This is a genomic window from Seleniivibrio woodruffii, from assembly GCF_029267515.1.
In the GTDB taxonomy this organism is placed as follows: domain Bacteria; phylum Chrysiogenota; class Deferribacteres; order Deferribacterales; family Geovibrionaceae; genus Seleniivibrio; species Seleniivibrio woodruffii_A.
In genome coordinates, this window is the sequence record NZ_JAJUIS010000005.1 from 173015 (window position 1) to 230176 (window position 57162).

At 48.9% G+C, this 57162-nt stretch carries 56 protein-coding genes and 3 tRNA genes (1 of these 59 running past the window's edge); 18 read left to right on the forward strand and 41 right to left on the reverse strand.

Translation table 11 applies throughout. The annotated features are described in order from the left end of the window. Positions 1 to 307: 307 nt before the first annotated feature. On the reverse strand, positions 308 to 2314 hold the full coding sequence (locus Q7P67_RS07265; RefSeq protein ID WP_303851297.1) for a TonB-dependent receptor: 2007 nt from the start codon (positions 2312 to 2314) through the stop codon (positions 308 to 310). A gap of 81 nt (positions 2315 to 2395) precedes the next feature. Beyond that, entirely contained in the window at positions 2396 to 3415 is a 1020-nt protein-coding gene (locus Q7P67_RS07270) for an AraC family transcriptional regulator (RefSeq protein WP_303851298.1), read from the reverse strand. Between the two features lie 132 nt (positions 3416 to 3547). Between Q7P67_RS07270 and Q7P67_RS07275 the strand changes: the two genes are divergently transcribed. Together Q7P67_RS07275 and Q7P67_RS07280 are read left to right on the forward strand one after the other, a co-directional pair. Beyond that, positions 3548 to 4597 carry a helix-turn-helix transcriptional regulator gene (locus Q7P67_RS07275; protein ID WP_303851299.1) on the forward strand — a complete coding sequence of 350 codons (1050 nt, stop codon included), beginning with the start codon at positions 3548 to 3550 and terminating at the stop codon, positions 4595 to 4597. 84 nt (positions 4598 to 4681) lie between these two features. Beyond that, entirely contained in the window at positions 4682 to 6751 is a 2070-nt protein-coding gene (locus tag Q7P67_RS07280) for a TonB-dependent receptor (protein WP_303851300.1), read from the forward strand. A 60-nt stretch (positions 6752 to 6811) separates the two neighbouring features. On the opposite strand, the gene Q7P67_RS07285 is transcribed toward Q7P67_RS07280, so the two are convergent. The 5 genes from Q7P67_RS07285 to Q7P67_RS07305 all read right to left on the reverse strand — a co-directional run bounded on the left by Q7P67_RS07285 (position 6812) and on the right by Q7P67_RS07305 (position 13821). Continuing rightward, positions 6812 to 8014 (reverse strand): MFS transporter, encoded by a 1203-nt coding sequence (locus Q7P67_RS07285; RefSeq protein ID WP_303851301.1) that lies wholly within the window; start codon positions 8012 to 8014, stop codon positions 6812 to 6814. Positions 8015 to 8025: 11 nt separating this feature from the next. Beyond that, complete coding sequence (locus tag Q7P67_RS07290; protein ID WP_303851302.1) at positions 8026 to 9267, reverse strand: MFS transporter; 1242 nt, start codon at positions 9265 to 9267, stop codon at positions 8026 to 8028. Beyond that, positions 9260 to 11050: an ABC transporter ATP-binding protein gene (locus Q7P67_RS07295; protein ID WP_303851303.1), complete on the reverse strand. Its 1791-nt coding sequence runs from the start codon at positions 11048 to 11050 to the stop codon at positions 9260 to 9262. The genes Q7P67_RS07290 and Q7P67_RS07295 overlap by 8 nt, the downstream gene beginning before the upstream one ends. Next, the gene (locus tag Q7P67_RS07300; protein ID WP_303851304.1) at positions 11037 to 12830 is read right to left on the reverse strand and encodes an ABC transporter ATP-binding protein; all 1794 of its coding nucleotides are present in this window, start codon (positions 12828 to 12830) and stop codon (positions 11037 to 11039) included. The genes Q7P67_RS07295 and Q7P67_RS07300 overlap by 14 nt, the downstream gene beginning before the upstream one ends. 109 nt (positions 12831 to 12939) lie before the next feature. After that, a complete protein-coding gene (locus Q7P67_RS07305) occupies positions 12940 to 13821 on the reverse strand; it encodes a LysR family transcriptional regulator (RefSeq protein ID WP_303851305.1) in 882 nt (293 codons plus the stop codon). Positions 13822 to 13922: 101 nt separating this feature from the next. Between Q7P67_RS07305 and Q7P67_RS07310 the strand changes: the two genes are divergently transcribed. The 9 genes from Q7P67_RS07310 (at position 13923) to Q7P67_RS07350 (ending at position 21360) form a co-directional block, all read left to right on the forward strand. Next, a complete protein-coding gene (locus Q7P67_RS07310) occupies positions 13923 to 14321 on the forward strand; it encodes a CidA/LrgA family protein (RefSeq protein WP_303851306.1) in 399 nt (132 codons plus the stop codon). A gap of 2 nt (positions 14322 to 14323) precedes the next feature. Continuing rightward, entirely contained in the window at positions 14324 to 15016 is a 693-nt protein-coding gene (locus tag Q7P67_RS07315; protein WP_303851307.1) for an LrgB family protein, read from the forward strand. A 270-nt stretch (positions 15017 to 15286) separates the two neighbouring features. After that, positions 15287 to 16114 (forward strand): nitrogenase iron protein, encoded by an 828-nt coding sequence (nifH, locus tag Q7P67_RS07320; protein WP_303851308.1) that lies wholly within the window; start codon positions 15287 to 15289, stop codon positions 16112 to 16114. Positions 16115 to 16126: 12 nt separating this feature from the next. Beyond that, positions 16127 to 17695, forward strand: a complete 1569-nt coding sequence (gene anfD, locus Q7P67_RS07325; protein ID WP_303851309.1) for a nitrogenase iron-iron protein, alpha chain — start codon at positions 16127 to 16129, stop codon at positions 17693 to 17695. 10 nt (positions 17696 to 17705) lie between these two features. Continuing rightward, positions 17706 to 18050, forward strand: a complete 345-nt coding sequence (gene anfG / locus Q7P67_RS07330) for a Fe-only nitrogenase subunit delta (protein ID WP_303851310.1) — start codon at positions 17706 to 17708, stop codon at positions 18048 to 18050. A gap of 101 nt (positions 18051 to 18151) precedes the next feature. After that, complete coding sequence (gene anfK, locus Q7P67_RS07335) at positions 18152 to 19543, forward strand: Fe-only nitrogenase subunit beta (RefSeq protein ID WP_303851311.1); 1392 nt, start codon at positions 18152 to 18154, stop codon at positions 19541 to 19543. 67 nt (positions 19544 to 19610) lie between these two features. Continuing rightward, on the forward strand, positions 19611 to 20090 hold the full coding sequence (locus Q7P67_RS07340; protein WP_303851312.1) for a pyridoxamine 5'-phosphate oxidase family protein: 480 nt from the start codon (positions 19611 to 19613) through the stop codon (positions 20088 to 20090). Between the two features lie 12 nt (positions 20091 to 20102). Next, entirely contained in the window at positions 20103 to 20804 is a 702-nt protein-coding gene (gene anfO / locus Q7P67_RS07345) for a Fe-only nitrogenase accessory protein AnfO (RefSeq protein ID WP_303851313.1), read from the forward strand. Further along, the gene (locus Q7P67_RS07350; RefSeq protein ID WP_303851314.1) at positions 20797 to 21360 is read left to right on the forward strand and encodes a gamma-glutamylcyclotransferase family protein; all 564 of its coding nucleotides are present in this window, start codon (positions 20797 to 20799) and stop codon (positions 21358 to 21360) included. Before anfO ends, Q7P67_RS07350 begins: the two co-directional genes overlap by 8 nt. A gap of 72 nt (positions 21361 to 21432) precedes the next feature. Here the strand turns inward: Q7P67_RS07350 and Q7P67_RS07355 are convergent, their stop codons facing one another. After that, positions 21433 to 22221 (reverse strand): NAD(+)--dinitrogen-reductase ADP-D-ribosyltransferase, encoded by a 789-nt coding sequence (locus Q7P67_RS07355; RefSeq protein WP_303851369.1) that lies wholly within the window; start codon positions 22219 to 22221, stop codon positions 21433 to 21435. Continuing rightward, positions 22218 to 23843 carry a sigma-54-dependent Fis family transcriptional regulator gene (locus tag Q7P67_RS07360; RefSeq protein ID WP_303851315.1) on the reverse strand — a complete coding sequence of 542 codons (1626 nt, stop codon included), beginning with the start codon at positions 23841 to 23843 and terminating at the stop codon, positions 22218 to 22220. The genes Q7P67_RS07355 and Q7P67_RS07360 overlap by 4 nt, the downstream gene beginning before the upstream one ends. Positions 23844 to 24093: 250 nt before the next feature. On the opposite strand from Q7P67_RS07360, the gene Q7P67_RS07365 reads away from it, so the two are divergent. Genes Q7P67_RS07365 through Q7P67_RS13440 form a run of 3 tightly spaced genes read left to right on the forward strand, consistent with a single transcriptional unit; the run spans position 24094 to position 24912 of the window. Next, complete coding sequence (locus tag Q7P67_RS07365; RefSeq protein ID WP_303851316.1) at positions 24094 to 24591, forward strand: histidine kinase dimerization/phospho-acceptor domain-containing protein; 498 nt, start codon at positions 24094 to 24096, stop codon at positions 24589 to 24591. Then, positions 24582 to 24758, forward strand: a complete 177-nt coding sequence (locus Q7P67_RS07370; protein WP_303851317.1) for an ATP-binding protein — start codon at positions 24582 to 24584, stop codon at positions 24756 to 24758. Before Q7P67_RS07365 ends, Q7P67_RS07370 begins: the two co-directional genes overlap by 10 nt. After that, complete coding sequence (locus Q7P67_RS13440; protein ID WP_369696009.1) at positions 24703 to 24912, forward strand: ATP-binding protein; 210 nt, start codon at positions 24703 to 24705, stop codon at positions 24910 to 24912. The genes Q7P67_RS07370 and Q7P67_RS13440 overlap by 56 nt, the downstream gene beginning before the upstream one ends. A 14-nt stretch (positions 24913 to 24926) precedes the next feature. On the opposite strand, the gene Q7P67_RS07380 is transcribed toward Q7P67_RS13440, so the two are convergent. The 16 genes from Q7P67_RS07380 to Q7P67_RS07455 all read right to left on the reverse strand — a co-directional run bounded on the left by Q7P67_RS07380 (position 24927) and on the right by Q7P67_RS07455 (position 41449). Beyond that, positions 24927 to 26159: a nitrogenase component 1 gene (locus Q7P67_RS07380; protein ID WP_303851318.1), complete on the reverse strand. Its 1233-nt coding sequence runs from the start codon at positions 26157 to 26159 to the stop codon at positions 24927 to 24929. A 1-nt stretch (position 26160) separates the two neighbouring features. Continuing rightward, the gene (locus Q7P67_RS07385) at positions 26161 to 27399 is read right to left on the reverse strand and encodes a nitrogenase component 1 (RefSeq protein WP_303851319.1); all 1239 of its coding nucleotides are present in this window, start codon (positions 27397 to 27399) and stop codon (positions 26161 to 26163) included. Then, positions 27392 to 28147 (reverse strand): nitrogenase iron protein NifH, encoded by a 756-nt coding sequence (locus tag Q7P67_RS07390; RefSeq protein WP_303851320.1) that lies wholly within the window; start codon positions 28145 to 28147, stop codon positions 27392 to 27394. Before Q7P67_RS07390 ends, Q7P67_RS07385 begins: the two co-directional genes overlap by 8 nt. Continuing rightward, positions 28144 to 28947 carry an ABC transporter ATP-binding protein gene (locus Q7P67_RS07395; protein WP_303851321.1) on the reverse strand — a complete coding sequence of 268 codons (804 nt, stop codon included), beginning with the start codon at positions 28945 to 28947 and terminating at the stop codon, positions 28144 to 28146. The genes Q7P67_RS07390 and Q7P67_RS07395 overlap by 4 nt, the downstream gene beginning before the upstream one ends. Positions 28948 to 28959: 12 nt before the next feature. Beyond that, the gene (locus Q7P67_RS07400; RefSeq protein WP_303851322.1) at positions 28960 to 29985 is read right to left on the reverse strand and encodes an iron ABC transporter permease; all 1026 of its coding nucleotides are present in this window, start codon (positions 29983 to 29985) and stop codon (positions 28960 to 28962) included. Beyond that, positions 29985 to 30983: an iron ABC transporter permease gene (locus Q7P67_RS07405; RefSeq protein ID WP_303851323.1), complete on the reverse strand. Its 999-nt coding sequence runs from the start codon at positions 30981 to 30983 to the stop codon at positions 29985 to 29987. Before Q7P67_RS07405 ends, Q7P67_RS07400 begins: the two co-directional genes overlap by 1 nt. Next, positions 30980 to 31897: an ABC transporter substrate-binding protein gene (locus Q7P67_RS07410; RefSeq protein ID WP_303851324.1), complete on the reverse strand. Its 918-nt coding sequence runs from the start codon at positions 31895 to 31897 to the stop codon at positions 30980 to 30982. The genes Q7P67_RS07405 and Q7P67_RS07410 overlap by 4 nt, the downstream gene beginning before the upstream one ends. 21 nt (positions 31898 to 31918) lie before the next feature. Continuing rightward, a complete protein-coding gene (locus Q7P67_RS07415; protein WP_369696012.1) occupies positions 31919 to 32782 on the reverse strand; it encodes a helix-turn-helix domain-containing protein in 864 nt (287 codons plus the stop codon). A 140-nt stretch (positions 32783 to 32922) separates the two neighbouring features. Then, the gene (locus Q7P67_RS07420; protein WP_303851326.1) at positions 32923 to 34980 is read right to left on the reverse strand and encodes a TonB-dependent receptor domain-containing protein; all 2058 of its coding nucleotides are present in this window, start codon (positions 34978 to 34980) and stop codon (positions 32923 to 32925) included. Between the two features lie 589 nt (positions 34981 to 35569). Then, entirely contained in the window at positions 35570 to 36805 is a 1236-nt protein-coding gene (locus Q7P67_RS07425; RefSeq protein WP_303851327.1) for a hypothetical protein, read from the reverse strand. Then, positions 36806 to 37528, reverse strand: coding sequence for an outer membrane lipoprotein-sorting protein (locus Q7P67_RS07430; protein WP_303851328.1), 723 nt, complete (start codon positions 37526 to 37528; stop codon positions 36806 to 36808). It abuts the gene before it with no gap. 6 nt (positions 37529 to 37534) lie between these two features. Next, entirely contained in the window at positions 37535 to 37915 is a 381-nt protein-coding gene (locus Q7P67_RS07435) for a NifB/NifX family molybdenum-iron cluster-binding protein (RefSeq protein ID WP_303851329.1), read from the reverse strand. 12 nt (positions 37916 to 37927) lie between these two features. Next, the gene (locus tag Q7P67_RS07440) at positions 37928 to 39166 is read right to left on the reverse strand and encodes an ABC transporter permease (RefSeq protein ID WP_303851330.1); all 1239 of its coding nucleotides are present in this window, start codon (positions 39164 to 39166) and stop codon (positions 37928 to 37930) included. Next, positions 39166 to 39849, reverse strand: a complete 684-nt coding sequence (locus Q7P67_RS07445) for an ABC transporter ATP-binding protein (protein ID WP_303851331.1) — start codon at positions 39847 to 39849, stop codon at positions 39166 to 39168. Before Q7P67_RS07445 ends, Q7P67_RS07440 begins: the two co-directional genes overlap by 1 nt. A gap of 264 nt (positions 39850 to 40113) precedes the next feature. Then, positions 40114 to 40187, reverse strand: a tRNA-Arg gene (locus Q7P67_RS07450). Between the two features lie 47 nt (positions 40188 to 40234). Continuing rightward, complete coding sequence (locus Q7P67_RS07455) at positions 40235 to 41449, reverse strand: HDOD domain-containing protein (protein ID WP_303851332.1); 1215 nt, start codon at positions 41447 to 41449, stop codon at positions 40235 to 40237. 217 nt (positions 41450 to 41666) lie between these two features. On the opposite strand from Q7P67_RS07455, the gene Q7P67_RS07460 reads away from it, so the two are divergent. The 3 genes from Q7P67_RS07460 (at position 41667) to Q7P67_RS07470 (ending at position 43475) form a co-directional block, all read left to right on the forward strand. Beyond that, the gene (locus tag Q7P67_RS07460) at positions 41667 to 42017 is read left to right on the forward strand and encodes a PleD family two-component system response regulator (RefSeq protein WP_303851333.1); all 351 of its coding nucleotides are present in this window, start codon (positions 41667 to 41669) and stop codon (positions 42015 to 42017) included. 264 nt (positions 42018 to 42281) lie between these two features. After that, positions 42282 to 43298, forward strand: coding sequence for a 3-deoxy-7-phosphoheptulonate synthase (aroF, locus tag Q7P67_RS07465; protein WP_303851334.1), 1017 nt, complete (start codon positions 42282 to 42284; stop codon positions 43296 to 43298). 104 nt (positions 43299 to 43402) lie between these two features. Further along, a tRNA-Phe gene (locus tag Q7P67_RS07470) sits at positions 43403 to 43475 on the forward strand. 175 nt (positions 43476 to 43650) lie between these two features. Here Q7P67_RS07470 and Q7P67_RS07475 read toward each other — a convergent pair. From Q7P67_RS07475 to Q7P67_RS07550, 16 genes are all read right to left on the reverse strand, one after another. Beyond that, positions 43651 to 44922, reverse strand: coding sequence for an HD domain-containing phosphohydrolase (locus Q7P67_RS07475; protein ID WP_303851335.1), 1272 nt, complete (start codon positions 44920 to 44922; stop codon positions 43651 to 43653). 88 nt (positions 44923 to 45010) lie between these two features. After that, positions 45011 to 45517: a hypothetical protein gene (locus tag Q7P67_RS07480; RefSeq protein ID WP_303851336.1), complete on the reverse strand. Its 507-nt coding sequence runs from the start codon at positions 45515 to 45517 to the stop codon at positions 45011 to 45013. A gap of 171 nt (positions 45518 to 45688) precedes the next feature. Further along, positions 45689 to 46435: an ABC transporter permease gene (locus tag Q7P67_RS07485; protein WP_303851337.1), complete on the reverse strand. Its 747-nt coding sequence runs from the start codon at positions 46433 to 46435 to the stop codon at positions 45689 to 45691. Further along, positions 46432 to 47253: an ABC transporter ATP-binding protein gene (locus Q7P67_RS07490; RefSeq protein ID WP_303851338.1), complete on the reverse strand. Its 822-nt coding sequence runs from the start codon at positions 47251 to 47253 to the stop codon at positions 46432 to 46434. Before Q7P67_RS07490 ends, Q7P67_RS07485 begins: the two co-directional genes overlap by 4 nt. Further along, a complete protein-coding gene (locus tag Q7P67_RS07495) occupies positions 47253 to 48029 on the reverse strand; it encodes an ABC transporter ATP-binding protein (protein WP_303851339.1) in 777 nt (258 codons plus the stop codon). Before Q7P67_RS07495 ends, Q7P67_RS07490 begins: the two co-directional genes overlap by 1 nt. Continuing rightward, on the reverse strand, positions 48026 to 48988 hold the full coding sequence (locus tag Q7P67_RS07500; RefSeq protein WP_369696013.1) for a FecCD family ABC transporter permease: 963 nt from the start codon (positions 48986 to 48988) through the stop codon (positions 48026 to 48028). Before Q7P67_RS07500 ends, Q7P67_RS07495 begins: the two co-directional genes overlap by 4 nt. Positions 48989 to 49023: 35 nt before the next feature. After that, positions 49024 to 49956 (reverse strand): ABC transporter substrate-binding protein, encoded by a 933-nt coding sequence (locus tag Q7P67_RS07505; protein ID WP_303851341.1) that lies wholly within the window; start codon positions 49954 to 49956, stop codon positions 49024 to 49026. Continuing rightward, positions 49953 to 50444 (reverse strand): heme utilization cystosolic carrier protein HutX, encoded by a 492-nt coding sequence (hutX, locus tag Q7P67_RS07510; RefSeq protein ID WP_303851342.1) that lies wholly within the window; start codon positions 50442 to 50444, stop codon positions 49953 to 49955. The genes Q7P67_RS07505 and hutX overlap by 4 nt, the downstream gene beginning before the upstream one ends. A gap of 11 nt (positions 50445 to 50455) precedes the next feature. After that, positions 50456 to 51844 (reverse strand): heme anaerobic degradation radical SAM methyltransferase ChuW/HutW, encoded by a 1389-nt coding sequence (gene hutW, locus Q7P67_RS07515; protein ID WP_303851343.1) that lies wholly within the window; start codon positions 51842 to 51844, stop codon positions 50456 to 50458. After that, positions 51841 to 52401 (reverse strand): flavodoxin domain-containing protein, encoded by a 561-nt coding sequence (locus Q7P67_RS07520; protein WP_303851344.1) that lies wholly within the window; start codon positions 52399 to 52401, stop codon positions 51841 to 51843. The genes hutW and Q7P67_RS07520 overlap by 4 nt, the downstream gene beginning before the upstream one ends. 9 nt (positions 52402 to 52410) lie before the next feature. Further along, positions 52411 to 54444 carry a TonB-dependent siderophore receptor gene (locus Q7P67_RS07525; protein WP_303851345.1) on the reverse strand — a complete coding sequence of 678 codons (2034 nt, stop codon included), beginning with the start codon at positions 54442 to 54444 and terminating at the stop codon, positions 52411 to 52413. 119 nt (positions 54445 to 54563) lie between these two features. Continuing rightward, complete coding sequence (locus Q7P67_RS07530) at positions 54564 to 54719, reverse strand: Com family DNA-binding transcriptional regulator (RefSeq protein ID WP_303851346.1); 156 nt, start codon at positions 54717 to 54719, stop codon at positions 54564 to 54566. Between the two features lie 2 nt (positions 54720 to 54721). Continuing rightward, positions 54722 to 55435, reverse strand: coding sequence for a TonB family protein (locus tag Q7P67_RS07535; protein ID WP_303851347.1), 714 nt, complete (start codon positions 55433 to 55435; stop codon positions 54722 to 54724). Between the two features lie 56 nt (positions 55436 to 55491). Further along, positions 55492 to 55902, reverse strand: coding sequence for a biopolymer transporter ExbD (locus Q7P67_RS07540; protein ID WP_303851348.1), 411 nt, complete (start codon positions 55900 to 55902; stop codon positions 55492 to 55494). Further along, positions 55895 to 56509, reverse strand: a complete 615-nt coding sequence (locus Q7P67_RS07545) for a MotA/TolQ/ExbB proton channel family protein (RefSeq protein WP_303851349.1) — start codon at positions 56507 to 56509, stop codon at positions 55895 to 55897. Before Q7P67_RS07545 ends, Q7P67_RS07540 begins: the two co-directional genes overlap by 8 nt. A 237-nt stretch (positions 56510 to 56746) precedes the next feature. Continuing rightward, positions 56747 to 56820, reverse strand: a tRNA-Pro gene (locus Q7P67_RS07550). 132 nt (positions 56821 to 56952) lie between these two features. On the opposite strand from Q7P67_RS07550, the gene Q7P67_RS07555 reads away from it, so the two are divergent. Continuing rightward, positions 56953 to 57162 carry the start of a DMT family transporter gene (locus Q7P67_RS07555; protein WP_303851350.1) on the forward strand. 657 nt of this gene lie beyond the right edge of the window, so the window shows 210 of its 867 coding nt (coding positions 1–210); the start codon lies at positions 56953 to 56955; its stop codon lies off the right edge, out of view.

A 57162-nucleotide genomic window follows, 5' to 3' on the forward strand; every position in this document is an offset into this window, starting at 1 on the left:
TTCTGTTTTTTAGTAATATATATTTCAACCATTTGTCAAGAATTTTATATTATATTTCCCTATTACAGACTGGGGGCATTAGGCATAAGAAGGTTGAAAAAGTGACAAATACAAAATAATTTAATGTTTATCCACAACCATTAATGGTAGGTATTTATAACATATGACTGAAATATACTAATAATTTACATGTTATAATTTGTCAGATTAAGGCAGACAGCGAAGACATAACGGAGTTTATTTATCTATAGTTTTATTCTATCGCACAAAGAAGGCAGCCGCATTAAATACGGCTGCCTGTTATAAATCAGAATCTGTAGTTCATATTAACGCCTATTGTGCGCGGATCGCCCGCTCTGGCGTACCACTCGCCGCTCATCTCAAACGCTCTTGTGGCATATGCCTCGTCAAAGATGTTTTTCGCCCAGAGATATACGTCGAACTTCTCGGTTTCATAGCCGATTCTTGCATTTGCAACCTGATAAGAGTTCTGGTGCATTGAGTTCTCAGCGTCATACTCTATCTTGCCCGCTGCGGTCATTTCCGCATTCACGAACCAGTTGTTCAGAAAGCGCAAAGTCGTTCCGACGTTGTAAGTGTTCTCCGGTACGTTTGGAACCTTGTTGCCGGAATAGTCCGCTGCCGACGTTTCGTAGTCTTCAAATTCCGCATTTACAAAACCAGCTCCGGCGTATATTTCCGCCCAGCCGACGGGAAGATATCTTACTTCCGCCTCAAAACCTTTGCTTCTCGCCTCCGCCGCGTTTTCAATCACAAAGTCGGGATATGAGGGTATCTCAACCTGCATGTCCGTCCAGTCGATGCGGAAAACTGATGCACTGAGCATCATCTTCCTGTTCAGCAGTTCCGCTTTAACCCCGGCTTCATAGTTCCATGTGAACTCAGAATCATACGCTCTGCCCACGTCCGAGTTCAGGTTGAACCCGCCGCTTCTGAAACCTCTCGACGCACTTACAAACGCTCTGAAATTATCCGTGAAGTTATACGTTACGGACGCTTTTGGCAGAACAGCATCAAACGATCTGTCGGTGGAACCGTCCGTGTCGGTGTAGCCGATCATGTTTCCGCCAGCCCATCGGTAGTCGAAGTCCTTCTGCGTGTTTTCATAGCGAAGACCTGCCGTCAGAACTAATTTACCAACGGTATAGTCAGCCTGACCGTAAACAGCGGCTCCGGTGGTGTCCGTGTCGCCGTACCTCATAGACAGAACGCTGTAGGCTATCATGTCGAATCCGACCTTTTGCTCCTCTTTCTCTTTATAGAAATACAGACCGGATGTAAATCTGATAGGAGATGCAGTGCCGCCTGACACATACCTGAATTCCTGACTGAACGAATCGGTCTTTTTATAGGTGGAAAGCTCCATCATATCATATGATGTGAAGTCGAGGTCGTTCAGAGAATCGTATTCCTCATTTCTGAAATTGGTTATGGATGTGAATTTGCCGCCGCCCTTTTCATAGTCGGCTTTCAGCGACAGTCCGTATGCGTCCCGCTCAACACTGCCCGGCTGGTTGACATCAACCTCGAAGTCGCCGTCCTTTACCTTGTCAAAAGTGCTGAACTCGGCATAATTGCTGTCGTACTTCTGCCCGTCCGCTTTCAGCGATATGTTCCATGAGCTGTTCGGGACAAGGGTGAAGGCGAGCTTGCCGTCAAAAGCGGTCGCCTTGTCAACGTCATCCGAGCCGTCGGCAACGTTCTCGAAATAACCGTCGGTGGAGGTGTATTTCAGTGCTGTGCGTACATACAGCCTATCCTTTATCAGCGCACCGTTGCCGCTGAAATTCGCATCGTATGTGTCATAGCTTCCGTATGAAGCGCCAAACGTTCCGCTCCATTCGTTTTCGGGCTGTTTTGTGATGATATTGATAACACCCGCTTCGGAGTTTCTGCCGTAAATGGTGCCCTGCGGACCCCGCAGCACCTCTATCCGTTCAACGTCAAGCAGGTTTATGTCGAAACCCGGATAGTAAACGTCGTCAACATAGAAACTGAGAACAGGGCTGCCTGTCATAAAAGACGTGATACCCCGAACCGAAGCCATGTTCTCATAGCCGAGGGGACCCATTTTTGTGAGATACATGTTCGGAGTGCGTTCAAAGATATCCTTAGTCTGGGATATACCCTTGTCAGCCGTGTCCTGATCCGTAAAAACCGTGATGCCCGCCGGAACCGACTGAACGTCCTGCGACATCTTGTTGGCGGTGACCTCAATGGGGTTTAAAACCACCTCTTCCGCCGCCGCAGAAACGGCGAACAGCAGCAGCGCCGCTAATAATAATCTGCTCATTAAAAACCTCCCTTTGTTCAATAGAGCAGGATACATTCACGAACCCTGCGGATTCTACCTGCAAAGGGAGCAGAAATAATGCTAAACGGAAGGAGTGGCGCACTGGCTTCCCAGTTTCAGCTTTATATCCATAAGAAATTTACCCGGTGTAACGCCATAATGCCTGCGGAAAACCGAAATAAAATGACTTACATTGGTATATCCGATTTCCCATGCAGCCTCGCTTACACTGACGGAGCCTGATTCCAGCATCTTTCTGGCTTTCAGCATCCTCTGTTCGGTCATATATCCGTTCACAGTGGTTCCGAATATCTCTTTAAAGCCGTTTTTCAATTTAAACTCGTTGATGCCGGCTTTTCTGGCTATCTGGCAATGGGAGAGCGGCTCGAAAAGATTGGAATCTATCATACCTTTGATGTCGTAGAACTTTTCAAGGTCGCCCGGCTGAACCCCGAAAGAACCTGCACCCCTTTTAAGGAGCAGGTCGGAAAAGATTGAGTAGAGCAGACCGTTCGCAAGGTTTGCTATGACCGGACTGCGCAGTGGCGGCACATGTCTGCATTCGGCGATACTCTTCGCCGCCGCTTCAACCGCTGCCGTCAGAGGCAGTCTCGCGAACCTGTTGCGGCTGTCGGTGATCAGTGAAAATATATCCGGCGCTTCCTGAATTTTAACCCCGTAAACTCTTTCCAGTATCGTTTCAAAAACGGAAGGTTCGAAAGACAGCTTAACCATTTCAACGGCGACGCTGGCGGGTTTGTGCACAAATCCCTTTTCGATGCCGGCAGACCCCGCCATGATGTACCCGTGCAGGGCGTGGTCGAATCCTGTACTGCCATCTCCGGTTTCATATCTGTATTCCAGTTCACCTTTCAGCCAGCACTCGAAGGTGACAAGCCCGCCGCGCACGTCGAAACTGATATCAACAGTGTTGTCGGCAGGGATGCGCAGGATATAAAGTATCACTCCCGGCTGGACATACACCGTTTCAATGTACTGACCGAGATTTTCGTGCATCAGTATCGGCTCAGGAATATCAGGCACATGTCTGAAACTCTGTCCCCGTATATCCATAACAACACTGCAAGATGAACATGACATAGAAGCCTCCGTGAATAGCCGATTATAGTACAAAGTGATTTTGATAGTCAATATCATTATTCTCTTGACACATATCATGCTATAGTATGATAATTGCATGTAAATTATTACCGTCTTGCGGGAGGTTGTGAAATGCAGGAGACTTTCCCCGTTATGGGCATTGTCACGGAAAAAGACGTTGCTGTTTTCAAACTGAGAAACAAAGCGGGCAGCTACGACACAATACCTGTCAGCGACCACGCTTTCAGGATGTTCGGACTTAGCAAATACGTCGAACAACTGCATATTCAGAGCGGTCTGTACGTTTATCTTATTGACATTCCGGCGGACGTAGAACTGGTTATGGAATACGTCGTTGACGAATGTCCCATAGGTTTCGGCATAACGCTGGAATCAGACCTTCACTCCGTTTTCTATAAAAACGGAAGTGAATTCGGAATGGATACAAAAAAATCCAATTCACTCATAATTTCCAAATCCAACAATACTTCCGGCAGAACCTCCAAAAAAAAGGGAAAGCCTACACAGGCGGTCAGCATCGCATTTGACCGCAACTTTGCAAAGGTGCACTTCAGAGACGAGATGCACCTTGTACGCCACGACATGAAGGATTATTTCGAGGACAATGACAGATTCTACGAAATAAGCACACCCGCTACACCAATGATGCTTGGCGCGGCAAGATCGATGTTGGGATGCACCATCTCCTCACCGAAAAGGGAGCTTTTCATCAAATCGAAAGTTTTTGAGCTTATCAATCACGTCTTCTCCGAATTTTTTCTGACCGGTTCCGACAGTTCCAGAAAATCGGTACTCCAGCCCGGCGAGGTTGGCAAGATACGCGACCTTTGCGGGTATATCGCGGAGCATCTCGACGAGCCGCCCACAATAAGTGAGCTTGCGAAACTTTCAGGCATAAACGATTTCAAACTCAAAGCAGGGTTCAAAGAAGTTTTCGGCGTTACGGTCTACGGTTTCATCCAAACAGAACGCATGGCAAAAGCGAAGATGATGCTTGAAACAGGGGAATATTCCGTCAGCGATATAGCGTGGACTGTCGGCTACACAAACGTCAGCCATTTCATAAAGGCATTCAAGAAGCACTTCAACGTAACGCCGGGTCAGATGCTGTTCCACGTTAAAAGCGACATAACCCGAAGCCGAATAAGATACTCCGTTTAGAGCAACTTTGCATCCGCATGGGAGCAGAGAAAACCTCCGTAAAAAAGTACCGTAATGGTGCCGAAAATTTAGGAGGTTAGAATTATGAGGCATTTCCGTATTATTTGTGCCATATCAATTTTGGCGCTGTTTTCAAGCGTTTGCTTTGCAGATGATTTAGAGCTTGAAACGATAACCGTTACGGCGGAAAAAAGAGCAGAAGACGCACAGAAGGTACCCGTTCCGATGAACGTAATGACCGAAACTTTTGTTCAGGATGCAGGACTGAGGAATATGTCGGACGTCGGAAGATATCTTCCGAACATCTCTCTCGACACCAACTGGGGTATAAACCAGACGTGGGTTGTTTCCAGAGGACTCACATCAAATGACTTTCTTGCCACAAGCCCGATGGTGCTTAATGTGGACGGACTGCCCAGCGACAGCAACTTCGGATATAACTTTACTTTCGAGGACGTTGAGCGGATTGAAGTTCTTCGAGGACCGCAGGGAACACTGTACGGCAAGAACGCCATGAGCGGCGCCATTAACGTCGTGACAAAAAAACCTGACAACAACCTCACCGGAAAAATAGGTTTCACCGCGGAGGAAAGAAACACCTACAAGGCTTCCTTCGCCGTGTCAGGTCCCATTCAGAAAGACAGATTTTACTTCGGACTGTCCGGCGGATATGCGAAAACCGATGGATATCTTGACGACAAAACACCAGGTGCAAAAGAACATGTGGACGAAACTGAAAAATATCACTATGCGCTGAAACTGCGCGCCACACCTACACAGAAAACGGACATCAGCCTGAAATACGCACATAACAACGCAACAGGCGGCAACCCTCCCGTGGTCTTCTCCGACAGCCACACATACGATATCTACAGTGGTTTTGCCGATTCCGAATATGCAGATACAAAATCCGTCACAGACATTCTGCTGCTCAACATGGATTTTGCTCTGGACAGCATGAAAATACAGTCAATCACATCCTATAAGAAAGTTGACAGTGACGAAACGGTTCTAATGGGCTATCAGCAGGGCGCCTATACCATGGGAAGACAGGATTTTGAAATGCCCACCTTCACACAGGAACTGAGATTCAGTTCGACCGACAAAAGCACAATCAAATGGCTGGGCGGTCTGTACTATGACAGAAACAAAATGGACGTGAACAACATGTCCAGTATATACGATTATACGGCAACTGTTTATAGCTATGACTGGCGTCCGGAGACCGACTCCGACACTAAGGCGGTTTTTGCGGAAGCAACCCTGCCTCTGTTCTCCGATGTTCTGGCGCTGACGCTCGGCGGAAGGTATGAAACAACTCACAGAGAAATGGACTACAGGCTTGTGATGTCACAGGACGGCGCGGTTCTTTCCGACGACAGATATTCTGCGGAAAAAGACTGGTCTTCTGCTCTCGGCAAGGTTTCTCTGACCTATTCCCCGTCGCAGAAACTGAACTTTTATGCGCTGGTGTCCCAGGGCTATACCCCCGGCGGATTTAACTATACCACGGCGGCAAAAGAGTTTGCGGATTTCAACGAAACTAAATCCATGAACTATGAAGTCGGTGTTAAGTCAAAACTTTTCAATAACAGAGTAATGCTCAACGCCAACGTTTTCCATACGGATTACGACGACCTGCAGGTGCTTGAGGCTGAATATATGTCAACTATATTCTCTGTGAAAAACGCCGGAAAGGCACACGTTACAGGTGTCGAAGCCGACTTTGCCGCACGTCTTGCAAAAGGGCTGGACATTTTCGCAACGGCAGGGCTTATGGAAGCAAAATACGATGACTTTTATGTAAGCGGAGTCGATTACGACGATAAATATATGATAGGCGCCCCTAAATTCACTGGTACGGCGGGCGTTACATACAGACATTCGTCAGGTCTTGTCGGTATATTCGACATAAAACATACTGGAAAAACCTATTTCACCAAGAGCAATACGGATAAAATAGAGGATTCGTATGAGATACTTAATGTAAAAGCGGGCTATGAGTCTGCTAAGGGATACGAAGTTTACCTTTATGTCAGAAACCTGACCGACAAGGAATATTTCACATGGATGCGCGACGGCGGCGCAAATATGTCATACAACTATATGGGCGAACCCAGAACGGTGGGAATGGAAGTAAACTACAGATTCTGAAAGTAAACCTTTACGAACAGAGCCTGCGGCGCAAACCGCAGGCTTTTTTTTCATTGATGGTTAATTCTCCGCAGTCAGCTCATCGAGGTACACAACTTCGCGGCTTTTCCATGAATACAGCGTAAGAAGAACGAACGCAGCCACAGCAGCGTAAAACGGCAATGAAGGGTCTATACCGTAAAAGAGCGTGCTGAGAAGTGGTCCGGCGATGATGCCTATACCCTGTGCTGCTGATACCGTTCCGGCAGCAGCGCCCTGCTCCGCCTTTGAAACTGCATTTGCGGCGAGTGCCTGAAACGCAGGAAATATCATCCCCAACCCCACAGTGGCAACACAAAAACCTATTATCAGGCTCACTTTCGTCACAGCGAGCATAGACACTGCAAGAAAACCTATAGAGGATATGACGGCTCCGGCTTTCAGCCAGTTCTTAGGGGTCATCCCGCGCACTTTTGAAACGACAATCTGAACGGCTATAAAAGCGAAACCTATACAGGAAAGCGCAAAGCCCGTAACTTTCGCGCTTGAGGTCATATCAAGCCCCAGTCTGTCTATAACATAGAACCCCAGACAGACCTGAGATGTAACGACGCTGTACATGGTGAGGAACGCCGCAGCCATGGGCAGACGCAGTCGTTTATCGGTAATTTTCAGCGGTTCTGCCTTTTCGATATGTTCCGGTCTGTCCCTTTTCAGAAGGAAATACACGACAAGAGCTGCCAGCGCTGGCATAAAAGCTGCGGCATAAAGCGGCACCGCAAGCCCGAAAACAGCCAGAGCCCCCCCCAGTGCGGGACCTATAATCATCCCGATGCCGTTGGACGCGCCGAGAACCGCCATCATGGAAGCCCTGTTCTCCGGTGAAGTGTTGTCGGCTATCAGTGCCGCCGAAACAGGAGGAATCGCCGAGTAAAAAGCGCCTATCAGACCGCGCGTGCCCACAAGCAGGAGCACAGAAACTATCACTGCGGGCGGATTCTTAACCGCAAAACTTATAAACAGGGAAAGGAGCAGATAAGAGACTGCGAAGCCTGATATACCCAACAGGAGAACGGGTTTTCTGCCTTTGAAGTCGCTTTTTCTGCCCCAGAACCTTGCTGTGAGTATCCAAAGCACTCCCGCAAGGGCAACGGAAACACCTGCGTGCCATTCCATGAGGTGAAGTTCGCGTACGATGGGTCCCACCACTGCGAGAAACGACATCATAGCTGCGACACAAAGTACGTTTATAAAAATCAGCGGTTTAACAACATTCTTCTGCATTTTGAACCTCCTTACGATTCAGCGGTTGAAAACTCAGGCACAGGAACACTCTTAACAGCTGGTCTGTAGAGCAACGCCGACGCAAAAGCTGCAATCAGCGATAATCCCGACAGTGAAACCAGAACCGTGCCGTAGCCATACCTGCCTGCACACGCAGTCGCGACAGAGCCGGAAAAGAAACTTATGAAAAGATATATGCTGTGCTGCATCGCAAAATCCGTGGCCGGTCTTTCGTTTGAAACATATTCCATCATGATCGTATAAAAAATCGCCGCTGCCGGTCCTGCGGCACCCATTATCATAAATACGCAAAATGCAGACAGAGCGGTATTTCCATGTAAAGTAACCGGTATGAAAAGAAGCAGAGCCACAAGCGCGTGCATAGCGGCAAACCCCACCAGAATAGTTTTTTTCCCGAATCTTTTCAGCAGGGAACCCGCCATGAAAGCCGACAATGCTCCGATTGCTGTCCCCATGAAATTCACAATAAAACCTATCACATCCAGCCTTATCCCGCTGTCCACAAGAACAGGAGTCATAAGAGCATGTACGGCTGTGTACCCCATAGGAAAAATTATCAGTATCACAAGCCAGTTCAACCTTTTCCCACTGCGCCAGAACTGTATAAAATATCTCCAGTAGCTGACTTCAGCAGTCTTGTGAGGGGGAAAATACGGTTCCTTGAAGAACAATATCTGCACAAACGACAAAAGCATCACTCCGGCAAGGATATACAGACAGCTTTGCCAGCCGACGCGTGAATATACTATAAGTCCTACACCGCTTCCAAGCATCCAGCCCAGCATTGTTCCGGCGGTCTTAACCGAATTTCCGATACTCCTTTCTTTTGTGCTTAAAAGTCTGTAGACCATTGCATCGGCAACAACATCCTGTGTTGACGAAAAGAAACCCATCAGCATACCCATAACTATTATCATTTTCATATCATCAATAACGTTAAGCATGGCTGTGGCAATGAAAACAACCGCCATAGCGATCTGGAACATCATAAGCCAGCCCTTGTATTTCCATCTTCTGACAGGTGAAAACCTGTCTATGACCGGAGCCCAGAGAAATTTCAGCAGCCAGAACACGCCAAGCAGATATATGGCGCTTATAGATTGAAGAGTTGCGCCGTTTTTCCGCATTATCGCAACCAGAGCCTCAAGAAAGAAGCTGAACCCCATATACTGCGTCAAATAAAGCGAACCTATGAGCAGAAGGCTTTTTAATGTTACTCTTTCGTCAGACATTCATCCCCTCCCCCGAAGCCAGATTCCAGTTTTTAGCTCTCTGCTGTGCATTCCACATACCGGCGTATCTTCCGCCTTTTTCCATAAGCTGTGCGTGTGTGCCCTGCTCAACTATCCCTCCGCCGTCAACCACAAAAATGGTGTCGGCAGCCTTGATTGTAGAAAGCCTGTGGGCAATGACTATGACCGTTCTGTTGCGCACGAGAACGTCCACCGCCTTCTGAACAGCCTCTTCGCTCTCGGTGTCCAGAGCTGCGGTGGGTTCGTCAAGGATGACCACAGGGGCGTTCTTCAGAATAGCGCGGGCAATGCTTATCCGCTGGCGTTCTCCGCCGGAAAGACTGCCGCCTATGTCGCCCACACGGGTATAATACCCTTCCGGCAGCCTGTTAATGAACTCATGACAGTATGCAGCATCCGCTGCACGCCTGACCTCTTCGTCGGAGGCTTCGGGTCTGCCCATGCGGATGTTGTTTATGATGGTGTCGTCAAACAGGTATATATCCTGAAAAACTACCGATATGTTTTTCATCAGGGCGGTCTGCTCCATATTGCGTATGTCTGCGCCGCCCAGCCTTACCGTACCCGTCTGCGGATCCGCATATCTCATCATCAGCTTGGTTATCGTGGTTTTACCCGAACCCGACGGACCTACAATGGCGACAAGCGAGCGGTAAGGTATTCTGAAGGAAACGTTATGAAGTGCGGTCTGTTCCTCTCCGTCGTATGTGAAGGTCACGCCGTCAAACTCTATATCGAAGCCGTGGGGGCTTTTTTGAGGCTGAGACACTTCCAGTTCCTTCGCACCCAGCACAGTGCGTATCCTTTCAAACGCCGACTGAACAGTATCGAAAACGGTGGTTACATTGATATAAAGAGCGATAGGTTCCGCGAAGCGCGCCAGAGCGATCAGAAGCCCCGCCAGAATATAGACGTGGAGACTTCCGTCGCGGACAAAGAACCCGCCGAGTATCAGCACAGCCAGCAGTCCAAGCTCCACCAGCGATGTTATAAGCATTGCAGGCACGGAACCTTTCATAAGTCCCTCTGACTGAACTCTTCTCAGTTTCTTCACCGACGTCTGAAGTCTCGCGGATTTCGCACCCGTCTGGTTAACGGCACGCAGCACGGTAAGCCCCTGCGTATATTCGATTATATCCGCTTCAACGTCGGAATGTGCCTGAACGGTCTCGTATTTTTCCTCGCGGTTTGCCCGTCTGCGCCATTTGTAAAGGGGGATACCGAGCGGCATTATGATTACCATGGCAAGCCCGAGCCGCCAGTCAACAACGAACGCGGCGATGATAACCAGTAACGGTACCAGAATTATCTGTATCAGAAGGGAGCCAACAACGCCGATGTGCATGACAGATTCGTCAACGTTCGCTGAAAAAACGGCGTTCAGGTCGCCTGTGCGGTATTTATACAGCTTTTCCAGCGACATGAAGCGCAGCTTCGCGCCGAGTTTGGTTCTGAGACTGTGCGTAACCTCGACAATAGTTCCCGAATAGTCAAAATTATGAGCAAACCAGCGGCACACAACCTCCACACCCATACAGAGTGTCATGAGTCCCAACCAGAACCACGCCTTTGAGACATCCGCATTTTCTGAGAACAGGTTATACATCAGAGGCAGGAAACAGACGAAGGAAAGCCCCTGTGCAATGAACGCTATGATGAAAAGCCGGACACTTCTGCGGTATGCCGGAGCCTGTGCGCCGCATATCTCCTGTGCCTCTTTATATGTTTCGTAAACTGTGAGAAATCTGTCATTGGTCTGCATTGTTCCCTCCGTTTCTGTGCAGATCCCATGCCTGCGCATTTTCATAACTGTGCCAGAGGCGCGCATATACGCCGCCGAGCTTAACGAGGTCGTCGTGCCGCCCTTTTTCAACAGCCTCTCCGCCGTCGAAAACAACTATCTGGTCTGCATCTTTTATGCTTGAAAGTCTGTGTGCAATGACTATGACCGTTTTGTTCTTCATAAGCATTGCCAGAGCCTTGATTATCTCCTCCTCGTTCTCAGGGTCGGCAAACGCCGTAGCCTCATCCAGAACGACTATGGGCGAATTGTGCAGAATCGCCCGCGCAATGGTGATGCGCTGTTTCTGTCCGCCGGAGAGACGCACGCCACGGTCTCCCGCCATGGTTTCGTAGCCCTGCGGGAGCGACATGATAAAATCGTGTATCTGCGCGGACTTAGCCGCATTTATGATATCCTCGTCCGTTGCGCTGACGTTCGCCATCCTTATGTTCTCTTTAAGCGTGTCGTTGAAAAGGAACGTGTCCTGAAATACGAACGAAACGGTTTTCATAAGCACTTCGGTTGACATCTCTCTGATATCCGCGCCGCCGACCTTTATACTGCCCTTTTCAACGTCCCAGAATCTCGGTATCAGCTTCGCCACCGTACTTTTTCCGGCACCTGAGGGTCCCACAAGTGCAGTAACCGTACCCGCCGGAACTTTGAAGCTCACATCTTTAAGGGCGTAAGACTCTCTGTTCTCATAGCGGAACGAAACGTTTTCAAACTCCACAGACGCATCCAGAGGTATTTTGGGAGTTTCAGGTTCCCCAAGGGCGGGAATGTTCAGTATATCCTGAATACGCAGAGCACTTGCCTGAGATTTTTTGACAAAGTTAGATATCCACATCAGCGGCATCATGGCATCGGACATACCAGTGCTAAGAAGAATCGACGCTATGAAGCTGAACATATCCAGCGAGCCTCTGCTCATAAACCATATACCGGCGGCTGAAACCGCAAGAATTGTCGGCAAGGGGCTTAAAATCATCATTCCCAGCTTTGCCGGAACCCCCGTAACCCCTATCCACCTTTTCAGCACTTTGCGGTAGTTTTCCAGCGCCTCGCTGAATCTGCGGAAAGAACTTGTTCCATCGTCGAATATCCGCACCACGGGCATAGCCTGAACGTATTCTATTACTGCGGCGTTAACGCTCTCCTGACTTTTGTCATACTGTTTTCGAAGTTCCACCGAATCCCGCATGACCATGAACAGAAGCGCGCCGCCTGCGACGAGAACCGACATGGAAACAAGAGCCAGCCGCCAGTCTATGATAAACATAACTATCATGGAAACAATCGGAGCCGTGGTGCTTCTGCCGATGAAGGGCGTAGTGTCCGCCACGAACGCATGGAGATTTTTAACGTCGTCCAGCATGACTTTTTTAAGAGCGCCGGAACCGCTGCTGATGATATATCCCAGCGGAACCCGTGAAAGATGGGCGGAAATCTCAGTTCTGAGTATCTCCTCAAGCCGGAACGCACCAAGATGTGATGTGCGGAAACCTATGCTTCTGGACATATAAGCAGTCACGGTTGTGGCCACCAAAAGTATCACGCCTGTCTGAACGGACATGAGCTGTCCGCCGAACGGTTTTTCGCCTGCCAGAGCCGCCACGCAGAAGGCTATCAGCACCAATGAGATTATTGAGACTGCGGAAGCGAACCCGCCAAGGAAAACAGCGAAACGGATTTCGCCCATAACGGGGGTCATAATAGCCCAAAGCCCCCGCTTAGGTTCGGTTTTTTCTGTGTTCATTATAGATATCCCTGTGATTAAAATAATTTTACACAGAGATTATTAGACCTATGGGCACCGCATTTCTACTCGGCGGCGGATAATAAATAGCCTGAAAGAGACTGTCTTTTCAGCCCCAGCGCTTTTTCGTCAGTTCCAGCCATGCACGCGCGGCAGGGGGCATATACGCGCCTCTGCGCCACATAAGCGACATCTCCCAGAAAATAGCGGGACTGTCCACAGGTATCAGCTTTGTTTTCGGGTGTTGGTGCTGCTCCGCAATCATCCGTGGCAGAAGAGCGATGCCTAGTTTCGCTGCCACAAGCCCTATGATGAACTCTATCTGGCTGGACTGCGCCGCCGCAACAGGCGTAAACCCGCGACTCTTGCAGGCATCCATTATCATAGGGTTCAGGGCAAAACCCTGCGCATACAGTATGAAAGGATACTCTTTTAAATCGCTGAAACTTACCCTTTCCCTCTCTGAAAGGGGATGATCCTCCGCAATCAGCAGATCCATAGGCTCGCTGCGAACCTGCTGCCACTCCAGTTCATTACCGTCCACAGGCAGAAGCGACGCCGCAAGGTCAAGCTCGCCCGCCAGAAGCATCTCTTCAAGCCGTTTACCGCCAAACTCCACCATTTGTATTTCTACGTTCGGATACTTCTGACGGAACACTGCGAATATGTCCGCAAAAAGCGTATTACTGCCCAAAAGCGGAAAGCCCATGCGCAGTGTGCCCCGCTCAAGCCCGCGCAGTTCTTCAAGTTCTGCAAAAATTTGCGTTCCCTGCTCCAGCATGGCGACACCCCGCCTGAAAACCAGCTCACCAGCCTGCGTAAGCCGCACGCCATGCCCTATCCTGTCCAGAAGAAGAACCCCAAGCTCATCCTCAAGCTGTTTTACAGCCTTGCTGACTGTTGACTGGGTTGCATAAACGGTCTTCGCCGCGTTCGAAAAACCGTCCTGACGCACAACCTCCACAAAAGCCCGTATATTCCTTAGCTCCATATTTATTCCTTTTACGACTTAATTATATTCTTATAATTCATTTTACGAATAATACTTGCAAGCCTATATTTCAAGGATAGAGAAAATCATGAGGTAAAAACATGCTGAGAACTGGTTCTGTGATATTCAGGAAGCACTGCCATACAAACGTTTTCACCCAGATAGGTCTTATAATGCTCTTCTGGCTGACAGGCGATGCGGCAGTGAAAGCTGTCGGTGTAAATATCCCCGGCAGTATAGCCGGATTGTTTCTGATAGTGGCGCTTCTGACTACGAAACAGATGAGCGTGCACAGCGTGAGGCTCGGCGCGCGCTGGTTTCTTGGCGAAATGCTCCTGTTCTTTGTGCCTGCTGTACTTGTTGTCCTCGACCATCCTGAGCTGTTCGGAATACTGGGGCTTAAAATCTTCGCGGTGATACTTCTGAGCACGGCGGTGGTTATGACGGCAACGGCTGTTTTTGTAGACGTTTGCTACAGATATATAGGCAGGAGGCAGTAAAAATGTATATCATCAATATCATACTCTGGTCTGCCCTGACCATAGGGCTTTATTATGCAGGAAAGCTGTTCGGCAGAAAATTCCCCGCATGGTGGTCTTCGCCATTGTTGACCGCTCCCATTCTGCTTATAACCATTGCCCTTGTTTTCCACGTTTCATATAAGGAATACATCAGCGGCACACGCTGGATGATAACCATGCTGGCACCTGCAACAGTTGCCTTTGCAATACCTATATATGAACAGAGGGCACTTATAAGAAAGCACTGGTTCCTCCTTGCAGGCGGAGTGATCGTCGGCAGTATCACTGCGATGGTCTCAAGCTGGTTTCTGGCGGAGCTTTTCGGACTGAATGATCAGTTGAGGCTCAGTCTGCTCCCCCGCTCCCTCAGTACGCCTTTTGCCCTGATAGTTTCAGGCGAAATAGGCGGAACGCAGGGGCTGACCGCCGTTTTTGTGATAATCACCGGACTGTTCGGCGCGACCCTGGGCGAAATCCTGCTGAAATCCCTACCGCTTCAGTCTGCCATAGCCAAGGGCAGCCTGTTCGGTATGGGCGCACACGCAGTCGGCACGGCAAAGGCACACAGCATCAGCAGCGAGATAGGAGCTGTTTCAGGGCTTATAATGGTGCTTGTGGGCGCTGTGAACGTACTTGCGGCACCATTGATAGAGGCGTTTCTCCTTAACTTCTGATTTTGTACATTTTCGTACACAAAAACACGGGAATGTACGGAAATGAAATAAATATTACAATAAAACACTTCGATGTCCGTCTGATTTGTAACAAACATTACAATTTTGTTATTTTTTCAACTCATTGCCACACAGCACAAAAGCGTTATTGCGGATGAAAACACTCCTGTTTTCAATGACATAAATGGCACGGATAGTGCTTTTAATAGCTGCGTAAGACATAAAGCCGAAGACAAATTACAAATCGGTAAAAAATCAAAGGAGACGGCAATGAGCAGAAAAATTGCATTCTACGGAAAAGGCGGGATCGGTAAATCCACAACTCAGCAGAACACAGCTGCGGCTATGGCACATTTCTACGGTAAAAAGGTTTTCATCCACGGATGCGACCCCAAAGCGGATTCCACAAGACTTATCCTCGGCGGTATGCCTCAGGACACACTTATGGATCTTCTGCGCGACATAGGCGAAGACAAAATCACTGTTGATAACGTTGTAAGATCAGGATTTCAAGGTATCCGCTGTGTTGAGTCCGGCGGTCCCGAACCCGGCGTTGGCTGTGCAGGCAGAGGCGTTATCACCGCTATTGACCTTATGGAAGAACTCGGCGCATACACCGACGACCTTGATTTCGTATACTTCGACGTTCTGGGTGACGTTGTGTGCGGCGGTTTCGCAATGCCCATCAGAGACGGCAAGGCCGAAGAGGTATATATCGTCTGCTCCGGCGAGATGATGGCTATCTACGCTGCGAACAACATTGCTAAAGGTCTTCTTAAATACGCAGAACAGTCAGGCGTTCGTCTCGGCGGCATCATATGCAACAGCCGTAAAGTTGACGGCGAGCTTGAGCTTATGCAGGAGTTCACAACAGCACTCGGCACACAGATGATCCACTTCGTACCCAGAGACAACATGGTTCAGAAAGCGGAATTCAACAAAAAATCAGTGGTTGAGTTCGACGCAGAGTGCAATCAGGCAAAAGAATACGCCGCACTCGCCAAAAAGATCATCGAAAACGAAATGTTCGTAATACCCACTCCGCTGCCCATGAACGAACTTGAGTTGATGGTGGCAAAATACGGTCTCATCGACTAAGGGAGGTTGAAAATGCCCTATCATACGTTTAAATGCAGCGAAATGCTGCCCGACAGAGAGAAGCACGCAGTTATAAAAGGACCGGGCGAAGACATAACTTCCGCCCTTCCGCTGGGCAACCTGAACACCGTTCCCGGCACCATCACAGAGAGAGGCTGCGCATACTGCGGCGCCAAACACGTTATCGGAACACCCATGAAGGACGTTATCCACATGAGCCACGGACCCATGGGCTGCACATACGACACATGGCAGACAAAAAGGTATATCAGCGACAACGACAACTTCCAGCTTAAATACACCTTTGCCACCGATATGAAAGAGAAACACGTTGTCTTCGGCGCGGAAAAGATGCTGAAACAGAACATCCACGAAGCCTTCGACGCCTTTCCCGAAATCAACCGGATGACGCTGTATCAGACATGCGCCTCCGCACTGATAGGCGACGACATGGACGCCATCGCGAAACAGATCATGAAAGAACGTCCCGGTGTTGACATCTTTGTCTGCAACGCCCCCGGTTTCGGCGGCACAAGCCAGACAGGCGGTCACCACAAAATCAACATCGCATGGATAAACAACAAGGTCGGCACGGTTGAACCGGAGATAAAGAGCAAATACACCATCAACTACGTCGGCGATTACAACATTCAGGGCGACTGCGAGATAATGACCGACTATTTCAACAGGATGGGCATACAGGTAATCTCAATGTTCACGGGAAACGGTTCATACGACGATCTGCGTGCGATGCACAGAGCCGACCTGAACGTTCTGGAGTGCGCACGCTCCGCTGAATATATCTGCAACGAACTGCGCACCCGCTACGGCACACCACGTCTTGATATTGACGGTTTCGGGTTTGACCTTCTCGCGGAATCGCTCATGAAGGTGGCAATGTTCTTCGGCGACGACTGCGTTGAAAAAGCAAAAGCCATCATAGATGAAGAGGTTGCCAGATGGAAACCTGAACTGGACTGGTACGCAAAACGCCTTAAAGGTAAAAAGATATGCCTCTGGCCCGGCGGTTCAAAACTTTGGCACTGGGCACACGTTATCGAAGAGGAAATGGGCGTTAAGGTCGTTTCAGTCTATTCAAAATTCGGACATCAGGGCGACTTTGAAAAAGGTATCGCAAGATGCTCCGAAGGCGCACTGGCAATCGATGACCCCAACGAGCTTGAAGCTCTTGAGGCTATGGAGATGCTGAAACCCGACTGCATCCTCACCGGAATGAGACCCGGCGAAGTTGCAAAAAAGATACGCATCCCCTATCTGAACATCCACGCCTATCACAACGGACCCTACAAAGGTTTCGAAGGCTGGGTGAGGCTCGCGCGCGACCTTTACAACGCCATCTATTCCCCTGTCATGAACCTTGCCGCCATAGACATAAGCAAGGACGACTTTGAAACTGGCAAAGGTTTCATGACCCGCACTATGCTTTCAGATCCCGGCGTGCCGAGAGAAGAACTGCACACCGAGAATATGTACACAGGCAAGATGGACATCGTTACGCATCTCAGAGGCAAAGAATATGACTTCCCTGCGCCCGAACCTAAAGCTGATGCGGCTGTTTGAGGAGAACGATATGGAAATGAAAGAGAGAATAGCCATTCTTGAAAACTATATAATGCAGAGATGCCTCTGGCAGTTCCACTCAAGAGCGTGGGACAGGGAAAACCAGAACAACGGCATTCTCGGCATTACAAAAACGATGCTTCTGGGCGAAGAGCCGGATCTCAGCACACCGGAGCTGAAATGCTACTGGGTGGATGCAAAATGCCTTGTGGACGGTTTTAAAACCAAATTCCCCTGGGTAAATGAGATGAACAAAGAGGACATCGCAGTGATGATGGACGGTCTGAAAGAGCGCATCGACTATGTGACCATCCACGGCTCGCTGAACGAAGAACTTACGGTAAAACTGTACTGAATCGGTGAGATTGCTTCGCTGATTTCATCAGCTCGCAAAGACAGGTGTCATTGCGAGGAGTGCAACGACGCGGCAATCTCATCAGTAATTAGGAGCTAATTATGTCATGTGAAGTAAAAAGTAAAGAACGTGCCGGAATCATAAACCCTATGGTCACATGCCAGCCGGCAGGCGCGCAATACGCCAGCATAGGTATAGAGGACTGTACGGCAATCGTCCACGGCGGTCAGGGCTGCGTTATGTTCGTCCGTCTGCTGTTTTCACAGCACCTCAACGAAAACTTTGACATCGCATCCTCATCACTCCACGAAGACGCTGCGGTTCTCGGCGCGGTACACCGTGTCGAAGGCGCTGTTGACGTTCTTCTTGAGCGCTATCCCCATGTCAAGGTAGTGCCCATCATCACCACCTGCTCAACAGAGATCATTGGTGACGACGTTGAAGGCGTTGTCAGAAAACTGAAAAAAGGTCTTCTGGCAACAAAATACGCGGACAGAGAAGTTCATCTCATCCCCGTACATACGCCCAGCTTCAAGGGTTCCCAGACTTCCGGCTATGACGCTGCCGTGACAGCCTTTGTTAAGCATTTCGCAACAAAGACAGAAGAGTGCAACGGCAAGCTGAACCTCATCACAGGCTGGGTTGACCCCGGCGATGTGAAGGAGCTGAAACACCTGCTGAAGATGATGGATGTGGATGCCACCGTCCTTTTCGAGATAGAGAATTTCGACTCTCCCCTTATGCCCGACAAGAGCGCTGTCTCCCACGGCAATACAACAATTGAAGATATGCAGGGTACCGCAAACGCTATCGGCACCATAGCACTGAACAAATACGAAGGCGGAAAAGCGGCGGAATACCTACGCGATAAGTTTGAAATACCCACGATAATAGGTCCGACGCCTATCGGCATAAGAAACACGGACACATTCCTTAAAAACATTTCAAAGCTCACCGGAAAACCCATCCCCGAAGCGCTGGTGCGCGAACGCGGAAAAGCTGTGGATGCGCTTCAGGATCTCGCACACATGTTCTTCGCCGACAAAAAAGTGGCAATATACGGACATCCGGATCTTGCCATCGGTCTTGCGGAGTTCTGCCTCGACCTCTCCATGAAACCCGTTCTTCTGCTGATAGGCGACGAGAACCCGAATTATGCCAAGGATCCGCGCCTGCTCGCCATTAAAGAACACGCGGAATTTGACATGGAGGTAATCACAAACGCCGACCTCTGGGAGCTTGAGGACAGAATTAAAAACAGGGGGCTTGAGGTTGACCTCATTCTTGGTCACTCAAAAGGACGCTTCATCCCGATAGACAACAACATTCCGATGGTAAGAGTGGGCTTCCCCGTATACGACAGAGCCGGATATTACCGCCACCCCAAAGTGGGCTACAACGGCGCGGTATGGCTTGCGGAAGAGATGGCTAATGTACTTTTCACCGATATGGAGTATAAGAAAGACAGAGAGTGGATCCTCGCCATGTGGTAAGGTTTGCTTCGCGGCATCCCTTTTCACCTCGGATGCCGCTCTTTAAATATACTCAGGAGAAAGAACTATGCACCCCAACCACGGACCTATGAGAAGAAAACAGCGCCAGATAACCGACATGGCGGAGATTGCAGAAATACTTAAAAAAGGACAGGTGATGAACCTTGCCCTTGCCGACAATAACGTCCCGTTCACCGTTCCTGTTTTCTATGCCTACGACGGCGTGGCAATCTATTTCCACTCTGCCATGGCAGGCACGAAAATAGAGATGATGAAAAAAAACAGCCTCGTCTGTTTCAGCGTTTCAGTTGACACAGGCTTTGTTGAAAGCGACAAAGCGTGCGATTTCGAAGCGAAACACAGAACCGTCATAGGTCTGGGCAACGCTGTTTTTGTTGAGGACGAAGCGGAGAAGATAAAGGCGCTCGATATGATAGTCGCTCTCTTCACCGACAAGAAATTCGAATACCCGAAAAACAACCTTGCGGGAACAGCCGTAATCCGCATCGACATCGATTCCATAAAGGGTAAAAAACACGGCGTTTAATACGAGGTGTCTATGCGTCTTGCGGCATATGTGAACTCCGAAAATATCATTACGGGGTTAAAACAGGCAGGAAGCGTTAAGCTCTATGACAGGGATGAACAGGACTGGAACGAAATAGCTTATTTCGACATGGATGTGAACGGGGCGGAAGACCTTGAACATCTCCAGTCCATTATAAAAGGTACTGTGGCGCAGTTTGAAAACTGCTCCATCCTCATTGCAGAGGATATGACGGGCGTTATGAACGCCATCCTCGACAGCGTGGGTATAAAGACTTGGAAATCCGAAGGGAACGTATACGACGTTCTGGACTACGTCGCCGCGGAAGAGGAACGGGAGCTTCTTGAATCCATGGCGGTTGCGCCGGAACCGGTCTTACAGGGAAGCGAATGTGCGGGCAAATTCCACATAAATCTTGTGGAAACGCTTAAAACGTTCACCAAGCTGAACTCAAGGGAGATACTTCTGCCGTTCATGATGCGCGGAGGGTATAAAAGCCTTGAGATAATCTGTGAACACATTCCGCGCTGGCTGGAAAACGACGCAGAGAAACTGAACGTCACCATACACTCTAAAACCCTCAGTAAAAACGGGATAAGGGTGGTCGTGGTGCCGAAAGACGGCGGAGCGTCCGCCTGTTCATCATGCGCCCCTTCTGTTCCGCTCAGCTCATGCGGCGGCGGAAGCAGACGCAAAGGAGGCTGCTGTGGTTGATAACTATTCCAGAGACCATAGGCTCTATTTCGCCTATGGAGCTGATATGCTTGATAAATTCATAAAAACCAGATGCTTTGCACCGGAATTTGTTGCGGCGGCAAAGCTGACAGGTTTCAGACTCGCCTTCTTCGGCTATTCCCACATATGGGACGGCGCACAGGAAACTCTTGTGCCCGACGCAAAAGAGGAAGTATGGGGTGCGGTCTACAGAATGTCGTCATACGACGGACAGGAGATGGACGCATATCAGGATGTGAGACTTGACGGGGCTGGGCAGTATTTCCACTATCCGGTCGTTGTGACAGACGCCGCAGGAAACGAATATTACCCTCTTATGTACCGTAAGAATATACTCGGAGTGGAAATGCTCGCCTCCAAGCCCTATATGGACATCATGATTGCCGGAGCTGCTGAAAAAGGACTGCCGGAAAACTATATAGAAAGACTTAAAAGCAGAAACACCAGAATACCGAAATATGACGTTCCGCTGCCCACAATGCCCAGACGGGTTGAGTGTGCCGGATGCGACGACCTTCTTAAAAAGATAGTCTGAGAGATAGCGTCGTAGCTAAAGCTCCCCGCGAAGACAATTATTCGTCTCTGCGAGCGTAGCGTGGCAGTCTCATCAACGCATACGTTTAACGCGGTATTCACCTCCTATTATCATATATTCGTTTTCGCCCTTGAGGATGCTGCCCGGCAAAAGTCCGCTGTAGTAAAATATCTTTGAGGGCGGAACGAAAGTGCGCCACACTGTGCGCCCGAACTCCCATGCCCTTTCGGATTCGTCGGTGAAAGACACCAGATTATTAAGACGAACGATTTGCTCCCGTCCGCCGGACTCTTCCAATATTTCATATTCTTCCGCATCGTGGGTTCCCCTGAACAGCGTGAAGAGTTCCGGACGGGGGCGAAGTTTACGCAGTTCGTACTGGCAGTATTCATACAAAAGGTCGAGCTGGGAATCGATGGCGCTGGTGTGCACGCTGCCGTTCATAGCATCTGTCATATAGCTGAAATATTCTTCCGAAGAAACATCCTCTATGCAGGCTTTATGGTAAGTCGGGCTGATGCCCATACGTCTTTCAACCCAGTGTTTCAGCACCGCTCCCGCTATGGAGTTTGAATCTATCATCCATCCTTTCAAAAACCGCATATAGCTGTTGCGGATGCTCATCCGTGCCGCATCGGTGGTCTGTTCCTCCCAGTGGTGCAGGTGGAACCGCACCGACATATAGTCCATGAAAAACTGCGCACGCTCATCCCTGTTGCCGATGGTGTTCAGTTTTGCGAACAGAAAGCGGTTGTTCTCCTTTACACCCTGAATCTCTATGGTCTGAGGATTTTCGTTGAAATGCCTCGAAGCTATGACCCACGGCGGCAGGTTGCAGTAGTTGAAAGACCCGTATCTCAGCGGAAAGTCCTGTAGTCTATTTTATATTTCGCAAGCCGGAGTCCGAATATCCTGCGCGTAACCCCAAGTTCCTCCGCCGCTTCGGATATGTTGCCGCTGTGAGCTTTCAGGGCTTCCGCCAGCATTTCATACTCCACTGCGGCAAGTTTCGCCTCCAGACCGCCCTGAGAAGCCGTATCGGAAAGCACAGGTTTCTGGAGCGATGGCGGAAGGTTATACCCGTGAATGACTTCGTCCTCGGACAGTATCACAGCGCGCTCAATTGCATTCTCAAGCTCGCGCACATTGCCGGGCCAGTGATAGCTCATCAGCATATTGATGGCAGGCGTGGAGATGCGTTTGACCTTCTTTTTCTGTTCCTTCGAATAACAGGCTACAAAATGATCGGCAAGAATGATTATATCGCTGCCCCTGTCCCGCAGGGGCGGAATGATTATCGGAAAGATGTTCAGACGGTAGTACAGGTCCTCGCGGAAGGTGCCGTTTGTAACCATATCCGAAAGATTGCGGTTTGTGGCGGCTATGATGCGGATATCCACCTTTATCGGCTTGTTGCTGCCCACACGCTCGAAGGTCTTTTCCTGAAGCACACGAAGCAGTTTTGCCTGCATTGCGAGTGAAAGTTCGCCCACCTCGTCAAGAAATATCATGCCGCCGTCCGCCTCTTCGAAACGTCCTATGCGGGGAGCTACAGCACCCGTGAACGAACCCTTTTCGTGTCCGAAAAGTTCGCTCTCAATGATGTTTTCAGGCAGCGCCGCACAGTTGAATTTTATGAAAGGACCGTCCGCTATGGGACTGTTATAATGTATCGCTCCGGCAACAAGCTCTTTGCCCACGCCGCTTTCGCCAAGGATAAGCACTGTGGTCTTAGTGGAGGCTATTTTGCCTATATAATCGTAAACATCTGTCATAGCTTTTGAATTGCCGATAATATTCGATGGTCTGAACCGCTTTTTAAGAGCGTCGGAAAGGCGTTTGTTCTCCCTTTCCAGCATTGGTTTGTCAACGTTCTCCATGAGATAGAGGTCAACCACGGGGGCTATCACCCCTGCGAAGGTGGAGAGTATCTCAACATCCTGCTCAAGGAGTTTTTTGCTGTCGTAAATCCGTTCTGCGCTGATGGTTCCAAGCACCTTCTGCCCGCGTTTTATGGGTACACAGATAAATGACAGCTCCTGATCCAACCCGCATTTAAGCTCGCGGGTGCGATGGAGAAATTCCGGTTCGTCGCTTACACGGGTGAGGATTATCGGCTTGCCCGTCTCAGCAACCTTTCCCGTGACTCCTTCGCCCATATTGTAAACGCCTTTGGACTCCTCCGTTTCTGTCAGCCCGAAACTGTCGTGAAGAAAGATACGTCCCGTGCGCTGGTGGCACAGGCATATCATCCCGCAGACCATCTTCATTTCGCGTTTCATTATGCGGCGCATGATTATGAGTGTGTGTGAGAGGTCGGAACTCTCGGCTATGACCCTGCTCATCTGATAGAGCAGAGGAAGAACTTTCGCGCGGCACTCGTGGCTTTTGCACTTGTTCAGGGTGTCCACATGAGCCTTTATAATCTGACCTGTATTGTTTTCAAAAGCAGCCTGAGTGCTCTGTTTATTCCCGCATGGCATTGAGTTTTCCTTGTTCTGCTGTTTAGGGTTTTAATCAGGCGATGGGCGCAAATCTATGTATATGTTAATATCTTGCAGTATCTTTCGTGTGTCAACACTCATTTTGTTTATAAAAACGACGCAATATACTTCTAAATAATGGGTTATTCCTTATGTGGCTGATGATGCTGCAATGTTTTATTATAAAACCGAATATGCAATAATGAAAATAATAATGACAGGAAACAATGCCGTCTGAAATGCCTTTAATATGAACCTGTTTATACCGCCTGTGGTGGTGATAATCCTTATTCTGGTTGCTTCTGTCTGGACTGCCCGCTCACTGCTGAAACCGCTTTATAAACTGTCTGAAGCCGCAGAAACTCTTGGCAGGGAACGCACTTTGACTCCGATACCAGAAATGGTTATTCCGGAATATAAAAAAATAGCGGACGCTTTCGGCAAAATGCAGATACAACTGAGCCGCTTCGTTGACGAACGCACAAATATGCTCGCGGCAATCTCACACGACCTGCGCACACTGCTGACCAGAACACGCCTGCTCACTGAAAATATAAAAGAAGAACAGAATAAAAAACAAATACTCGCAAGCCTTTCCGATATGGAAACAATGATAAGGGAATATCTTCTCTTCGCCAGAGAGGACGCATCGCAGGAAGCATATGTGACACTTATCAGGATGCCGGAAATGATGTCGAATATTCCGGCGCGGAACACGCACAGCTTGTCTGTCAGCCGATGGCAATGAAAAGAGCGCTGACAAACGTCATCGAAAACGGATGCAGATACGGCGAAAGCGTGCGGGTACATCTTAGCGACAACGGCGATTTTATATCTGTTCTGGTGAAAGACAACGGGCTTGGTATCCCCCCCCCATCTGACAGAACAGGCGTTTCTCCCTTTCAGGCGCCTTGATACCTCCAGAAACAGAGATATCGGCGGGACAGGACTTGGGCTTGAGATAACCAAAGATATCATTCACGCCCACGGAGGCGAGATAAAACTGGAAAATGCTCCGGAAGGCGGACTTGAAGTAAAAATCACACTGCCCAAATCAAATTTGAAATAACGGATATACACTTTCTACCATCTCTCTATATTGCAGTTTATCCAGAGGTTTACCAGATTAACGGCACCGCGGAAACCCATGAACGGCGGTTCGAAAGGGTGCAGATGCCACGATCTGTCGGGATACGATATCTGCATGGAAAGGCTTCTTCCCGCCCATTCCAGTATCTCACCGCTGGACATGAAAAGCCCGTCCTTCAAACCTTCGACAGCAGGTATCCACTTCTCTTCAGAATAATAAGGCAGCTCATCTGTTCCCATATCGGGGCTGTCGCACCAGCATACGCCCTTATTAAATCCCATCTCACGGCATCCGAAAGACAGTATCCCCTCCACGATGTCCGCGTGTGCGCCGAGATGAAGGGTAACCTCTTCCATATGCGACCGCGACATATGTCTGAAGCGGGGCATAACCGGTTCCAGCATTGAGCGGGCAATTCCCCTTTCCTTTTCTACAAACGCCCTGTCGAAAGCGCTGCCAAGCACCCTTTCTATCTCCTCAAGCCATTCCGCAGTTCCGTCGATACCGTAAGGACGGTGCAGGATATACGGCGTACCGTACTTTCTCTGAAGGTATTTCGCCGCCGCCTCACCCTCCCGTCTGATAACAAGATTTACATGCGCCCCGCCCATCCGTTCTATATCCTCAATACAGGTGCCGGATGTCAGCACACACAGCGGCTTAATCCCGAAAGCGCCTTCAACTGCGCGTATGGTCTCCGCCGCGTCCGCCTGAAAACGGAACAGGTCTGCGCATGAACCTATTATGTTAAATGTCGGTTCCGGAGTTTTTCCAACTTCCGCCGGAATATTTTTCACCAGAGTCAGCAGGGCATTTTTAACCCCGTCGTGCTGATTGACATTAAATCCTCCGTGTCCGAAAGGTATCATCATGACTTCTGGGTGTTCCTGCTGAAGCTCGTCACAAAGGGCGCGCAGGTCGGTTCCTATGACCTCCGGCACTGCGGACGGCAGAAAAAATATCACTTTGGGACTGTCATTCTTTATGATGTTTGCTACGGTATGTTCAAGCCGTTCCGTACCTCCGAGTGCTATATCGGTTTCGTCTATATGGGTGGAATAAAGCCTGCAAAGGTCGTTTACGCCTCCGTGTTTCAGCGTCACGCCGCTGTAAAGCATATGCCCCATACAGCCGAACTCCACAAGGGCGGCATTTTTTATGGTTGAGAGTGTCCACAGAGTTCCCATTCTGCCGGACGGTATCGGTTTAAACCTGAGAAGACCCATCTTATTCCCCCGTAACTTCAAGTATTCTTTTAAGAATATTTACGGTGCGCCCGTATCCAGTCTGACCGTAAAAATCATACATATCCGGAACGTATTTCATATCTGTTTTAAGAAAATATCCCATGCAGATGTCAGGATTAAGTTCTTTAATGAGCTTTTCATCCTCTGCGATATTCGTTATCCGGCAGACGGGCGGATCGTATCCGGCATCTTTTATCTTACGGGTATGTGCGCTGTCGGCGGAGTAATACTCTTCAATGTGCAGAAGAAGCGGCACCATGCCGATTTCTGTCAGATAAGCCGCCAGAGGCACGGGCATGTCTATCCTCTGTGAAAATACGAAGCTCATGCCTTTAAGTCTTTCCTCCGCTTTCGCCTGAATATTTTCCGCCTGCCGTTTCTCTTCATCAAACCTGCCGTCTGGCTCATATCCTGCCGCGCGTGCAATATCGCCATACGCCCTGTCTATATCCGAAGGGGCATATTTATCGTGCAGAGCTATGAATGGAACGCCGAACTCCCTCTCCATACGCACCGCCAGAGGCTGAGCAAACGGTGACAAAACAACGTTAAGCGCAGCGTCGGGAGCCTGACGGAAATCGTCCAGCGACGCGCCGGGTGCAAGATATCTCAGTTTCAGTTCTTTTGATTCAAGGTATCCGGTAACGGCGGGTTCGGGTATATGCTCCTCAAAGGGGGATCTGCCGAGGACATTTATCCTCCTGCTGTCCGTTTCACACCTGTCCATAAGCGAAGCCATAGCCTCCATGGTTTTCCACGAACCGGGGGGATAGCTTACGTTCTTGAACTGACCGAGCATCACAAAAGTAACCTGCGCTTTCAGTTCAGGCTGTATCTCATGTATCAGTCCTTCCATATCCTCGCCGATAAGCTCCGGTATGCAGGTTCCGATTATCAGTATAGCTTCCGCTCCGGCTCTGTCCATTTTCCGCAGGGCATCCGCCACTCCTTCGCGGCATCCGAACACAACCTCATTGGAATCTATCACATAAAGCCAGTGCAGTTCCCCGTTTCTGCCTTCCGGCAGAGGGCTGAAAAGTCTGGAATGTGTGGCGCACTCAGGGGTTCCCACCAGGAGGGACGAAAGCCCCCGGATGTCCTCAACTATCACCGACGCTATCCTCATGGGGCAGTGGTTGCCCGGAAATACCGCAGGTGAAAGAAATTTTATACCGCTGCCGGATTTGACGGCTGAAAGCCTCTTCAAATGATCAAACATCGCCGCCGCCCTCCAGCAGAAGTTTTGCAAGCGTTCTGTAATGCTGTGCCATTTCAGAATCGGGGAAAGCCTCCACAACGGTCTTTCCGTCCGCCTCCGCCTGCTGGACAAGCTGATTTCTCGGCATACGGTAAAGCACGGGCGTGTCTATCTCCGCCGCCGCCCTGTCAACAAGTTCCTGTTCCCCTTCAAAATTCTTGGCGTTCAGAATCAGCCCGCGAAGGGAAGCGTAGCCCCGTTTCCCGAAGCTGCGCACGGCATGGGATATATTCGCGGCGGCGTAAAGAGACATCATCTCTCCTGACGTAACGATACATACGTCTTCCGCATAGCCGCCTCTGATGGGCATTGCGAAGCCTCCGCAGACCACGTCCCCAAGAACGTCATACATCACCACGTCCGGCTTATAAACGCCGAAAGCGTCCAATTCCTCCAGCTTTTCAAATGCGGTGATTATACCCCTTCCGGCACAGCCGACACCGGGTATGGGACCGCCAGATTCGACACAGAGAACCCCCGTAGTGCTCTTTACAACAAGGTCTTCAAGTTCAGGGTCGCCCTTTTTTCTGAGCACCTCAAGAACAGTGGGAATGTTCTGTCCTCCGGTCAGATTTCTTGAAGAATCCGCTTTGGGGTCACAGCCTACCTGAAGCACAGTCAGCCCCATGGACGCCATAGCCGCCGATATATTTGATACGGTGGTGGATTTTCCTATCCCCCCTTTGCCGTATACAGCTATCTTTTTCATGAATTATCTCCTTCGTCCCTTATCAGGTCATATGAAATGCAAGCCGGACGACCAGAACGCGGATCGGTAACTATCTCCGCATGAACGCGGAATGTCTTTCTCAGTACGTCCGCGGTCATAACCTCTTCCGGTGTGCCGTATCTGACTATATTTCCGCCGCGTATGGCTATCATGTGATCTGAAAAGCGCGCAGCAAGGTTCAGGTCATGCAGCACCATCGCAATGGTGCAGTTCTGTTCGCGGTTCAGCCTGTAAAGAAGTTCAAGCACCTCGAGCTGATATGACATATCAAGATAGGTGGTGGGTTCGTCCAGCAGGATAAGGTCGGTCTGCTGGGCAAGCGCCATCGCAATCCACACCCTCTGCCTCTGTCCGCCGGACATATTATCAACCGCCGTGGTCTCAAGGTCGCTGAGTTTCGTTACCTCAAGCGCCCATTCCACAATCTTTCTGTCCTCCGGTTTCATCGTGCCGAACCCCCGCTGGTGGGGATATCTGCCGTATGAAACCAGATCGCCCACCGTCAGCCCTGACGGAGCCTGCGGCGACTGGGGCAGTATAGCCATCCTAATGGCTATCTCTTTCGCAGACAGCCTGCTTATATCCTTTCCGTTCAGATACACCATGCCGTTTCTGGGCTTCATAATGCGTCCCAAGGTCTTGAGAACTGTGGATTTGCCGCAGCCGTTGGGACCTATAATGGAGGTGATCATCCCTTTGGGTATGTTCAGGTCAAGCCCGTCAACAACCAGCTTATCCTCATATGCGGCACTCAGATTTTCAGCAGTGATGCTGTTCATAAACAAAACTCCTTACTTTCTTGTCAGCAGCCATATGAAATACGGCGCACCTAAAACTGCGGTCACGATTCCGGTGGGTATCTCCGAAGGCTGAACGATAACCCTTGCAAAGGTATCCGCAGCCGAAACTGTCACCGCCCCCGTGAGAGCGCAGACAGGCAGAAGCACCGAGTGTTTGGGACCCACGAGTCTCCTTGCCATATGAGGCGCTATCAGCCCGGCAAAACTTATATTCCCGCTCACAGCGACGCATGATGCGGCAAGGGCAACCGCACAGAAAAGCAGTATCCGCTGCTCTTTTTCAACATCCACACCAAGACCGCAGGCAGCACAACTGTCCAGACTCAGTACGTCCAGCACCCTCGACCTGTAAACGACGAATGGAATAAGAACCATCTGCCACGGCAGAAGAGCCAGAACATATTTCCAGCCGGAACCCCATATGCTCCCCGCCTGCCACATAGCTACAAAGTCGAAACGGGTTTCATCAAGATTTATAACCAGAACAGTGGTAAGGGCGAATATACCTGCCTGAACGGCAATGCCCGTCAGTATAAGCCGGATCGGGGACGTCCCCTCGCCCTTTTTAAAAGCGAGCAGATATATCAGCACAGAAGTCATTCCCGCACCCGCAAGCGCGAGAACAGGAAGTGTGAATACAGCAAGAAACGTTGCCGTGCCGAAAAAAAGAACGTAAAGCAGAACGGCAAGCCCCGCGCCCGCGTTTATACCCAGAAGTCCGGGGTCTGCCAGCGGATTCTTGGTTACGTCCTGAATTATACAGCCCGAAAGTGCCAGCCCTGCGCCAGCCATTGCCGCCAGAATCACCCGCGGCAGCCGGAACTGATACAGTATGAGATTCTCCGCGTCCGTGCCTCCGCCGAAAAGTATCCTGAAGGTATCGGAAGGAATCAGCTTCGTATATCCTGTGTTCATGCTGACAACAAGAGCCGCAAGCAGCAGCAGGATACCCGCCGCCGCAACCAGAGTATTGCGCATGAATATCTTTCTTTTGTATATCTGATAAGCAGTCTGCATCAGGTCGCCCTCTTCTGTCTGCGCGACAGATACAGGAAAAAAGGAACGCCTATCAGTGCCGCAAAAGCACCGACAGGTGTTTCCGCGGGCGGATTAAGAGTTCTCGACGCAAAATCGGCAAGCACCATCATAACCGCTCCGAGAATTGCGGAGACAGGAATGATACGGCGGTAATCCGCACCCGTGATGAATTTTGCCAGATGAGGAAAAATCAGTCCCACAAATCCCACAGCGCCCACCACAGCAACGGATGCACCGGCAAGAACCGTTACGCAGACGAAAGACACCAGCCGGACGAATGAAACGTTCAGACCAAGCCCCTTCGCAACTTCCTCACCGAAGCTGAGAACTGTTATGGAACGTGAAAAAAGCATGGACGTTAAAAGCGCGGCAAGTATGCAGGGCGCAAGTACGGCGACCTGTCTCCAGCCTACGCCCGCCACGCCGCCCACCGTCCAGAACATTATGTCCTGCGCAACGTTGAAATACAGAGCGATGCCCTGACTGAGAGCTGCCAGAAGAGCTGTCACCGCCGCTCCTGCCAGCACAATCCTCATGTGTGTTGCTCCGCCTCTGCGCATGGAGGCAACGAAATTAACCAGAAACGCTCCGGCTGCTGCTCCCGCAAAGGATGCAAAGACTATATAAACGTATCCGGCAGCGGGGAAAAAAGCAAAACAGAGCGCAACGGCAAATCCGGCTCCTGCGTTAAGTCCAAGCAGTCCCGAATCGGCAAGGGGATTGCCTGTGGTTCCCTGCATTACGGCTCCGGCAACTGACAACGCCGCCCCCACAAGAGCGCTTGCCACAACCCGCGGCAGCCGCAGGTCTGCAACCACAAGGTGCCGCATATCCGTCGGGTCGAAATGTAAAAGTGCCGACCTGACCACGGAAAAAGGGATATCAGAACTTCCGCCGGAAACCGACAGAAACATCAGCGAAACGAGAACCGCTATCCCTGCCGAAAATATAAAAAACGATATAAAGAATTGCTTCAACGGGAATATACCTTCAGAATATTTTCCGCTGTGAGGCGCAGTGCCAGCGGTCCGAACGAATTGAGTGAGTCGTCGAAATAGAAGACTTTGCCGTTCTTGACGGCATTAAGTGAACGCCAGACGGACTGACCTTTCAGAAATTCCGCATACGCACCCGCCCGTGCCTCACTGTCCTGAAAAGCTATATAATCTGGATTCATCTGTGCGAGAGATTCAAGGGACACAGGTGTGTAATCGTCGGGATAGCCTTTTGGCTTCGATATGCCGAAAAGCTCGTAATATTCTTTATTTGCTCTGGAGACAAGGGTTTTGCCGTCGGTGCGGAACAGTGCAAAGGTTTTGTCCCTGTGGGCGGAAAGTCTCTCTCCGGCAGCTTTTATGATACTCTCAGTCTCAGCTATAAAACGTTCCGCAAATTCCTCTCTGCCAGCGACCTGTGCACACAGCCTTGTCTGGTGCTGCCACGGCGCGTAGAAATCTATCTGAACCACTGGCGCAATCTGCACCAGTCTGTCGTATACCCTGTCCGCATGTCCTTTGAACGTGACGATAACGTCGGGGTTCGCCGCAAGCACCGCCTCGGCATTTATCTCACGCGCGCTGCCGAGGTCCGTTATCTCGGCGGTGCCTCTGTAAGGCTTTAATGTCTCCGCCGTATTTATAACGTCCATCGCGTTGCCCGCAGACGCGCCCGTTGACGCAACGGGGGGCTTGCCAAGAGCGAAGAAATACTCAAGATACATGGCGTGAAGGATTACTATTCTCTTCGTGTCCGCTTTTAAAACTATGGACTTTCCCGTATCATCCACAACGGTTCTGGTCTGAACCTTCTCTTCCTTTTCAGCCTGATTCTTAGTACATCCCGCAAGCAGTATGACAAGCGGCAGAACCGCCCCAATAATAAATTTTTTCATCGTAACTCCGCAGTCATGATATCAGAGAGCACTTTTCATGGGAATTGACCCATCCTGAAACGCACATGGATTATTCCTGAACAGTTCACGCAATCCGCTGGGAGAAACGCCCGTGCGCTTTCTGAAAATCCTGCTGAAATAAAGCTGATCGGGATAGCCGACACTTTTTGCGACACCGCCTATGGCGCCGTCGGTGGTTATCAGAAGCTCTTTCGCCCTGTTCAGGCGGTATTCGGTGATATAATCAGCGGGTCCCATGCCGGAAAATTTGGTAAAAACGTAAAAGAGTCTGTTCTCGTTCACATCGTTCAGTTCCGCCAGCTTCCGCACGCTGAGAACGTCCATATAATGTTCGTGGATATAGGATGAAACACACTCGAAAAGCCCCAGAGAACCGTCGCTCTGGCGGTTGTTTGCACAGACGAAAACCTCTTCAAGCACACAGCGGAAAAGCATTTCCGTGCGGAATACCGAAATAGCTCCCGGCTGGTTATAGGTACGCCATAAACGCCAGAGAAGGTCTGTCAGCCGCGGGCTCTGACCTGTCACCAGTTCAAAATCCCTATTCGAAGGCGCGGGTTCCTTATGTTTTTTCCCTTCGGTTTCATAGAAAACGGAGATATACTCCCACTTTTCATTGCCGAGCACTCTCTTTTCAAGATACATATCCGGTCCGCCGTGTATGACGTTCCCCTGACGCACAATGTAGGGTGTGCCGTTGAATCTGAACTGAGCCTTTCCAGACAAGGGGAACAGAAATCCAGGTACGGGAGCGGTCATCTGACTATGCACCGTGTTCGGCTTTATAGTGTAATGGTGCACGCCCACGACCTTAAAAGACAACCCAGCGTAATATCTTATCAGTGAATTAAGCTCTATCTCCATTTTACCGTCCGCGGCATCCTCGTTATAAAAAAAGTCCCGGCGTCCCGACGCAGCGGACAAACCGCCGCGCCCGAGGACGCCAAACTTACCTACAGGGGATACCTTTTATTTTCAGCCTCTTACGGCTGTATTTTCTTTTATCAGAATCTGACGGTCATATCCGCCGCAACCCTGAGCCCCTCATCCACCATCCAGTTGCCGTCCAGACCTCCCGTACGGGTGCGGTTGTCGATGGCTACCTTTTTGTCGGTGATGTTCAGTACGGACATTTTAAATGTCACATATTTATTAAGGTCATAAGCGCCGCCTATGTCATATGTGGCTGTTCCGGGGCGTGTCCTGCTGCTCATCGCATAGTTTCTGAACCCAGACCAGTATTGCTTGCTGACGACGTTTGCACGGGCAAACAGGCTGAGAGGCTTAACTGGCTGCCAGTCCAGTTTTGCGTTGAACATGTGTTCCGGAGTCTTGTCCAGAGGCTTGCCGTCAAGAGAACTGCCGTCGAATGCGGGTTCACCGCCTTTGCGCTCGGAATCCGTATATGTGTAGTTTGAGGTCAGTTTGAGTTTCTTTGTGAGAGGTGCCGCGAAAGAAACCTCCGCACCTCTGATGGTCACCTCGTCAATGTTGTCGTATTCGTAGATATAGTTGTTGTATTGGTCTTTTTCACCTGTGGCATAGCTGGATACCTTGTCTTTGATGTCGTTGTTGAAAACTGTGAAGCCGAAACTTATCCCGCCCGATTTGTCGTATCTTATGCCTATCTCTTCCGTAAGGCTTGTTTCAGGATCCAGATCGGAACTGCCGCAAAGCACTCCGGGAGACAACGCTGTGCCGTTGCCTGTGGTCATGCAATAGCCGTCGGTTGTCTGGCGGAGGGTAGGCGCTTTGAATCCGGCAGCAACGCCGCCTCTGAGCGTCCAGTCTTTCGCCATTTTATAAACTGCGTAAAGTCTAGGCGTAAAATGGTCGCCGTATCTCTCGTCGTCGTCCATACGCAGACCCGCTGTCAGCGACAGGTTATCCGTTATAAAATACTCGTCCTCAAGGTACAGGGCATATGCGTCGTTATCCGCTTTGTCAGTGTTTACAGGATAGTTGGCAAGCGCCGCCTCTTCGCTGATACCTGTGAGTTCTGATTTTATGACCTGCCCGCCGAGGCGCAACGTATTGTTCGCAAAGTTGTACGCCATTCCGGCATCCAGTACGGTGTTTGTAAGCTCCTGTTTCGATGTGCTCTCAACTCCGCCTGTCCACTTTCTCTGCTCGGCAATCTCCTGGCTGAGGGCAAGGTTTGTAGTCGCTTTGCCGTATCTGCCGTCGTGTGTAACAGACCAGTGATCACGCGTATGCCTCGTTTCGAGGTCGGCGGCGTTATCGGCAAGGGTTTTGCCGGAGTTCTGTGTGTACGTCAGCTTTTCGTTGCCTGCCTCAATATTTATATCGTTGCTGCTGTTTGGGGTGATGGATATTTTTCCGGTTAGGTTCTGCTCCTCTTTCCCGTAGCTTCCGCTTGCATAGGAGTTGGCGTAATATATGTCGTCCTCCATTCTGCTAGCGAGATCGCCGTAGAGCTGTAACCCGACCTTATTTTTAACGACGGGACCGCCTACCCAGAACTGCCTGCTGACAGTCTGTCCGTATTCCCCGTCCTTATGCTGAATAGTTCCTAAGGTAAAAGAGCCGTGCCATTCGTCAGGCACTTTCTTTGTGATGATGTTGATAACGCCGCCCATAGCGTCCGAACCGTAGACAGAGGACATGGGACCTCTGACTATCTCTATCCTCTCAATGGCGTCAAGGGGCGGTATCATGTTCGCCTGAACACCCGATGTACCTCTGTTCATGGTTTCTCTGCTATTCTGACGTTTCCCGTCAACCATGATAAGGGTGTATTCGCCCGGCATCCCGCGCAGAACTATGTCCGTTTCGCTCGCCATCCATCCTGTGATGCTCACGCCTTCCACGGTTTTCAGCAGATCTGTGATGGTCGCCGCGGGCATTTTGGCTATCTCTTCCTTGGTTATGATACTGATACTTGCGGGTGCATCCGCAATGTACTGTTCAAAACCGGTCGCCGTAACAACAACAGGTTTTATCTCCTGTGCCTCTTCCTCCGCTTTAGCCGTAAGCGGAGAAAGAATCATTGAAACCGCAAGCACGAATCCTCCGGTTTTAAATAAACGCCTCTGCTTCATCTTTCCTCCAGTTTTTTCACCATTGCGCCGCATGTCGCATATCACGACCCGTTGCATGGTATTGAAAATCATTATCAACGTCGCAGAGTATACCAAAACGCTGCACAGATTGGAATAGCCCCATCCTGAATGAAATATAGACAGTTCCTGAATTATATTTTGCCTGCGATTTTTGAACGGATACCGGACATAAAAGATATTGAGTATTAATATCATTATGCTGCTATGGATTTGTTATCAACGAAATCAGCCGTTGTCAACTGTTTTCAGAAATTCAGAAGACGAGCATAAAAGAAAACAGCGCACCGGACTGACCGTTGCCCGATGCGCCGTACATAAACCAAAAGGAGGCTGGTTTATGGGTATAAGACAAAGCTCCGCCAAAATAATTCATGAAGTTCCTATGGAAATTAAACACAATAATTGTGATAAGTTTCAAATAGTTGCTGATTCTGAAAAATCCGGTTCTCCCTCCGGAATATCAGCTTTGGGTACGCGTCTGAAAAGATCTCAGCAGGATCTGCGCATTAAGCAGAAAGGCAGAAAAACACTCAGCTTATCAATTTTTATCAATACAGCCAGCTCAGTTTCAGAAATAGTATTTAATTTTTATCTCCGCTCTTTTATCCATGGGTTTTTCCCCGAATTCCGTGTTGTTTCCTCCCGAAAGCACATAAGCCTTCAGCTTCAGCTCCAGGTTTGTAAATCCTGTATATACCGCTTCAGGAGAAAATGAAAAACTGCCGTCGTCAAGATTCGCAGTCAGCACCACAGCCGGTGTGAAATACAGCACGTCAAAAGGTTCCCTGACAGAAGTTTTCAGATACAGGTAGTTCGTCATCGGGTTATTGCCGGCATAAGGGGACTTTGCCAGAGAAGATGGATTGGTACTGTTTTCCGCAGCTTCGTAAAAGATATCCATCTCATCTTCCGTATATCCGGTCGATTTATGGAAATACTCCAGAATATATGTGGCATCGTTCTCTGTGAGATACCTCAGCCCCAAAAGCCAGTTATCCATACAGACAGTCTCATTTCCTCCAAGAGTCATCCTCCTGATATTTTCAGTTCTGCCATATTCTCCGTGAATTTCCAGATTGGTTCGTATGTTCCTCGAAAAATCCACTCCGTATCTGCCGTCGGCTGACTCACCGCCAGTAAACATAAGGTCTATGTCGGTATCAAACAGCAGCATATAAAACTTTCCGGCATAATTCGCCCCGTCTTTCCTGCCAAGAGACCGGTTCATATCATCATTTACGTAATAGAGTGCCTGTATGTAAGAAATATTTTTCAACGCACCGGAATAACTTCGGGTAAATTCCGCAGAGGCAATCTGATAGCCCTCCTGCGCATCCTCAGGAGAATCTATATTTTTCGGTCTGTCAAGAAAACCGGCAGGATTATAAGCATAGCCCTTGCCCCATTTCATTGTCATTTTTCCGAGGCTGAACCTGAAATCATCCCCAAAATAGCCGATATACTGCTCCATAAATAAAAAGTCGGTCTCAGTCTCTTCGTCAGGAGACCGCAGATAAACAGTTGATGTTTTCACCGTGTATTTAAGACTTCCGGTTTCATAACCTCCGTTCAGCCTGAAATCTGTTTTATAATCATAACTTTCCGGTTTTTCCTGATATTTCAGATTATACATGGCAGAATCTTTGTCAAAGCTGTAGATGTTTGAAGAAAACTCAACACTTCCGTCGAAAGAATACGGTTTTTTCTCTATCTCACTTATATCAAAATCATATTCCCCACCGAAAAGAGCAGGTGCGAAGAAAAGGCAGAGCAGAAACACCCCGCCTTTCAGATATTTTTTCATTTATCTAAGCTCAGACATATTTGACATATACCCCATGGTAAAAACCTCATCCTTAAAATCGCGCTTTTTGATTTTAGCAAAAATCATCACAGACTTATAACCTTTGTAAAGCGGGGAATCGGTTTCTATGACCGACGGGCGGACTATGCCTCCGCCGAAATCTTTTATCTCTTTGAAATAGAGTGTCTTAATAAGCATTCCGCCCTGAGTCATACACTCTATTTTTTCCGGAAGTTTTTTCGCCTTATCCGCTGTGATTACGAGGCGATCATAAGCGACTGTTCCGGTTTTTGCTTTCAGTTTAAGGATATACTCATTCGCTGTCACCTCTGTTCCGGTCACATAATATTCCGCGGCATAATCAAGCTGTAGGATATCCGAGTTGTTAAAAACTCCGCCGACAACTGACTGAAGGCTGGTTATGCGTATTGGCTTGCCCACATTCGGAATATACAGCCACATATTTTCACCGAGTCTCAGGGTACTTCTCCCGTTTTCACTTGCCGGGGCAAGAAACAGCGAGGCAACCTTGTCCAGACCCTTTTTAACCGTGAACATTGTAAATTCTTTTTTTGCTCCGGAAGGCTCGATATTAATGAGCTTCCGGTAGGACTCATAGCTTTCCGGGCTGAGGTTTCTGTCTATCTCTTTAAGGAGAGCCGTTCCGTCCGCAGCGAAAACAGCAGCCGGGAGAAAAAGCAAAATAGCTATAAATCTGAACATACTTACCTACTTTTTCTTTATAAGTGATTTTGCGGCGTTGTCTGCCGTACCTTTAAACACGGCCGGGGAGACACCTTTTGACTTCAGAAACCCTTTGAATCTTTCACCGGGAAAGTTTTCAGCGGCAAAAACCTTTATGCCCTTTTCTTTAAGCATATTTATAGCCATAGGTCCTGCCCCCTCTTCGTCTTTATAAGGGTTTGCAACCGTTTCAAGATAGACTCCTTTCTCATCATAGATAATGAAGAACGGGGCTTTTCCGGGGGTGGCGCTCATTGCTGAAGAAGTCTTGTTTCCGTTGACAGCGGCAGCAAGATAAGGACTGCCTGCGGCAGAAACAACGGAAGCAAAAATAAGGGAAACAAAAACTAATAATATTTTTTTCATCACACACCTCTTTTATATATGTCTCAGTGCATTAACAGGCTCAGTACCGGATGCTTTGATAGCAGGCAGAAGCGTTGCAAGCAACGCGACTGATATTACTGTCAGAGATATGACGGCAAGCTGTTTGTAGTCTACTGACGCCGACAGGATGATCCCTTTCTGCATACCGAAATTAAACGTTATCTTTTTAAGATTTATAAGATATACCGCGGCGATGCTTATGGCTGCACCGAGCCCCGCTCCTATGATACCCATCATAAGACCTTCAGAGAGAAACAGCAAAAGTATCTTAGAAGGTCTCGTTCCGATTGCCGCCGCTGTACCTATCTCCCTTGTCCTCTCATAAACCGCCATCATCATTACATTAAGAACAGAAATAAGAACCACAGCAACAAGAAGTATCTTCACAAACAGGGTCATCATGTCTATCATTCTGGCAATATTATAAAAGGGCGACAGTTTTTCCCATGTGTGCACGTCGAACATCGGCAATCCCTTTTTATTCAGTTCCTTGGAAAGTCTTTCCGTTAGAGCCGCCTCAAACTCATGCAGTTTATCGAAATCTTTAATCCTGATAGCAATCTCACTTATCTCCGGTATGTCCATACGGAGTATCTCGGAAGCATCTTCAATATGGACATAACCGTCTCTGCCGCCGGGTCCTGTGGCACTCTCCACGATGCCGGAAACCTTGAGCTGTTTGCCGTTCACAGAGCCGTCTTTGTTGCTAGCCACCACAACGACAGTATCGCCGACCTTGACCTTCATAGAGTTTGCGAACAGTCTGGGAATTATGATTTCTCCCCTTTTAAGGTCTTTTGAACCCTCAAGTATCCTTGCCGGCAGAAGCGGAACAACCTTGTATTCCTTTTCCGGATCTATGCCGTTCAGCCTGATATTGGATGTTTCAGTGAATGTTGAGAACATCCCGCCGAACTTTATGCGCTCGCTGATAGCCTCCACACCGGAAATATCCTTCAGAGCGTTGTCAAACCTGTCCAGTCCCATAAGTTTTATGTTCATATTCTGCGGCAGGGTCTCCACAGCTCCCATATAGCCTTTTCTGTGAACCTGAACATGACCTGTCATAGAATCGGTTATCTGTGAAATCATCATGTTTTTAAAAGAACCGGAGATTGAAACGAAAACGGAAACAAAAACAACTCCTATAACTATAAGCGAAACAGTTAGAGCTGTTCTTCTGGAATAACGCATAAGATTGCGTGAAGCGATTTTTAATATTCCGAACATTACGCTTCCTCCTTAACAAGTTTTCCGTCTTCCAGCACAAAAACTTTTTCAGCCTCTTTAACAACCTTGGGGTCGTGAGTTGAAAAAACGAAGGTCGTGCCGAAATTATCGCGCATGGACTTCATCAGAGAAATTATTTTCATGGAAGTGTCATGATCAAGATTTGCAGTGGGTTCATCTGCAAGTATCAGAGACGGATTTGTAACCAGAGCTCTGGCAACGGCAACACGCTGTTTCTGACCGCCTGAAAGCTGTGACGGGCGCTTGTCCCTGTGCCCGGACATGCCGACAGCATCAAGCATAAGCTCCACCCTCTTTTTTCTCTCCGCCGCGTTAATGTTCTGTACCATCACCAGAGGATACTCGGTATTTTCATAAACACTGAGCACCGGCATCAGGTTGAAATCCTGAAAGATAAAACCTATGTTTTTGCCCCTGAAATCGGCTCTTGCTGAATATTTCAATTTGGATGTGTCTTCACCGCAGACTATTAAGGTGCCGGTTGTGGGCTTGTCCAGACACCCGATAAGATTAAGCAGGGTTGTCTTGCCGCTTCCGGATGGTCCGACAAAACTTATAAAGGATGATTTTTCAAGGCAAAAGCTGACGCCGCTGAGCGCATTTACCTCTGTGGAGCCAAGCAGATATGTTTTTGAAATATCCTGCGCAACAACTAATGACATAGCAACCTCCGCTTATTATAAATGCAAATATTATGCCAACCTGCAAAACCTTAACAAACAATAACTTTCAAAATTTATTATGTGAAAATTTTGCACACCTGATGCAGAAAGTTCGCAGTGAATCTCCACTGAACCGGTAGACACTTTTTTATATTATAGTTCTTTTCAAACTCAAACGGAGATAAATTCCATTGTTTCAAATTGAAATAAAAAAGGCAGTCAGTGTTTAAGCTGACTGCCTTTTAAATTGTTGATACTTTAAAGCGCGCCTGAAGAGATTCGAACTCCTAACCTTTTGATCCGTAGTCAAATGCTCTATCCAGTTGAGCTACAGGCGCAGGGAGGGAATATATATAGTATTTAAATAACTTTGTCAACAGCCTAATCAATAAACTGCGGCAAAATCTTTGATTTTAGTTTCGGCTTCTGCTTTAATTTTTTGTAACTGCTTCTCACTAAGCTGTATTCCTGTGCGATGCAGAGCGGCGGCAAGGCTGTCGTCAATTTTTTCCGAGCGCATATATTCAATCATGTTACAGGCTAGGTGCAGTATCTTTGTTTCATTCATAAACTGGTTCTCTTTTAGCGTTGACGAGAAAAGCAGCGGCATATAAAACTCTTCGGAAAACTTCCATTTCTTCATCAGTGTTCCGCCCACCAGAATGTTGTTTTGCTCCGCCATCTTTCTGTAGCTCCCGCCTTTTACATCCTCAGGATTTTCGCCGGAAAGATAATCGGATATTATCGCAAGGATAAATATCTCTCCTATCTTGGAAAGCAGCCCTACGGAATACATCTGCCCCTTGGAGCATACACGGAAGAACTCGGACATAACATAGCACAGCGCAGCTATTGTCTGCGAATCCCTGATTGCAGTTTCAATCTCTTCTGAGAAAAGAAGATTTTTGTTTGCCGCTATGGATTTATTGATGAAGTTGACCAGATACGCTTTAACATTGTTGATTCCGAGCCGCACGAGAGCTTTCTGAACATCGGCGATATTGCCGTATGTTCCGCTGAAATAGGCTGAATTTGCCATGCGGATTATGCCGGAATGAAGAGCCGGATCGAGCTTTGTCATGTCGTCAATCGCCTTGAAGGAGATATTGTCCTGATCAAGAACACCAAGTACGCGGATTGCACACTCGCCCTCAACAGGCAGTGTTATATTGCCGCGCGCCAACATGAATTTTATGTGTTCAAATATTTTTTCAGGAGAACGGGTTCCGCCTGTTTCTTTCAGATATGGCTTGCAAACGCTGGATTGCGACATTATCTCAGAAAAATCCATAGTCACGGTTTTATGACTTATGGCGATAACCCGGCTGTTAACCACCTGCTGTACAAGAGAATCGTCGACACACACAATAAAGGTGTGCATCCTGTGTTCGTCTATAAGGTCTTTCAGCCTGTTATATGTGATAAGATCATCTCTGTTTTCGATGATGATGAGTAATGACGATATTTTCTTATCGACAACAGAACGTTTTAATCCGACGTTGATAGAATTATAGGCCTCGTTTACAACGCCGAGCATGTCCATATACGAACTGTAAAAACTTACTATCCTCGGATTAGAACCAATCACTGAGCTTTTCATTATTCACACATACGCCGTTTTTTTAATCAGTTAGGGTATCACGCATGGGAAAAAGCTGCAATATTTTAATTTTATGAACATGTTCTGAAAAATGGACAATTGGTTAAGTATAAATTAATAGGTTGTTTACAAATAACCCATACTTACTCCCGAAAAAAGCGCTTGTATTATGCAAAATAGTACATATAATGTTTATCTATCACCGGAGATTATTTTAATGAATATTTTATATGTCGAAGACGAGAAGTTCACAAGGATGCTTGTTAAAAAACTTCTGGAAAAAGAGGAACTAAATGTTCACGAAGCAGCAAACGGCGTCTTAGGATTAAAGAAATTTCTCGAAATTAAACCAGACCTTATTATTACGGATCTTGCTATGCCCGAAATGGATGGTTTTGAGATGATATCGAAAATAAGGGAACACGATTCAAAAATCCCGATAATCATAACCACCGCATACAGGGAAGAGGCGGAAAAAGTATGCTCGCTCGTTAACGCCTGCATATACAAACCCATAATCCGCGAGGATTTAATAGCGGCGATCAACAACGTTGACAAATCTGCTTAAAAAATTTTTGTATTGACATACCGGTCTAATTGGAATATTAGACGCTGAACGGAGAAAATAATAAATGCTTAACAGACTGTTTTACGGATTCTTTTTTGGTTTCTTTTTTTATTGCTTTTTTAGCAATAGGAGTGTAGCCGTCTGAATCCGGTCTGGGCATTGATATAAGATTTTAAGACCGCGGCGGCTTCACAGGCTCCCGCGGTTTTTTTATGCCTGCGGGAGCGCTTAAAGTCGCTGAAATTTAAATACCGGAGGTATAAGATGATAGTAGTTATGAAGATCGGAGCGGCGCAGGAAAGCGTCGCAAGAGTTATCGAAACCGCAGAGGAAATAGGGTTCAACGCCCATGTTATCGAGGGCAAGGAACGCGTTGTGATTGGTCTGGTCGGCGTGGACGGGCAGAGGGACAAAATGACCGTCATCGGCGAAATGCTGGGAGTGGACAAGGTTATCCCCATCAGCAAGCCGTATAAGCTCTCCAGCCGTGAAGTTAAGGACGAGCCCACCATCGTTGATTGCTGCGGTGTTCTTTTCGGAGGCGAAAACATCCCAGTTATAGCCGGACCATGCTCGGTTGAATCTGAAGAACAGACAATCAAAACAGCAGAATTTGTTAAAGCAGCAGGTGCATCCATGCTCCGAGGCGGCGCTTTCAAACCCCGCACATCCCCCTACGCTTTCCAGGGTCTCGCAGAAGAAGGATTGAAGATTCTGGCGAAAGCCCGTGAGGTTACGGGACTTCCCGTTGTTACAGAGGTAACAAACCCCAAATACGTAGATATGGTATACAAATACGCAGATATGTTCCAGGTGGGAGCAAGAAATATACAAAACTTCGCCCTTCTGACAGAGCTTGGCAAAACAGACAAGCCCGTGCTTCTGAAGCGCGGCATGTCCACAACCATTGAGGAGTTCCTCACAGCCAGCGAATATATCCTCTGCGAGGGCAACAAGAACGTTATCCTTTGCGAAAGAGGACTCAGAACCTTCGAAACAGCCACTAGAAACACGCTGGATATCAGCGCAGTGCCCGTTATAAAGGCGAAAAGCCATCTGCCGATCATGATAGACCCCAGCCACGCAGCCGGTCATTGGCAATATGTCGGACCGCTGAGCAAAGCGGCTGTTGCAATAGGCGCGGACGGACTTATTATTGAGGTGCACCCCAACCCTGAAAAAGCGTGGTCGGACGGCGCGCAGTCGCTCACACCGACGCAGTTTCTTGAGCTGATGGGCAGTCTGCGTTCAATAGCTCTTGCTGTTGGCAGAACAATATAATGCGCTGATAGAAGCGGGGAAAATTTTATTGAAAAAATGCAAAATAGATGTTGACATCGAAGGTGTTTTTCGATATTTTTAGACCTCGCTTTTGAGAGCGTACCGCCCAGGTAGCTCAGTCGGTAGAGCAGTGGACTGAAAATCCACGTGTCGATGGTTCGATTCCGTCCCTGGGCATTCAACATAAAAGGCAGTCTTCGGACTGCCTTTTTCATTTAATAATCTGGCTAGATGGAATCGAAGCCTGTGAACGCCGATCTAATATGTGTGATGAGCCGACAGGATGTCGGCGGAAATAATAGGCAGGTCTTTTTGGAGTCTGCACGATGCAGGCGAACAAATCTGAAATGAATCACTCCGCAATTCCGCAGCCCATATTATATGAAACCGATTCGTCATATGTGCGTTCCGCTCTCTTCTTACAGTCGTCAACAATTTGCTGAATCTCAGGTTTATACCTGTCGATAACCTTTATCATCTCCGGGTCGATATTATCTGCGGCATAGTTATCTATTATATCGAACGCAACGTCGATGCTGAGTCTTGCCCGATATGGTCTGTCCTCCATAAGTGCTGATATCATATCGGAAAATGCGATTATCTTTGTGCCGGCGTCAATATCTTCGCCGCTGATAGAAAATGGATATCCGTTTCCGTTAAGCCTTTCGTGGTGATACTGCGCCCATTTAACAACGTCCCTGAACCATTCGGAAGAGTTAAGCTCGCTGAGTATCTGCCCCGAATAATAGCAGTGAAGTTTGACCATGTTATATTCCTCGTCGGTGAGAGGACCCATCTTTTCGATATATTGCGTATCTATGCCAATTTTACCGATATCGTGAAAATATCCGGCGATGGTCAGTTTAAGACAGACGTCTTCGTCCATGCCGAGAATCCTGCCTATGAAACCCGCGAGCTTCCCCACGGTATACGAATGTCCTGCCGTGAACCTGCTGCGGAAATCTATTATATGGGAAATAGTCAGCGCAAACTGCTCAATCTGCTCCCTGGTCAGCTCAATGGAGCTTATGAAATCTATCCTTGAAAACAACTGTTCCATACTGAGACTGTTTATTTCTATCCAGAAGATATCCGGTTTTGATGCCTCTTCAAACGCGTCGCACACGTCGGGATGAAAAACCGTGCCTCTCTTTTCAAGGATTTGTGACGTAACCTTTTCCTTCTGGTTGAGAATAAAATGGTCTGGAGAAAGACAGATGTCCACCCTGTCGGCAAGATGGATAATGTAGCTCTGAAATTTTATATCTTCAGCATATCTGCCCCTGTCTTCATACCGGATGTGGTGATGGCGTATTATTTTTGCGATATCTGAAAACATATCAAATCCCGACAGCATCCTGTAGCCCATGAGACAGTGCGGGGCAGGGTTTTCGACATCCTCTTTAATAAGCGAATCCCGCTCCTGAACAGAAAGAGCACCTATATCGTGCAGAGCCGCAGCAACGACAAGCTCAACCATATCGCCGTAGTTAAGCCCCAGTTTTTTACCGATGTGATATGCGATAACAGAGGTTCTTCTCTGGTGTGCTTTCAGAAGATAATTGAAACTGTCGATAGCCTTGATAAGCGGAAAAGCAAGTTCTTTAAGAGATATCTTTTCCATAAGCGTCCTCGGAATAACAGAATATTTTGTGTGTAGTTTATATTATCACATATACGTCAACATAACCAACGAAACGCAAATTACAGAATTACTCTTCCGCAGGGAACCCCTCCGGAGCCTTCTCCTGAAGCTGCGAAATCCATTCAGCAATCAGATAATATTCTATCCGGCTGAATATCTTGATGATAAATTCCCTTGCCAGCGCCTTTTCCTCTTCGCTTCCGCCGAAATCCTCCAGAGTGTCCAGATATGCCCATACATAATACTTATACAGCCCAAGGAACATTTTGAGGCTGACACCTCTTTCAAAGTGTTTTCTTGCCTCTGCAATGCCGAAAGCTGACGCTGCGTCGGTGGCGCCTGTTTCGCGGCAGAATATTTCCGGAGTAACGGAATAATTTTCGATATAATCTTTAATAACGTCGTTCAGCCCGTTTATGGACGCGCGCCATGCCTCTCTGTGGGTGGATGTGTAGAGTGAGAACTTCAGCTCTATCGAATAGGTAAGTATCCTGTTTATCAGCTCGTTCGTGTGCTGATACAGGAACACAACAAGACTGTCTGAAAATTCCGGACTTAAATGTCTGTTAACCATAATACACCGTTCATTTGGATATGAACATATTATAACATCATCTCATAAATTTTCCCTATTATTTGCCTTTTATAGAAACATTTCTTTAAAATTCTGTTATCTCAGGAAAATATCTGCGTGTGAAATCCTGAAATTATTCTGCGGATTTGAAAGCCTTTTTAAGCAACGGGGTTATTCCGTATATCTGTCCAGCATGACAGTGCCGGCGGCAATACATACCAGAGTGAGTCCCGAAAGCAGGACGAAAGATGAAGCCGTGGCGGAATTAAGTTCACCGACCCTTATGAGTTTGTTGGCATGACTGAGCGGCATAATCCATACTACTTTCTGGAGCCAGTGCGGAAGAAAATCCACCGGATAAAACGTACCGGAAAAGAAAGCCATGGGCATGATTATAAAGTTGGTAAGAACAGCGTGGTTCTCCATATCGTCTATAATGACCCCTATAATGACCCCTGCGGCTGAAAAGAAAGCGGTGTTAAGAACAAGAGCAAACAGTCCCATGGTAGTGAAAGGGAATACATGAAAAACAAAAAGTCCCGCCAGAAGTATCATGGAAGACGCAAACAGGCCGCGGATAATGCCCGAAAGCACCAGTCCGCCCATTACGGATGATGCGGAAACGGGTGAAGTAAGCACCGTCTGAAACTCGCCGGAATGGAGCCTGCCCATTCCAACGGACACGGAGACCATATTAAAGGAATTGGTCATGGAACTCATACAGACTATACCCTGAATTAGAAACGCTCCGTAATCCGGTATCTGTACTCTTGAACCGAAACCAAGCCCAAACGCCAGAAGATACAGAATAGGCGTGGAAACGCTGTAAAAAACGTATCCAAGCCTCATCAGTTTATATTTAAAAAGCAGCATCTCGCGGTAAAGCACCGCATAGGAACCCATTAAAGCCTCAGTCATACCGCCCTGCCTATACTGCTGACGAGCACGTCGTCCAGCTTCGTCTGCCGCACTCTGTGACCTGTCAGGCTCTCTTTTGCAATGTATTCGTCCGCCTCTCCGCTGTCTCTGAAAAGCAGCGTCCTGCTGTTTATGTCAACCGCGAACGCACCCGCGCAGTCTATCAGGCTCTGAGGTGTATCCATACTGACAATACGCCCGCGCTCCATGATGGCAACCCGTCCGCAGAGGTATTCAGCCTCATCGGTGTAGTGGGTGGTGAGCAGTATGGAGCGTCCGTCCGACTGCATCTGCCGTATCATCTCCCACATCTCCCGCCGGACGGCAGGGTCAAGCCCTATGGTTGGTTCGTCCATGAATATCAGTTCCGCGCCGGAAATCATCGCCCGCGCCGCCATAACGCGTCTCTTCTGCCCGCCGGACAGAGTACCGACCTTTGCGTTGCGCTTTTCCGTCATACCCAGCTTTTCAATGGTGTCGTCTATAAGTTTTCTGCTGTTTCTGATCCCGCGCAAAAGTGCGTAGATATAAAGGACTTCAAAGACCGAAAGTTCGTATCCGAGATTCATATCCTGCGACACCACGGCGATACGCCTTCTGGTCTCCCGTCTGTATTTCTGTATGTCCTTTCCGTTCAGGAGAATACGACCCGAATCAGGTCTTGCCAGAGTGGAGAGCATCTTTATTGTGGTGGTTTTGCCTGCGCCGTTCTCGCCCAGAAGTCCGAATATTTCGCCCCTGCCTATGTTGAAACTCACGTCGTCCACAGCGACAACCTTTCCGTAGGTTTTGCGAACGTTCATCACTTCCAGTAGCATCAGGCGACACCCATATACATGGCGGCCCTGCTGCCGTCCATATCCACTATGCGGCTTTTCACACGGAAGATATCAAAAATGTTCTCTTCGGTAAGAACTTCCTCAGCACATCCATCCAGAAGAACCTGTCCGTCCTTCATGGCGATAAGTCTGCCTGAAAACTTCGAAGCGAGATTGAGATCGTGCATAACCATCACCACGGTGAGCCCGCAGGACGTATTCAGCTTTTCCAGAAGTTCCAGCACCTCGAACTGGTGGTGGATATCCAGATATGTCGTGGGTTCGTCCAGAAGAAGTATCTGCGGGCGCTGTGCAAGCGCCATGGCAATCCATGCCCGCTGACGTTCACCGCCCGAAAGCTGTCCGAGGCGCAAAAACCGCTTATCCTGAAGCCCCGTTGCGTGCATAGCCCATTCGACTGTCTCTCTGTCCTCTTTTGTAAACGATGAGAGCGCTTTTTTGTGGGGGTTCCTTCCGTATGCCACAAGGCAGTGGACGGGAATATCCCCAGGCGCACTGGGCGACTGAGGCAGGATACCCACGCTGCGGGCAATTGCACTGTCAGTCATTGACGAAATAGATCTTCCGTCCAGATAAACACAGCCAGCCGAAGGTTTCAGCAGTCTGCCCATACATTTCAGCAGGGTTGACTTGCCGGATCCGTTGGGACCTATGACAGAGGCGATGCGCCCCTTTTCAAAGGAAAGTGTTATATTTTTCAGAACCTCTTTCCTGCCGTATCCGGCGGAGAGGTTTTCACATGCAAAGAAATTCATGACCTGCTGCTCCTGCTGAGAAGATAGAGGAAGAACGGCGCCCCCACAAAAGCCATTACCACACCAACAGGGAGTTCATATGGTGCGAAGACCACCCTCGCCGCCGTATCCGCAAATATAACTATGATTCCGCCGAATACCGCGCTGAAAGGTATCAGGAAGCGGTTGTCGGAACCTATAATAAGCCTTGTTATGTGAGGAACGATAAGCCCCACGAACCCCAGAAGCCCCGCCACGCTGACCGCGGACGCTGCAAGCAGAGCCGCAAGCATTGTCAGCATAAACTTGACACGCTCAACAGAAAGCCCCAATCCGCGGGCAACGTCATCCCCCAGCATAAGGATATTGAGATACCGTGCCCCTATTCCGGCACCGAACAAACCCAGAAGGGTGTAGGGCAGTATCATCTTGACGTGTATCCAGCTTTTCCCGCTGAGAGAACCAGCCATCCAGTTTACGGTGCCCTGCACCCTGTCGCTGTAAAGCACTGTGAGGCTGGACATAAAGGCACCGAGAAAAGCGGCGAGAGCCACCCCCGCCAATATAAGCCGGAGGGGGTGCGCACCGCCGTCATAAGCCAGAAAGTAAATTACAAGAGAGGTGACAAAAGCCCCTATGAACGCCGCAGGAGGAACCAAATGCGTAAACGAGGGCAGAAGTATCATCACCGCCATAGCGAAAAGTCCGGCACCCGCCGTAACGCCGACTATGCCGGGATCGGCGAGGGGATTTTTAAGAACGGCCTGAAGAATGGCGCCGGAAAGCGCGAGATTGACACCCACAAAAGCGCCGGTGATTATCCTCGGCAGGCGGATGTTCATCAGCACATGGTACATGCCGTCCGTCTGAACGCCTGTGAAAATCCGCGCCATATCGCCTACGGATATGTCAACCGTTCCCGTTATGACGCTGACGACAAAACCCGCCGCCAGCAGCATCAGACCGGCGGCTCCGGTCATGAGCCGCCTTTTAGCGTCGCTGTCTGTGATCTCTCTCACTTGAACTGCTCCGGATACATTATCTTAGCAAGCCCCAGAACCGCATCTCCGGTGCGGACGGTGGGGTTGTTTCCGTATGTTTCAAAGGGCAGGCTGATAACTTTCCCGTTTTTAACGGCTGTAAGACCGCTCCATGCGGGATGTTTCGTAAGGCTGGAATCGTTTTTCGCCTGTGTTTTATTGTCGTGATTTATCAGAAAGATATAATCGGGATTCTGAACTGCGATGTTTTCAAGGCTCACAGGCGCAAAACCTCTGGACATTGCCGAACCCGCCATTGGTCCTTTTCTGTCGGATTTAGCTCCTGCGGCTATGTTGTCGCCGCCAGCCATCTCAAGCATCATGCCCGCATAGCTGTCCGGCAGCGCCATGTTATAGCTTTCAGGTGAGCCGTAGAGCACCAGCGCGCGCACCTTTTTAATGCCTTTCAGTCTGTCCTGAACTGTTTTCAGCTTATTGTCGATGTCAGCCACCGATTCCGCTGCCTTCGCCTTGTTACCTGTGATGGTGCCGAATATCTGCACGGTCTCTTTCACCTGCGGCAAAGTCACAGGCGAGAACAGCGCAACCTTTATTCCTGCGCCGTTCAGCGACGAGCGCAGGGCGACGTGGAACGGGAAATTCATGCCTATCACGAGATCAGGGTTCATGGCGACGATACGCTCAATGTCGGGGTTTTCCACCCTGCCTACGTTGGGCACGCCTTTCAGACGGTTTTCGATATAAACCGGGGTGGTATTGCTCGCAGCATATGCCGCAGGAATACCGCCTGCCGCAAAGAACATCTCAAGGTTCGAGCTGTTCAGCACAACGACCTTCTGCGGCTGCTTTTCCAGAGTAACCGTCTGACCTGAGGAATCCTTAAAACTTATCTGTGCGAAAGCGGAACCGCACAATAGAACAAGAAGTATTACCAGTATATTTTTCATTGCATCATCCTCTTTTTAAGGGCATGGAACTTTGCAACCTGATCCTGTTTCAGCTCGTATTTTTCGTCCCTGCCGACGTGTATCTTAAAAGCTGCGTTTCCGTCTTTGTCGTAAACCTGAACCGACAGACTCTCCCTGCCCATGAAGGGGCGGCTGACGAAATGGATGCTGTCGAACTTGTGCGCCATTAGGTGCCCGCCGATAGAGGATGTGTCGGAGTGAAGGTTGAACATGCCGTGGCTGTATGAACCTTTGGGCAGTCCGCCTGATACCTCGCATATCACGCTGCCGTTGGATACTATCATAAGTATCTCGCCCCACTCGCTTATGTCGTCCATTATCTCATTAAAACGTGAGACGCTCACCTCGAACGACTGCTCGTCCAGAGCGCGCACAACATCCCTTTCCGGCACGTTCAAAGCGCGCGCCGCCATAACTGTGGCAACGCCCTTTTTCTCGTCAAGATACTGCTTTATGGTTTCCGTCATGTTCCATCTCCTTAATTCTGTGCGGCGACCTTTGCCGCCGTCGGTGTGTATCCGCTGTTGAAATACAGTTCCGTAACGTCTATGAGCGACTGAGCCATGTTCACATACCAGAACTGTCCCTGCGGGGTCAGCTTTACAGTGGTTCCAACACGCTCAACAAGTTTCCTCTTTTCCCATGAGCCTATAAGCGGTTCGAAAACTTCCGTCAGCCTGAATCCCGCCTCGCGGTCAAGCATATCGCCGCGGAGGTACCCGCAGTCTATCTGACTGGAAATCATATTGTGCAGACGCTGACGCTCGTGATTCCTGCTCATGCCCATGACGGGCTTGCGCCCCGCCTTCACCATACCCAGATAGGGTTCCAGCGCCATATGGGTGAAATACCCGTGCTGCTGTGTACGACCGCCCGCTCCCGCACCGAAAGCGTGCATCATATGCCCCTGCTTCGTCATGCGGTTATATAGGCTTCTGTCGCGGGTATCCCGCACCCAGTGCGCCATGGAAGGCTGCATATAGCCGAGCCGCTGCATCACTGCGTGCGCCTTTATAAAATAAACCGCCTGCTGTGCCGTTGTGGGCGGGGGCGGAAGTTTTTCCTCTTTTATCTTCTCCATAAGTTTGCCGTCGTCGAACACGTTGAGCTGATACAGCGCCATGCCGTCAACGCCGATCCTGTCCGCAGTGAGGATATCGTCTATGAAGTCCGATTCGCTCTGATATGGCAGACCGAACATCAGATCGATGGACACCGCCGCCTCGTTCAGACTTTTCAGCTTCTCTATCATCCTGATAACCGTCTCGCCATCGTCAACCCTGCCGATGGCACGGCGCGCCTTTGTATCGAAAGACTGAACGCCCAGAGAAAAACGGTTGACACCCGCATTCAGACAGGCGTCAATCTTCTCGTCGGTTAGCTGATAGGTTCTAGTTTCAAAAGTAAATTCGCAGTCGTTGGCAAGGGGGAGATTCTCCTTTATTGTTTGCAGCATAAGGGAAATCTGCTCCGCACTAAGTGCGCCCGGCGTACCGCCTCCGATATATACCGCGTTTATGCTGCCAGATGAAAACAGCGGCAGATGCGCACAGCTCTTTATCTCCTGTGCAAGCGCATTGCTGAAAGCCTCCATCATGTCGGCTTTCGCAAGGTTTTTGAAAAAACCGCAGTATAGGCATCTGGTCTGGCAGAACGGAACGTTCACATATACCAGCTTGTTCGCATCCGAAGCCTGCGAGCAGGCTCCCATCCACGCCTTTGCCGCCTCTTCGGGAGTCAGCGTCTGCCCTTTGCTGCCCGCATGTACAGTTCGCTTTTTGTCATAAGCAGAGGCAAAAACCTGTGAATCCTCGTTGCCGAATATCAGTCTGCGTTTCTCTTCGTCCAGTTCCTCTGTCCAGCTCATGCCGTCACCTTTGCCCTGTTCAGTTTTTCCATCAGTCCGCAGGCGAAATCCCAGCACTCAGACTTGTTCATCAGAGTTCTGGGTTTTTTGCGCTCCGCAGCTTCGGTATCCGAAAGACCTATCATCTTATAAAACTGCTCAATGCCCTTTCTGTCCTTTTCGTTCATGGCGGAGAACACCATCTGACCGTGGAGCATTTCGCAGCCTATAACTCTGTCGCCAAGCTGCTGTGCGTATTTTTCAAGCATCAGTATTCCGCCGTGGCTTCTGCCTTTGTACATTATGGGTTCCGTTTTCATCGCCACGCCGAAAAGCGCTGTTTTTATGTTTTTCAGACTTTCAGAATGTTTCTCTATGTATTCCTCAAGCTCCTTCAAAAAGCCGTGGTTGTAAATACCGGAGCCGAGGAGTACGAGATCGTACCCCTCAGCCCCTTCAGCATCCGAAACATTCTCAAGTCTGACCGTAAAGCCTTCCGCCTCAAACCTTTCGGCTATCCAGCCGGAAATTTCCCGCGATGAACCGTAACGCGTCGCGTATACTATCTTTACAGTCATGTCGTTTCCTTAAAACTCTATTCCGGCTTTCAGAACATAGTGTCTGCCGGGTTCAACCAGCGCCTCTGTGGCACCTGCAAGGTAATAGTCCTCGTCGTTCAGGTTGAGAGCCTCCGCAGAGAGGAGGAACCTGCGTCCGCTGTCGAAAGTGTAAACACCGGAAACGGACAGGTTGTATGTGCTGTAGCCTGAATCTTCGGTAATATCACCGGCGGAATCCTCTGTTTCAGCGGTCTCCGCATATCTGACATACAGATCTGCGTTCAGACTGAGGTTCTTGCCGATGGTTTTGTCGTATTCAACACCGTATTTGGCATATTTTTCGGGGCTGCCTACTTTTGTTGTGCTGTATGTACCGTAGTCGAAATCGCGCTTTATGAGCGTAGCTTCAACATAAGGGCGGAAATCCGCAATGGTGTATCCGATTGTCATTTCAAGACCTTTAGTCGTAGCTTCGTTTACGTTCGTATAGAGATTGGCGAAACCGCTTGTGGTTGTGGGATCCGCGACCTTCACTGTGGTTATGTAATCCTTCGCTTTGCTGTAAAACAGTGCAAGATCTGCATCCAGACCGCTTCCGGCGTATCTTACACCCACCTCGTAGTTGGTGCTTGTTTCAGAATCAAGGTCTTTGTTGGATTTCGTGGGTGTGCTGCTGCCGTGGGTTGTGCCCATGTAAAGCTGCTGGAGGTTTGGTGTTCTGTAACCTGTCGCAACCTGCGCGCGGAACACTGTGTTTTTGATACCGTTATACATCAGTGAGATGCTTCCAACTGTGCTGTCGGTGTCGGAACTGCCGGGGGTCTGTCCAGCCTTAGTGGTGCTCTCAAGCTCGGTTTCCGTTTTGGTATAGCGCAGACCGCCTGTCAGCACGAAGTTCTGAGCGATAACCTGTTCATCCTGTGCGAAAAATGACCATGAAGACTGGTTCGCATCACTTGTGGAATCAACCGGAGTTGTCGCCATAAAGTTAAGGATGTTCTCTTTCGCCTCAAGGTCGTCCTTCATATATTCAACTCCCGCTATAAGCAGGTTTGAGTCCGTAAAGCTGAAGTTTGCCTGAGCGTTGAAGCCAACGGAATCCAGATCGTTCTTTGTGGTGGAAAGATAGGTCGCCGTCGTGGGTCCCATCTTCATGTACATGTTGTTGATGAACTTCTTATAGGTATTCTGAGTGTATGCGTCTACACGCAGGCGGCTGAGCAAAGAACCTTCGTTGTTCATCTCGAAATACGCCTGAGTTTTGTCCCTGTCCCAGTCGGGCAGATCCATCTCCATTTTCATATCACCTGCAGACAGGTCTGCATCCTCATACCCTGTCTTAACCTCGTTGTCCGAACGATACTGAGTATGCTCAACACCAATGTCATATTTCTTATTTTTGAAACCTACCAAGGCTCTGTAGTTGGTACTTTCGAATTTTGTATTGTCAACCTTGTCCCCATCGGAATCCCTGCGGTCGCCCTGATCAACAGAGGTAGCCTCCATCCTGTAATAGAAACCTTTGTGACCGCCGTAAAGCGAAAGAGTGTTGCTGGTTCCCTCAGTGCCTGTGTCGTACATGGTGGTAAACGAACCCTGAATGGCTCTCGTACCGCCCTTTTTAGTAATAACGTTGATAACGCCTCCGATAGCCTCTGAACCGTAGAGCACTGATGCGGGACCTTTTATCACTTCAACGCGCTCAATGGAGTTTATGTCCACCAGAAGCGGTGCGCCGTCCATTGATTTCTGTTCGGAAATCTTAACGCCGTCGATCATAATCAGTGTTCTCGCCGCACTCTCACCCCTAAGGCTGAGACGGAATATACCGGCCGAACCTGTGGATGAAAGCTGAACACCGGGAATGTCCCTTAAAAGGTCGGCAAGGGTAACTGCCCCCGATTTTGAAATATCCTCATCGGTTACAACCGAAAGAGTCATGGGAACTTCCGCGGCTTTCTTCTCTGTTCTTGTCGCCGTAACGAGAACCTCATTCTGCTTCAGTTGCGTTGTTTCAGCCGCCATCGCATATGCCGAAACAAAGAGAGCGCAAAGAAACATTAACAGTTTCCTACCTGTCATACGAAATATCTCCTGTTGGTTTTTTGGAATTCTAAGATTCTCTGAATTATTTACGGTCAGCCCCTGAAACGGAGCCGTTTATCGCCTTTTGAAATGCGTCACTTTTTTGAGGTCTGTGCCGCTATGACCTGTATGTACCCGCATTTGGGACACTTTACCTCTACCGCGCGGACAAGCCCTTTCATAAGCAGCCTACCGCACCTCCGGCATCGTATCTCCTCTTTGAAGAGCGGGATAGCCTCGTTGGTGTTCATTGTCATTCTGTAAGCCTGTAATTTATTGGTATCACTATCGTAAACTGTTCACCCGAACCTTTTTCGAACGGAAAAACAGATCGGATGAGCCGCATAGCTTCGTCATCCAGCAACCCGAATCCGCTGGACTGCTGCACCGACGAGGACACAAGCGAACCGTCCGCGCCTATGACAGCCTTGATTTGCACAACGCCTTCCATACCCTTCCTGCGTGCCATGTATGGGTATTTTTTATTGTTTTCCAGCTTTCCGCCGAGTCTGTTCTGATAGCCTGAATAGTCGAACGCTGGCTTCTGTTTCACAGGTTCCGCGGGTCGCTGCACAGGTATATCAATCGCTTTCGGAGCTGTCTGCACAGGTTTTACTGTTTCCGGCGCAACATTTTCCTGAACAACTGGCACCGTCTTAACAGATTCAGCAAAAGGGGCAGGCTTTGCAGGGGCCTCTTTCACAACGGCTTTTTCCTCCGGCTTCTGCTGTTTAACAGGTTGAGGCGGCAAAGGCAGTGGCTCCGAAGCCTCATGCGGATGAACCGCCGGTTCGGAAACAGCGGGAGCGTGCTTCAGCAGAACACGCATTATCTCCTCTTTTCTGTCTGTCCTGTCTTCAATACTGAAAGTGCTCAGCCAGACGTGCAGTCCAACGGAAAGAAAAACACAAAGAGCGTATGCTCTCACCGGATTGTATTTTATACCATCATCATACCGAATTTCCATAATGATACTGATTATCATTATCTAATTTGAGTGTCAACACAAAAACACAACAAAGACTAATTTTGTCCTGAAACATCATCTGCGAGGAACGCAACTGATTCCGCACCGGATTCCTTCGCAATATCCATCACTTTCACAATACGCCCGAAATCCACACTTTTATCCGCCGAAACGTTCACAATCTTTTCGTCGGCAGTGGCAAGTTTTCTGCCCAGCATCATTCGAAGATGGATGTCGTCCACAGGATAATCGTTCAGATACACGCTGCCGTCTGATTTAACCGCGATTGTCAGCTCATCCTGCTTAACCTGCTGCGCTGTGGTGCTTTCCGGCAGATCCGTCTTTACGGCAGGAATACTGAAAACCGATGTAAGGAGAAAAAAGATAAGCAGCAGAAAGACCATATCTATCATGGGTGTCATATCCGGCGAGCTGTCTTTTTTGTGGAATATATCAAAATCAATCATGCAGTTTCTCCAGAACCCGCACCATTTCCTCTCCGCGCACTTTGAGGTTTACGGCTTTCGTGTGCAGACTCTTTTCAAAAAAGTGATATATGACAAGCGCCGGAATACCTACGAACAATCCGGCTATGGTTGTTATCAGAGCCTCCCATATGCCGCCCGCAAGCAGAGCGGGATCAACAGCGCCCTTATACGCGGCAACCGTGCGAAACGCCGCAGCCATGCCGAGAACAGTTCCGAAAAGCCCCATCATAGGGGCAATACGCCCAATAAGTTCCATCACATGCAGATGTTTCGCATATCTTTGAAGCTCCTGCACACCGCGGTTGGTGATGATATGCTCCATGTCGTGCCTGCTCACCTCCGCATGGCTCAGCGCCTCGGCAAAGACCCGCTCGGTTTCGCCTCTTGAACCCTCAAGACACAGCTTTGCCTCCGCTGTTTTGCCCTCTGAAACGTATTTCAGCGCCGCCAGATATGTCTCCCTGTGTCCTCTGTTCGACAGAAAAAACCAGAGGCGTTCCAGAAAGACAGTTAACAGAACAACGGAGCAAAGAGCGAGTGGATACATCATCAGCCCGCCCTTCTGAATGAAATAGGCAAGATCCATCTCTCCTCCAGATTTAGATAATGAGTTTCAATATCAACTCATTCATGCCATGTCAAGTGGTTTAATGTATAGCTGTCGATAAGATGCTGGGAAAACGGGGGAAATATGGTAGAGATTAAACGGATAATACGAACATTCAATAAATTTACAATGCTTATACCCGAAACAAGTTCGGGCAATCCTGTCATACAATATACAAAAAAAGGCACCAGCCAGATGGCTGATGCCTTTTTTAAATCGGGATGACAGGATTTGAACCTGCGACCACCTGTTCCCAAGACAGGTACGCTACCAAGCTGCGCTACATCCCGAACATTTAAAGAGATATATCTATAGTAGACTGAACTGCAAATGTCAAGCACCATACCAACAATAAATCTGTTAATATATTGACTTTTTAATTTATTGAGAATATCCATATTTTTTGCATGTGGGGATGACAAATGTTCAAAGGAATCATTGTCGCGGTTCTTTCTGCGGCTTGCTATGCTACGCTGGTTATTTTCGGTAAAATAGGTATGTCGATGGGAATGACGTCCGTGCGGATGCTTGCCCTGCGCTTTCTCTTCGCCACCCTGATTCTGTTTCTCTATTTTGCCGTTACAGACAGAAATGTGCTGAAGCCGAACAAAAAACTTGTCCTGAAATCCGCT

What these genes read in the sequence shown, in the direction of transcription:
- Q7P67_RS07265 (WP_303851297.1), bottom strand. Translation starts at nt 2,314, where the DNA reads ATGAGCAGATTATTATTAGCGGCGCTGCTGCTGTTCGCCGTTTCTGCG.
- Q7P67_RS07270 (WP_303851298.1), bottom strand. Translation starts at nt 3,415, where the DNA reads ATGTCATGTTCATCTTGCAGTGTTGTTATGGATATACGGGGACAGAGT.
- Q7P67_RS07275 (WP_303851299.1), top strand. Translation starts at nt 3,548, where the DNA reads ATGCAGGAGACTTTCCCCGTTATGGGCATTGTCACGGAAAAAGACGTT.
- Q7P67_RS07280 (WP_303851300.1), top strand. Translation starts at nt 4,682, where the DNA reads ATGAGGCATTTCCGTATTATTTGTGCCATATCAATTTTGGCGCTGTTT.
- Q7P67_RS07285 (WP_303851301.1), bottom strand. Translation starts at nt 8,014, where the DNA reads ATGCAGAAGAATGTTGTTAAACCGCTGATTTTTATAAACGTACTTTGT.
- Q7P67_RS07290 (WP_303851302.1), bottom strand. Translation starts at nt 9,267, where the DNA reads ATGTCTGACGAAAGAGTAACATTAAAAAGCCTTCTGCTCATAGGTTCG.
- Q7P67_RS07295 (WP_303851303.1), bottom strand. Translation starts at nt 11,050, where the DNA reads ATGCAGACCAATGACAGATTTCTCACAGTTTACGAAACATATAAAGAG.
- Q7P67_RS07300 (WP_303851304.1), bottom strand. Translation starts at nt 12,830, where the DNA reads ATGAACACAGAAAAAACCGAACCTAAGCGGGGGCTTTGGGCTATTATG.
- Q7P67_RS07305 (WP_303851305.1), bottom strand. Translation starts at nt 13,821, where the DNA reads ATGGAGCTAAGGAATATACGGGCTTTTGTGGAGGTTGTGCGTCAGGAC.
- Q7P67_RS07310 (WP_303851306.1), top strand. Translation starts at nt 13,923, where the DNA reads ATGCTGAGAACTGGTTCTGTGATATTCAGGAAGCACTGCCATACAAAC.
- Q7P67_RS07315 (WP_303851307.1), top strand. Translation starts at nt 14,324, where the DNA reads ATGTATATCATCAATATCATACTCTGGTCTGCCCTGACCATAGGGCTT.
- nifH (WP_303851308.1), top strand. Translation starts at nt 15,287, where the DNA reads ATGAGCAGAAAAATTGCATTCTACGGAAAAGGCGGGATCGGTAAATCC.
- anfD (WP_303851309.1), top strand. Translation starts at nt 16,127, where the DNA reads ATGCCCTATCATACGTTTAAATGCAGCGAAATGCTGCCCGACAGAGAG.
- anfG (WP_303851310.1), top strand. Translation starts at nt 17,706, where the DNA reads ATGGAAATGAAAGAGAGAATAGCCATTCTTGAAAACTATATAATGCAG.
- anfK (WP_303851311.1), top strand. Translation starts at nt 18,152, where the DNA reads ATGTCATGTGAAGTAAAAAGTAAAGAACGTGCCGGAATCATAAACCCT.
- Q7P67_RS07340 (WP_303851312.1), top strand. Translation starts at nt 19,611, where the DNA reads ATGCACCCCAACCACGGACCTATGAGAAGAAAACAGCGCCAGATAACC.
- anfO (WP_303851313.1), top strand. Translation starts at nt 20,103, where the DNA reads ATGCGTCTTGCGGCATATGTGAACTCCGAAAATATCATTACGGGGTTA.
- Q7P67_RS07360 (WP_303851315.1), bottom strand. Translation starts at nt 23,843, where the DNA reads ATGCCATGCGGGAATAAACAGAGCACTCAGGCTGCTTTTGAAAACAAT.
- Q7P67_RS07365 (WP_303851316.1), top strand. Translation starts at nt 24,094, where the DNA reads ATGAACCTGTTTATACCGCCTGTGGTGGTGATAATCCTTATTCTGGTT.
- Q7P67_RS07370 (WP_303851317.1), top strand. Translation starts at nt 24,582, where the DNA reads ATGGCAATGAAAAGAGCGCTGACAAACGTCATCGAAAACGGATGCAGA.
- Q7P67_RS07380 (WP_303851318.1), bottom strand. Translation starts at nt 26,159, where the DNA reads ATGGGTCTTCTCAGGTTTAAACCGATACCGTCCGGCAGAATGGGAACT.
- Q7P67_RS07385 (WP_303851319.1), bottom strand. Translation starts at nt 27,399, where the DNA reads ATGTTTGATCATTTGAAGAGGCTTTCAGCCGTCAAATCCGGCAGCGGT.
- Q7P67_RS07390 (WP_303851320.1), bottom strand. Translation starts at nt 28,147, where the DNA reads ATGAAAAAGATAGCTGTATACGGCAAAGGGGGGATAGGAAAATCCACC.
- Q7P67_RS07395 (WP_303851321.1), bottom strand. Translation starts at nt 28,947, where the DNA reads ATGAACAGCATCACTGCTGAAAATCTGAGTGCCGCATATGAGGATAAG.
- Q7P67_RS07400 (WP_303851322.1), bottom strand. Translation starts at nt 29,985, where the DNA reads ATGCAGACTGCTTATCAGATATACAAAAGAAAGATATTCATGCGCAAT.
- Q7P67_RS07410 (WP_303851324.1), bottom strand. Translation starts at nt 31,897, where the DNA reads ATGAAAAAATTTATTATTGGGGCGGTTCTGCCGCTTGTCATACTGCTT.
- Q7P67_RS07415 (WP_369696012.1), bottom strand. Translation starts at nt 32,782, where the DNA reads ATGGAGATAGAGCTTAATTCACTGATAAGATATTACGCTGGGTTGTCT.
- Q7P67_RS07420 (WP_303851326.1), bottom strand. Translation starts at nt 34,980, where the DNA reads ATGAAGCAGAGGCGTTTATTTAAAACCGGAGGATTCGTGCTTGCGGTT.
- Q7P67_RS07425 (WP_303851327.1), bottom strand. Translation starts at nt 36,805, where the DNA reads ATGAAAAAATATCTGAAAGGCGGGGTGTTTCTGCTCTGCCTTTTCTTC.
- Q7P67_RS07430 (WP_303851328.1), bottom strand. Translation starts at nt 37,528, where the DNA reads ATGTTCAGATTTATAGCTATTTTGCTTTTTCTCCCGGCTGCTGTTTTC.
- Q7P67_RS07435 (WP_303851329.1), bottom strand. Translation starts at nt 37,915, where the DNA reads ATGAAAAAAATATTATTAGTTTTTGTTTCCCTTATTTTTGCTTCCGTT.
- Q7P67_RS07440 (WP_303851330.1), bottom strand. Translation starts at nt 39,166, where the DNA reads ATGTTCGGAATATTAAAAATCGCTTCACGCAATCTTATGCGTTATTCC.
- Q7P67_RS07445 (WP_303851331.1), bottom strand. Translation starts at nt 39,849, where the DNA reads ATGTCATTAGTTGTTGCGCAGGATATTTCAAAAACATATCTGCTTGGC.
- Q7P67_RS07455 (WP_303851332.1), bottom strand. Translation starts at nt 41,449, where the DNA reads ATGAAAAGCTCAGTGATTGGTTCTAATCCGAGGATAGTAAGTTTTTAC.
- Q7P67_RS07460 (WP_303851333.1), top strand. Translation starts at nt 41,667, where the DNA reads ATGAATATTTTATATGTCGAAGACGAGAAGTTCACAAGGATGCTTGTT.
- aroF (WP_303851334.1), top strand. Translation starts at nt 42,282, where the DNA reads ATGATAGTAGTTATGAAGATCGGAGCGGCGCAGGAAAGCGTCGCAAGA.
- Q7P67_RS07475 (WP_303851335.1), bottom strand. Translation starts at nt 44,922, where the DNA reads ATGGAAAAGATATCTCTTAAAGAACTTGCTTTTCCGCTTATCAAGGCT.
- Q7P67_RS07480 (WP_303851336.1), bottom strand. Translation starts at nt 45,517, where the DNA reads ATGGTTAACAGACATTTAAGTCCGGAATTTTCAGACAGTCTTGTTGTG.
- Q7P67_RS07485 (WP_303851337.1), bottom strand. Translation starts at nt 46,435, where the DNA reads ATGACTGAGGCTTTAATGGGTTCCTATGCGGTGCTTTACCGCGAGATG.
- Q7P67_RS07490 (WP_303851338.1), bottom strand. Translation starts at nt 47,253, where the DNA reads ATGCTACTGGAAGTGATGAACGTTCGCAAAACCTACGGAAAGGTTGTC.
- Q7P67_RS07495 (WP_303851339.1), bottom strand. Translation starts at nt 48,029, where the DNA reads ATGAATTTCTTTGCATGTGAAAACCTCTCCGCCGGATACGGCAGGAAA.
- Q7P67_RS07500 (WP_369696013.1), bottom strand. Translation starts at nt 48,988, where the DNA reads ATGACCGGAGCCGCCGGTCTGATGCTGCTGGCGGCGGGTTTTGTCGTC.
- Q7P67_RS07505 (WP_303851341.1), bottom strand. Translation starts at nt 49,956, where the DNA reads ATGAAAAATATACTGGTAATACTTCTTGTTCTATTGTGCGGTTCCGCT.
- hutX (WP_303851342.1), bottom strand. Translation starts at nt 50,444, where the DNA reads ATGACGGAAACCATAAAGCAGTATCTTGACGAGAAAAAGGGCGTTGCC.
- hutW (WP_303851343.1), bottom strand. Translation starts at nt 51,844, where the DNA reads ATGAGCTGGACAGAGGAACTGGACGAAGAGAAACGCAGACTGATATTC.
- Q7P67_RS07520 (WP_303851344.1), bottom strand. Translation starts at nt 52,401, where the DNA reads ATGACTGTAAAGATAGTATACGCGACGCGTTACGGTTCATCGCGGGAA.
- Q7P67_RS07525 (WP_303851345.1), bottom strand. Translation starts at nt 54,444, where the DNA reads ATGTTTCTTTGCGCTCTCTTTGTTTCGGCATATGCGATGGCGGCTGAA.
- Q7P67_RS07530 (WP_303851346.1), bottom strand. Translation starts at nt 54,719, where the DNA reads ATGAACACCAACGAGGCTATCCCGCTCTTCAAAGAGGAGATACGATGC.
- Q7P67_RS07535 (WP_303851347.1), bottom strand. Translation starts at nt 55,435, where the DNA reads ATGGAAATTCGGTATGATGATGGTATAAAATACAATCCGGTGAGAGCA.
- Q7P67_RS07540 (WP_303851348.1), bottom strand. Translation starts at nt 55,902, where the DNA reads ATGATTGATTTTGATATATTCCACAAAAAAGACAGCTCGCCGGATATG.
- Q7P67_RS07545 (WP_303851349.1), bottom strand. Translation starts at nt 56,509, where the DNA reads ATGGATCTTGCCTATTTCATTCAGAAGGGCGGGCTGATGATGTATCCA.